The 54,415-nt window shown below is 73.4% G+C and carries 59 protein-coding genes and 1 riboswitch (2 of these 60 running past the window's edge); of the genes, 30 read left to right on the top strand and 29 right to left on the bottom strand.

What is annotated here, in order from left to right:
- A protein-coding gene (locus tag IH80_RS0118735; RefSeq protein WP_030961828.1) for a helix-turn-helix transcriptional regulator crosses the window boundary here: on the bottom strand, window positions 1-235 show its beginning. It extends 758 nt beyond the left edge of the window; the window shows 235 of its 993 coding nt (coding positions 1-235); the start codon lies at window positions 233-235; the stop codon falls past the left edge of the window.
- Window positions 236-411: 176 nt separating this feature from the next.
- Here IH80_RS0118735 and IH80_RS0118740 point away from each other — a divergent pair, with 176 nt between their 5' ends.
- Window positions 412-678 carry a hypothetical protein gene (locus tag IH80_RS0118740; RefSeq protein ID WP_234432284.1) on the top strand — a complete coding sequence of 89 codons (267 nt, stop codon included), beginning with the start codon at window positions 412-414 and terminating at the stop codon, window positions 676-678.
- A gap of 275 nt (window positions 679-953) precedes the next feature.
- On the top strand, window positions 954-1,097 hold the full coding sequence (locus IH80_RS44785; protein WP_157879769.1) for a hypothetical protein: 144 nt from the start codon (window positions 954-956) through the stop codon (window positions 1,095-1,097).
- Window positions 1,098-1,296: 199 nt separating this feature from the next.
- Here the strand turns inward: IH80_RS44785 and IH80_RS0118755 are convergent, their stop codons facing one another.
- Together IH80_RS0118755 and IH80_RS0118760 are read right to left on the bottom strand one after the other, a co-directional pair.
- Window positions 1,297-2,286, bottom strand: a complete 990-nt coding sequence (locus IH80_RS0118755; RefSeq protein ID WP_030961831.1) for an aldo/keto reductase — start codon at window positions 2,284-2,286, stop codon at window positions 1,297-1,299.
- A 59-nt stretch (window positions 2,287-2,345) separates the two neighbouring features.
- On the bottom strand, window positions 2,346-3,038 hold the full coding sequence (locus IH80_RS0118760) for a GDSL-type esterase/lipase family protein (protein ID WP_030961832.1): 693 nt from the start codon (window positions 3,036-3,038) through the stop codon (window positions 2,346-2,348).
- A gap of 76 nt (window positions 3,039-3,114) precedes the next feature.
- Between IH80_RS0118760 and IH80_RS0118765 the strand changes: the two genes are divergently transcribed.
- Window positions 3,115-4,137 carry a hypothetical protein gene (locus IH80_RS0118765; protein ID WP_030961833.1) on the top strand — a complete coding sequence of 341 codons (1,023 nt, stop codon included), beginning with the start codon at window positions 3,115-3,117 and terminating at the stop codon, window positions 4,135-4,137.
- A gap of 73 nt (window positions 4,138-4,210) precedes the next feature.
- On the opposite strand, the gene IH80_RS0118770 is transcribed toward IH80_RS0118765, so the two are convergent.
- The gene (locus IH80_RS0118770) at window positions 4,211-5,134 is read right to left on the bottom strand and encodes a DUF3027 domain-containing protein (RefSeq protein ID WP_030961835.1); all 924 of its coding nucleotides are present in this window, start codon (window positions 5,132-5,134) and stop codon (window positions 4,211-4,213) included.
- Between the two features lie 328 nt (window positions 5,135-5,462).
- On the opposite strand from IH80_RS0118770, the gene IH80_RS0118775 reads away from it, so the two are divergent.
- The 4 genes from IH80_RS0118775 to IH80_RS0118790 all read left to right on the top strand — a co-directional run bounded on the left by IH80_RS0118775 (window position 5,463) and on the right by IH80_RS0118790 (window position 9,174).
- Window positions 5,463-6,839: an MFS transporter gene (locus tag IH80_RS0118775; RefSeq protein WP_030961837.1), complete on the top strand. Its 1,377-nt coding sequence runs from the start codon at window positions 5,463-5,465 to the stop codon at window positions 6,837-6,839.
- A 251-nt stretch (window positions 6,840-7,090) separates the two neighbouring features.
- Complete coding sequence (locus tag IH80_RS0118780) at window positions 7,091-7,579, top strand: hypothetical protein (protein WP_030961838.1); 489 nt, start codon at window positions 7,091-7,093, stop codon at window positions 7,577-7,579.
- A gap of 13 nt (window positions 7,580-7,592) precedes the next feature.
- Window positions 7,593-8,336 carry a futalosine hydrolase gene (locus IH80_RS0118785; protein WP_051809519.1) on the top strand — a complete coding sequence of 248 codons (744 nt, stop codon included), beginning with the start codon at window positions 7,593-7,595 and terminating at the stop codon, window positions 8,334-8,336.
- On the top strand, window positions 8,311-9,174 hold the full coding sequence (locus IH80_RS0118790) for a 1,4-dihydroxy-6-naphthoate synthase (protein WP_030961840.1): 864 nt from the start codon (window positions 8,311-8,313) through the stop codon (window positions 9,172-9,174). The genes IH80_RS0118785 and IH80_RS0118790 overlap by 26 nt, the downstream gene beginning before the upstream one ends.
- A 71-nt stretch (window positions 9,175-9,245) precedes the next feature.
- Here IH80_RS0118790 and IH80_RS47150 read toward each other — a convergent pair whose 3' ends face one another.
- A complete protein-coding gene (locus IH80_RS47150) occupies window positions 9,246-9,629 on the bottom strand; it encodes a cold-shock protein (protein WP_030961842.1) in 384 nt (127 codons plus the stop codon).
- A gap of 177 nt (window positions 9,630-9,806) precedes the next feature.
- Here IH80_RS47150 and IH80_RS0118800 point away from each other — a divergent pair, with 177 nt between their 5' ends.
- Entirely contained in the window at window positions 9,807-10,061 is a 255-nt protein-coding gene (locus tag IH80_RS0118800) for a hypothetical protein (protein ID WP_030961844.1), read from the top strand.
- Here the strand turns inward: IH80_RS0118800 and IH80_RS0118805 are convergent.
- Entirely contained in the window at window positions 10,058-10,702 is a 645-nt protein-coding gene (locus IH80_RS0118805; RefSeq protein ID WP_234432285.1) for an HAD family hydrolase, read from the bottom strand. The two genes, IH80_RS0118800 and IH80_RS0118805, sit on opposite strands and share 4 nt — an antisense overlap.
- Window positions 10,703-10,845: 143 nt before the next feature.
- Here IH80_RS0118805 and IH80_RS0118810 point away from each other — a divergent pair, with 143 nt between their 5' ends.
- Window positions 10,846-11,493 carry a SigE family RNA polymerase sigma factor gene (locus IH80_RS0118810; RefSeq protein WP_078906612.1) on the top strand — a complete coding sequence of 216 codons (648 nt, stop codon included), beginning with the start codon at window positions 10,846-10,848 and terminating at the stop codon, window positions 11,491-11,493.
- Window positions 11,494-11,502: 9 nt separating this feature from the next.
- Window positions 11,503-12,315: a hypothetical protein gene (locus IH80_RS0118815; protein ID WP_051809521.1), complete on the top strand. Its 813-nt coding sequence runs from the start codon at window positions 11,503-11,505 to the stop codon at window positions 12,313-12,315.
- A gap of 24 nt (window positions 12,316-12,339) precedes the next feature.
- Here IH80_RS0118815 and IH80_RS0118820 read toward each other — a convergent pair whose 3' ends face one another.
- On the bottom strand, window positions 12,340-13,359 hold the full coding sequence (locus IH80_RS0118820) for a hypothetical protein (protein WP_030961851.1): 1,020 nt from the start codon (window positions 13,357-13,359) through the stop codon (window positions 12,340-12,342).
- A gap of 132 nt (window positions 13,360-13,491) precedes the next feature.
- Between IH80_RS0118820 and IH80_RS39475 the strand changes: the two genes are divergently transcribed.
- Both IH80_RS39475 and IH80_RS0118830 read left to right on the top strand, forming a co-directional pair.
- Window positions 13,492-15,927 carry a helicase C-terminal domain-containing protein gene (locus IH80_RS39475; protein ID WP_051809523.1) on the top strand — a complete coding sequence of 812 codons (2,436 nt, stop codon included), beginning with the start codon at window positions 13,492-13,494 and terminating at the stop codon, window positions 15,925-15,927.
- A gap of 156 nt (window positions 15,928-16,083) precedes the next feature.
- Window positions 16,084-16,683 carry a DUF4291 domain-containing protein gene (locus IH80_RS0118830; RefSeq protein WP_030961853.1) on the top strand — a complete coding sequence of 200 codons (600 nt, stop codon included), beginning with the start codon at window positions 16,084-16,086 and terminating at the stop codon, window positions 16,681-16,683.
- A 13-nt stretch (window positions 16,684-16,696) separates the two neighbouring features.
- On the opposite strand, the gene IH80_RS0118835 is transcribed toward IH80_RS0118830, so the two are convergent.
- Both IH80_RS0118835 and IH80_RS0118840 read right to left on the bottom strand, forming a co-directional pair.
- A complete protein-coding gene (locus IH80_RS0118835) occupies window positions 16,697-17,239 on the bottom strand; it encodes a DoxX family protein (protein WP_030961854.1) in 543 nt (180 codons plus the stop codon).
- A 167-nt stretch (window positions 17,240-17,406) separates the two neighbouring features.
- Entirely contained in the window at window positions 17,407-17,931 is a 525-nt protein-coding gene (locus tag IH80_RS0118840; RefSeq protein WP_030961856.1) for a hypothetical protein, read from the bottom strand.
- A gap of 142 nt (window positions 17,932-18,073) precedes the next feature.
- Between IH80_RS0118840 and IH80_RS0118845 the strand changes: the two genes are divergently transcribed.
- The gene (locus IH80_RS0118845) at window positions 18,074-19,717 is read left to right on the top strand and encodes a DNA repair helicase XPB (protein WP_030961857.1); all 1,644 of its coding nucleotides are present in this window, start codon (window positions 18,074-18,076) and stop codon (window positions 19,715-19,717) included.
- On the opposite strand, the gene IH80_RS39480 is transcribed toward IH80_RS0118845, so the two are convergent.
- Window positions 19,683-20,459: a glycosyltransferase 87 family protein gene (locus IH80_RS39480; RefSeq protein ID WP_078906613.1), complete on the bottom strand. Its 777-nt coding sequence runs from the start codon at window positions 20,457-20,459 to the stop codon at window positions 19,683-19,685. The two genes, IH80_RS0118845 and IH80_RS39480, sit on opposite strands and share 35 nt — an antisense overlap.
- Window positions 20,460-20,691: 232 nt before the next feature.
- Between IH80_RS39480 and IH80_RS0118855 the strand changes: the two genes are divergently transcribed.
- Window positions 20,692-21,921 (top strand): serine hydrolase domain-containing protein, encoded by a 1,230-nt coding sequence (locus tag IH80_RS0118855; protein ID WP_030961861.1) that lies wholly within the window; start codon window positions 20,692-20,694, stop codon window positions 21,919-21,921.
- Window positions 21,922-21,967: 46 nt separating this feature from the next.
- Here the strand turns inward: IH80_RS0118855 and IH80_RS0118860 are convergent, their stop codons facing one another.
- Entirely contained in the window at window positions 21,968-22,153 is a 186-nt protein-coding gene (locus IH80_RS0118860; protein WP_030961862.1) for a hypothetical protein, read from the bottom strand.
- A 414-nt stretch (window positions 22,154-22,567) separates the two neighbouring features.
- Between IH80_RS0118860 and IH80_RS0118865 the strand changes: the two genes are divergently transcribed.
- A complete protein-coding gene (locus tag IH80_RS0118865; RefSeq protein WP_420708809.1) occupies window positions 22,568-24,541 on the top strand; it encodes a HelD family protein in 1,974 nt (657 codons plus the stop codon).
- A gap of 75 nt (window positions 24,542-24,616) precedes the next feature.
- Here the strand turns inward: IH80_RS0118865 and IH80_RS0118870 are convergent, their stop codons facing one another.
- Window positions 24,617-25,303, bottom strand: coding sequence for a copper homeostasis protein CutC (locus IH80_RS0118870; protein ID WP_030961864.1), 687 nt, complete (start codon window positions 25,301-25,303; stop codon window positions 24,617-24,619).
- A gap of 155 nt (window positions 25,304-25,458) precedes the next feature.
- Between IH80_RS0118870 and IH80_RS0118875 the strand changes: the two genes are divergently transcribed.
- The 3 genes from IH80_RS0118875 to IH80_RS0118885 all read left to right on the top strand — a co-directional run bounded on the left by IH80_RS0118875 (window position 25,459) and on the right by IH80_RS0118885 (window position 28,852).
- A complete protein-coding gene (locus tag IH80_RS0118875) occupies window positions 25,459-26,133 on the top strand; it encodes a hypothetical protein (protein ID WP_030961866.1) in 675 nt (224 codons plus the stop codon).
- A 73-nt stretch (window positions 26,134-26,206) separates the two neighbouring features.
- On the top strand, window positions 26,207-27,433 hold the full coding sequence (locus IH80_RS0118880) for a Cmx/CmrA family chloramphenicol efflux MFS transporter (RefSeq protein WP_199819279.1): 1,227 nt from the start codon (window positions 26,207-26,209) through the stop codon (window positions 27,431-27,433).
- A gap of 120 nt (window positions 27,434-27,553) precedes the next feature.
- Window positions 27,554-28,852 (top strand): serine hydrolase domain-containing protein, encoded by a 1,299-nt coding sequence (locus tag IH80_RS0118885; protein WP_051809527.1) that lies wholly within the window; start codon window positions 27,554-27,556, stop codon window positions 28,850-28,852.
- A 58-nt stretch (window positions 28,853-28,910) separates the two neighbouring features.
- Here IH80_RS0118885 and IH80_RS0118890 read toward each other — a convergent pair whose 3' ends face one another.
- Together IH80_RS0118890 and IH80_RS0118895 are read right to left on the bottom strand one after the other, a co-directional pair.
- A complete protein-coding gene (locus IH80_RS0118890; RefSeq protein ID WP_030961872.1) occupies window positions 28,911-29,180 on the bottom strand; it encodes a DUF4031 domain-containing protein in 270 nt (89 codons plus the stop codon).
- A 7-nt stretch (window positions 29,181-29,187) separates the two neighbouring features.
- Complete coding sequence (locus IH80_RS0118895) at window positions 29,188-29,562, bottom strand: hypothetical protein (RefSeq protein WP_030961873.1); 375 nt, start codon at window positions 29,560-29,562, stop codon at window positions 29,188-29,190.
- 450 nt (window positions 29,563-30,012) lie between these two features.
- On the opposite strand from IH80_RS0118895, the gene murQ reads away from it, so the two are divergent.
- The 3 genes from murQ to IH80_RS0118910 are packed head-to-tail and all read left to right on the top strand — an operon-like array spanning window position 30,013 to window position 33,207.
- Complete coding sequence (gene murQ, locus IH80_RS0118900; RefSeq protein WP_030961875.1) at window positions 30,013-30,942, top strand: N-acetylmuramic acid 6-phosphate etherase; 930 nt, start codon at window positions 30,013-30,015, stop codon at window positions 30,940-30,942.
- A gap of 30 nt (window positions 30,943-30,972) precedes the next feature.
- Window positions 30,973-32,562, top strand: a complete 1,590-nt coding sequence (locus IH80_RS0118905; RefSeq protein ID WP_051809529.1) for a PTS transporter subunit EIIC — start codon at window positions 30,973-30,975, stop codon at window positions 32,560-32,562.
- 60 nt (window positions 32,563-32,622) lie between these two features.
- Entirely contained in the window at window positions 32,623-33,207 is a 585-nt protein-coding gene (locus IH80_RS0118910) for a GNAT family N-acetyltransferase (RefSeq protein ID WP_030961878.1), read from the top strand.
- On the opposite strand, the gene IH80_RS40910 is transcribed toward IH80_RS0118910, so the two are convergent.
- Together IH80_RS40910 and IH80_RS0118920 are read right to left on the bottom strand one after the other, a co-directional pair.
- Window positions 33,177-33,575 carry a hypothetical protein gene (locus IH80_RS40910; protein ID WP_051809531.1) on the bottom strand — a complete coding sequence of 133 codons (399 nt, stop codon included), beginning with the start codon at window positions 33,573-33,575 and terminating at the stop codon, window positions 33,177-33,179. The genes IH80_RS0118910 and IH80_RS40910 overlap by 31 nt on opposite strands.
- Window positions 33,572-33,790 carry a hypothetical protein gene (locus tag IH80_RS0118920; protein WP_030961880.1) on the bottom strand — a complete coding sequence of 73 codons (219 nt, stop codon included), beginning with the start codon at window positions 33,788-33,790 and terminating at the stop codon, window positions 33,572-33,574. Before IH80_RS0118920 ends, IH80_RS40910 begins: the two co-directional genes overlap by 4 nt.
- A gap of 115 nt (window positions 33,791-33,905) precedes the next feature.
- Between IH80_RS0118920 and IH80_RS0118925 the strand changes: the two genes are divergently transcribed.
- Both IH80_RS0118925 and IH80_RS0118930 read left to right on the top strand, forming a co-directional pair.
- Window positions 33,906-34,733: a helix-turn-helix domain-containing protein gene (locus IH80_RS0118925; protein ID WP_030961882.1), complete on the top strand. Its 828-nt coding sequence runs from the start codon at window positions 33,906-33,908 to the stop codon at window positions 34,731-34,733.
- Window positions 34,726-34,941: a DUF397 domain-containing protein gene (locus IH80_RS0118930; protein ID WP_030961884.1), complete on the top strand. Its 216-nt coding sequence runs from the start codon at window positions 34,726-34,728 to the stop codon at window positions 34,939-34,941. The genes IH80_RS0118925 and IH80_RS0118930 overlap by 8 nt, the downstream gene beginning before the upstream one ends.
- Here IH80_RS0118930 and IH80_RS0118935 read toward each other — a convergent pair.
- Window positions 34,928-36,334: a PQQ-binding-like beta-propeller repeat protein gene (locus IH80_RS0118935; protein WP_030961885.1), complete on the bottom strand. Its 1,407-nt coding sequence runs from the start codon at window positions 36,332-36,334 to the stop codon at window positions 34,928-34,930. The two genes, IH80_RS0118930 and IH80_RS0118935, sit on opposite strands and share 14 nt — an antisense overlap.
- A 551-nt stretch (window positions 36,335-36,885) precedes the next feature.
- Here IH80_RS0118935 and IH80_RS46885 point away from each other — a divergent pair.
- The gene (locus tag IH80_RS46885) at window positions 36,886-37,251 is read left to right on the top strand and encodes a protease inhibitor I9 family protein (protein WP_030961886.1); all 366 of its coding nucleotides are present in this window, start codon (window positions 36,886-36,888) and stop codon (window positions 37,249-37,251) included.
- 132 nt (window positions 37,252-37,383) lie between these two features.
- The gene (locus tag IH80_RS0118945) at window positions 37,384-39,081 is read left to right on the top strand and encodes a serine/threonine-protein kinase (protein ID WP_030961889.1); all 1,698 of its coding nucleotides are present in this window, start codon (window positions 37,384-37,386) and stop codon (window positions 39,079-39,081) included.
- A gap of 10 nt (window positions 39,082-39,091) precedes the next feature.
- On the opposite strand, the gene IH80_RS0118950 is transcribed toward IH80_RS0118945, so the two are convergent.
- The 9 genes from IH80_RS0118950 to thrC all read right to left on the bottom strand — a co-directional run bounded on the left by IH80_RS0118950 (window position 39,092) and on the right by thrC (window position 46,046).
- Window positions 39,092-39,277 (bottom strand): hypothetical protein, encoded by a 186-nt coding sequence (locus IH80_RS0118950; RefSeq protein ID WP_030961891.1) that lies wholly within the window; start codon window positions 39,275-39,277, stop codon window positions 39,092-39,094.
- Between the two features lie 144 nt (window positions 39,278-39,421).
- Window positions 39,422-40,162 (bottom strand): SDR family oxidoreductase, encoded by a 741-nt coding sequence (locus tag IH80_RS0118955; protein ID WP_030961892.1) that lies wholly within the window; start codon window positions 40,160-40,162, stop codon window positions 39,422-39,424.
- A gap of 85 nt (window positions 40,163-40,247) precedes the next feature.
- Entirely contained in the window at window positions 40,248-40,847 is a 600-nt protein-coding gene (locus IH80_RS0118960; protein ID WP_030961893.1) for a phosphoribosylanthranilate isomerase, read from the bottom strand.
- 85 nt (window positions 40,848-40,932) lie between these two features.
- Entirely contained in the window at window positions 40,933-41,493 is a 561-nt protein-coding gene (locus IH80_RS0118965; protein WP_030961895.1) for a hypothetical protein, read from the bottom strand.
- 1 nt (window position 41,494) lies between these two features.
- Complete coding sequence (locus IH80_RS44790) at window positions 41,495-41,671, bottom strand: hypothetical protein (protein ID WP_158943513.1); 177 nt, start codon at window positions 41,669-41,671, stop codon at window positions 41,495-41,497.
- 221 nt (window positions 41,672-41,892) lie between these two features.
- On the bottom strand, window positions 41,893-43,512 hold the full coding sequence (groL, locus tag IH80_RS0118975; RefSeq protein ID WP_030663172.1) for a chaperonin GroEL: 1,620 nt from the start codon (window positions 43,510-43,512) through the stop codon (window positions 41,893-41,895).
- Window positions 43,513-43,840: 328 nt separating this feature from the next.
- A complete protein-coding gene (locus IH80_RS0118980; protein ID WP_030009783.1) occupies window positions 43,841-44,047 on the bottom strand; it encodes a cold-shock protein in 207 nt (68 codons plus the stop codon).
- Between the two features lie 385 nt (window positions 44,048-44,432).
- Entirely contained in the window at window positions 44,433-44,711 is a 279-nt protein-coding gene (locus IH80_RS0118985) for a MoaD/ThiS family protein (RefSeq protein ID WP_030027575.1), read from the bottom strand.
- A 36-nt stretch (window positions 44,712-44,747) separates the two neighbouring features.
- The gene (thrC, locus tag IH80_RS0118990; RefSeq protein ID WP_078906615.1) at window positions 44,748-46,046 is read right to left on the bottom strand and encodes a threonine synthase; all 1,299 of its coding nucleotides are present in this window, start codon (window positions 46,044-46,046) and stop codon (window positions 44,748-44,750) included.
- A riboswitch (SAM riboswitch) is annotated at window positions 46,040-46,197 on the bottom strand. (Overlaps the previous gene by 7 nt.)
- 184 nt (window positions 46,198-46,381) lie before the next feature.
- On the opposite strand from thrC, the gene IH80_RS0118995 reads away from it, so the two are divergent.
- Window positions 46,382-47,332, top strand: a complete 951-nt coding sequence (locus tag IH80_RS0118995) for a glucosyl-3-phosphoglycerate synthase (RefSeq protein WP_030961898.1) — start codon at window positions 46,382-46,384, stop codon at window positions 47,330-47,332.
- A gap of 47 nt (window positions 47,333-47,379) precedes the next feature.
- Window positions 47,380-48,834, top strand: coding sequence for an alpha,alpha-trehalose-phosphate synthase (UDP-forming) (locus IH80_RS0119000; RefSeq protein ID WP_030961900.1), 1,455 nt, complete (start codon window positions 47,380-47,382; stop codon window positions 48,832-48,834).
- A gap of 127 nt (window positions 48,835-48,961) precedes the next feature.
- On the opposite strand, the gene otsB is transcribed toward IH80_RS0119000, so the two are convergent.
- The 3 genes from otsB to IH80_RS0119015 all read right to left on the bottom strand — a co-directional run bounded on the left by otsB (window position 48,962) and on the right by IH80_RS0119015 (window position 51,536).
- Window positions 48,962-49,810, bottom strand: a complete 849-nt coding sequence (otsB, locus tag IH80_RS0119005) for a trehalose-phosphatase (protein WP_030961902.1) — start codon at window positions 49,808-49,810, stop codon at window positions 48,962-48,964.
- A gap of 39 nt (window positions 49,811-49,849) precedes the next feature.
- Complete coding sequence (locus IH80_RS0119010; protein WP_030031449.1) at window positions 49,850-50,086, bottom strand: DUF3263 domain-containing protein; 237 nt, start codon at window positions 50,084-50,086, stop codon at window positions 49,850-49,852.
- A 151-nt stretch (window positions 50,087-50,237) separates the two neighbouring features.
- On the bottom strand, window positions 50,238-51,536 hold the full coding sequence (locus tag IH80_RS0119015) for an extracellular solute-binding protein (protein WP_030961903.1): 1,299 nt from the start codon (window positions 51,534-51,536) through the stop codon (window positions 50,238-50,240).
- 176 nt (window positions 51,537-51,712) lie between these two features.
- Here IH80_RS0119015 and IH80_RS0119020 point away from each other — a divergent pair, with 176 nt between their 5' ends.
- The 3 genes from IH80_RS0119020 to IH80_RS0119030 form a co-directional block, all read left to right on the top strand.
- A complete protein-coding gene (locus tag IH80_RS0119020) occupies window positions 51,713-52,645 on the top strand; it encodes an ROK family protein (RefSeq protein WP_030961904.1) in 933 nt (310 codons plus the stop codon).
- A complete protein-coding gene (gene nagA, locus IH80_RS0119025; RefSeq protein ID WP_030961906.1) occupies window positions 52,645-53,808 on the top strand; it encodes an N-acetylglucosamine-6-phosphate deacetylase in 1,164 nt (387 codons plus the stop codon). The genes IH80_RS0119020 and nagA overlap by 1 nt, the downstream gene beginning before the upstream one ends.
- 100 nt (window positions 53,809-53,908) lie before the next feature.
- Window positions 53,909-54,415: the 5' portion of a 1-phosphofructokinase family hexose kinase gene (locus tag IH80_RS0119030; RefSeq protein ID WP_030961907.1), read on the top strand. Its footprint extends 414 nt past the window's final position; only the first 507 of its 921 coding nucleotides appear in the window; its start codon is at window positions 53,909-53,911; the stop codon falls past the right edge of the window.

Genomic DNA, 54,415 nt, shown 5'->3' on the forward strand with positions numbered 1-54,415 from the left:
CGCGGGCCATCAGGATCTCCATCCCGATGTCCGGGGAGACGGCGCGCAGCCGCCCGCTGTCGTCGGCCGACGGCTGGACCAGGGCCAGCTCGCTCAGCAGGTCCAGGGCCTCGCGTACGTCGCCCTCGCCGATCCCCACGGCACCGGCGAGCGCGGCGACGCCCGACCCGGGTTCCATGAGCATGGCGCGGTAGACGGCCTCGGCTCTCGCATCGAGGCCCAGTTCGGTCAACATGTGGTTCCCCCCACCCCGTTGGCACTTCAACCAGAAGATCATCTCAAAGAAGCGCCGGCTGGCCAGATGTGTCCAGGGCCACAAACGGCCACCCGGTTCGGTGTCCTGCACGGGTCCGGTGGGGCGACCGTGGAGGCATGTACCTCGTCCATGCCCGTCTGCGGACGGTCCCTCCGGTGGAAGTGCCCGATGACCTGCGCGAGGCCGCCCGTGCCGGGCTGCGCCCGCGGGACCGGGTGGAGCACCTGGCCGTGCACCCGCAGTCCGCGGAGCACTTCACCCTCGGTTTCTACCTGCTCTCGGAATCCCTGGAGGAGGCGGAGCGGCACGCCGAGTCCGTCTGCCGCCGCCTGCTCGGCGCGCGGGTGCTGCCCACCGCGCGCCTGCTGGACGTCGGCGTCCCGCTGATGCCACTGGCCCTGCTGGAGCAGCGGAGCGGCTGACTCCGCAGGGCTGCCCGGGGGCGGTTCGGGCCGGGCCCCGGGGCCGGCCCTTGACTCGTGCGAGCCCTCGTCCGTGCCTGCGTCCGCGCCCGCGTCCGTGTCCTCATCCGTCCACGGACGGTTTGGGCCAGCCGATATCTCTTCACCCCCCGCTGAGCTGCGGCTTAGCTATGTCTCACCGGAAAGGGACAGCGCCACCGCGGGGTGCGGGACCGACCGGGAAGCCACTGACACGCACGCCGCCTCACGGCACCTCCGAAGGGACACCGGTCATCATGAACACCACCCGCATCGTCAAGGCCGCCGCGGTCGTCGCCCTCGCCCTCGTCCTCGGCGCCCCGGCCGTCGCCTCCGCGGCCCCGGTTTCCGCCGCGAAGCCCCCGGTCGCCGCCCAGAACGGTGACATGAGCTGGCAGTGACCGCCCGGCCACGGCCGGCAGCGCACCCACCACGGCACAGCCCCTGCGTCCACGATGCGGGGGCTGCCGCGTTACGCTCGACGGGTGGATCCCAAGACCAGAAACCGTGTGATGGCCGGCGTGCTCGTGCTGATGTTCCTCGTCGTCGCCGTGGCGGCCGCCACCGGGCAGTAGGCCCTGCGGCGGCCGTCGGCGGCGCCTACCAGGCGAAGGCCTCCGGCGAGGGCCCCGGACCGGGGAAGATCTCGTCCAGCCCGGTCAGCACGTCCTCGCCCAGCTCCAGCTCCACGGCGCGCAGCGCCGAGGCGAGCTGCTCCGGCGTACGCGGCCCGACGATCGGCCCGGTGACCCCGGGACGCGTCAGCAGCCAGGCCAGCCCGACCTCGCCCGGCTCCAGGCCGTGCTTGTCGAGCAGGTCCTCGTACGCCTGCACCTGCGCGCGCACGGCGCTGTTCGCGAGGGCGTCCGCCGACCGCCCGGAGGCCCGGCGGCCGTCGACGGCCTCCTTCTTGATGACCCCGCCCAGCAGCCCGCCGTGCAGCGGGGACCACGGGATGACGCCGAGCCCGTACTCCTGGGCCGCCGGGATGACCTCCATCTCGGCGCGCCGCTCCGCGAGGTTGTAGAGGCACTGCTCGCTGACCAGGCCGAGCCGCCCGGTGCGCGCCGCGACCTCGTTGGCCTGGGCGATCTTGTAGCCGGGGAAGTTGGAGGAACCGGCGTAGAGGATCTTGCCCTGCTGTACGAGGACCTCGACGGCCTGCCAGATCTCCTCGAAGGGGGTCCGCCGGTCCACGTGGTGGAACTGGTAGAGATCGATGTAGTCGGTCTGCAGCCGCTTGAGGCTGGCGTCGACGGCCCGCCGGATGTTCAGCGCCGACAGACGGTCGTAGTTGGGCCAGGTCTCGCCCTCGCGGGACATGGAGCCGTAGACCTTGGTGGCGAGGACCGTCTTCTCGCGCCGCCCGCCGCCCTGGGCGAACCAGGTGCCGATGATCTCCTCGGTGCGGCCCTTGTTCTCACCCCACCCGTACACATTGGCCGTGTCGAAGAAGTTGATGCCCGCGTCGAGGGCCGAATCCATGATCGCGTGGCTTTCGGGCTCCGTGGTCTGGGGTCCGAAGTTCATGGTGCCGAGTACAAGTCGGCTGACCTTGAGGCCGGTACGTCCGAGCTGTGTGTACTTCATGGGTCACTAGCCAACTGCTTGGAGTGCACTCGAGGCAAGACCCTCCCGTGAAGGGCGTGTTACGGGTCCCGGGCCGGGCGGTAGGGGGCTCCGATGCCCCAGGCCTGGTGGAGGACCGCCGCGAACTCCCCCGCCAGCCGGTGTTCGCCGGAGGCGTTGGGGTGGGTGCCGTCGTAGGTGTCGTGGTGGATGTCGTACGAGGCCGGGCGGGCGGCCAGCAGGATCGGCGAGGCGTCCGTGGTGAGGTCGGCGACGGCCTTCGCGAGGAGCTCGTTGAAGCGGGTCACCTCGGCGGCGAAGGGGGCGTCCTCCTCGGCCCGGCTGTTCGGGATGACCGGCAGCAGCACCATGCGGACGCCGGGACGGGCGGCGCGGGCCCCCGCTATGAAGCGGCGGACGTTGTCGGCGGTCTGCTCGGCGTCGGTGTAGAAGCCGAGGTCGATCAGCCCCAGGGAGACCAGGAGTACGTCGGGGCGGTGCGCGGCCACGGTCTCGCCCATGACGGGGGCCATGTGCTGCCAGCCCTCGCCCCAGCCGGCCAGGTGGCGGCGGGCGTGCTCCGGGAAGCCCGGGTCGGCGTAGTCGTGGCTGACGGCCGCGTCGGCGGTGGTGTCGTAGACCTCGCAGCGCGGGCCGACGATCCGGTAGGGGCCGCCGAAGGTCGAGTCGAGGTGCTGCCACATCCGGTAGCGCCAGGTGTAGTCGCCGGCGCGTCCGATGGTCATGGAGTCGCCGACGAACATGAAACGCATCCGGTCATCATCGCGGATCACGCGACAGAAACCCCTGTGACGCCGGACACGCGGCACCTCCTGGCAGGCTGGGAGGATGCGCCTGTCCCCGCCGTCCGCCGCCGCCCGCGCGAGCGCCGCCGCCACCGCCCTGACCGCCGCCGTCGTCGTCGCCGTGCTGCCGGGGGCGGCGTCCGCCGCGCAGTCCCCCGGGGCGTCCTCGTTCACCATCTCCGATCCGAGGATCAAGGAGTCGAGCGGGCTGGCGGCCAGCCGCCTCCATCCGGGGGTCTACTGGACGCACAACGACAGCGAGGACGGCCCGTACGTCTACGCGGTGGACTCGGCCACCGGCAGCACGGTGGCCCGGGTGACGCTGACGGGCATCGGCAGGCCGCGCGACGTCGAGGCGATCTCGCTGGGCCCGGACGGGCAGCTCTACGTGGGGGACATCGGCGACAACCGGGGCGGCACCTGGGACCACGTGTGGATCTACCGCTTCCAGGAGCCACGGCAACTGGGTGATGTCACCGTCAAGGCAACGCAGTTCACGGTGCGGTACGAGGACGGGCCGCGCGACGCCGAGTCCCTGATGGTGCATCCGGTGACGGGCCGGGTCTACATCGCGAGCAAGCACGAGAGCAGGGGCGGCCTGTACGAGGGTCCCGCGGAGCTGTCGGCGGGCGGGGCCAACGTGTTCCGGCGGGTCGCCGACGTCCCGTGGGTGACGGACGGGGCGTTCTCCCCGGACGGGAACCGGCTGGCCCTGCGCGGCTACTTCACCGCCCGGACGTACCCGTGGAAGGACGGCCGGCCGCAGGGCGAGGGCGAGCGGGTCGACGCGCCGTGGCAGGGGCAGGCGGAGTCGGTGACGTACGCGGCGGACGGCTCGACGCTCATGTTCGGCTCGGAGGGCGCGAGCAGCCGGGTCGTCGCGGTCCCGGTGGCCGCGGCGGCCACGCCCGGTGGTTCGGCCTCGCCGCAGCCGGGGTCCCCTCCGGACGCGGCGGCCGCGCCGGAGCCGACGGGCGGCTTCGGCAAGGGCGCCCTGGTCCTGGCGGGCGGCCTGGCCCTGGTCTTCGGTGCGAAGCGCCTCTTCCGGCGCCGCGCGCGGGACTGACGGCGCGCGGCGCGGAGGAGCCCGTACGGGTGCCGGGCGCCGGGGGCGGGCGCCGGACGTGTCGGGTACCGGGTTACGAGTGGCCGAGGTCCAGGTCGGCGGCCTGGACGTCCGGGGCCGGCACGGAGCCCGTGTCGGCGGCCGGCCTCAGGACGAACTCGTCCGAGGCCATCGAGTCGAGGACCGGCGGGGCCGGCCGCAGCGGCGCCGGCATGACCGCGGCCTCGGAGTGGCCGCCGCAGCCGTAGGACAGCGACACCAGGCGGCCGTCGGCCGGGCTGAACTCGTTCGCGCAGACGCCGAAGGCCTGGCCGAGCGAGCCGCCGATGGCGACGAGGAAGCCGCAGGAGACGCAGGATGCGGGGGCTGCCTGCGCCATCGGGGTCTTCGCGCCGAAGGACTCGTCCCAGCGGTCGGCCGCGGTGTGCAGCCCGTAGCGGGAGAGCACGCGCGCCCGGCGCATGCCGAGCTCCTCGGCGACCGACGAGATGGAGCCGCGGGCGGGAACGGTCACGCGGTCGGTGACGTCGGCGTCCTCGGCCTCGACCAGTTCGGCCATCTCGGGGGAGACGACGGAGTTCGGCGGCGGGGTGTCCTCGCCCGACCAGCCCGGCTCCAGCCGCAGGTCGTCGGCCTCGGTGGGCAGCAGGTCGCCCGGGCCCATGTCTCCGGGGCGCAGCCGCTCGCTCCACGGCACCCACTCGGGGGCGAGCAGGGCGTCGTCGCCGGGGAGCAGCACCGTTTCGTCGAGGGTGACGTTCTTGGCGCGGGAGGCACGGGCGACGGTGACGGCCCAGCGCCAGCCGCGGTATCCCGGTTCCTTGGACTCGAAGAAGTGGGTGACGACGCGGTCGCCCTCCGCCACGGCGGAGACGTGGGCGCCCACCACGCCGGGGAAGGCTGCCTCCTCGGCGGCCGCGCGGGCGAGTTCCACCGCCTCCACGCACAGGCGGTCGGGGGTACGCGGGGTACGGCTTCGCGTCGTCGCAGCACTCACTGGTCTCGTTCTCTCCTACGCCGTCTCACGTGTGCGCCGTCCGTACTGTCGTCCACAACGACCCGGTGGTGCTGTCCGCACGAGGAGCGGGCGGAGCGGACCAGAGGGCCGCGTCGACGTCCGCACCCGATCGGACTCCGGGCGCACCTCACTGCGATCCATTCTGCGGGATCACGAAGAGGCGCGCGGCCAGGAGCAACCGCCGGTGGCGCGCTACGCACGCTACCTCCTCTTAAGCCCTGGGCACACATGCAAGGTCCGATTCGCGGACAAGCCGCCGGTTCCGCGACGCGCCGGGAGGCGCCCTGCGGGGGCCGGGTGGGGCACTATGTCGAGTGTGGCACCCGTACGGTCGTCCGACGACGGCTCGGGACCGGCCAGGCGGGCCGGCCGGGCCGTCGGGCGTGCGCTGCACCGTCCGATCACCGGTCCGGCCAAGGGGATCCGGCGGGCCACGCACGCGCACGGGGCCGGTGAGTCGGGTCTCGGCAAGCTGATCGAGCTGCACGCGATCAACGGCGCGGGCGACATGATGATCACGGTGGCGCTGGCGTCGACGGTGTTCTTCTCCGTGCCGACGGACGAGGCGCGGGGCCGGGTGGCCCTGTACCTGGCGATCACGATGGCGCCGTTCACGGTGCTGGCCCCGGTGATCGGTCCGCTGCTGGACCGGCTGCCGCACGGGCGGCGGGCCTCGATGGCGGCGGCGATGCTGGCACGGGCGGTCCTCGCGCTGCTGATGTCGGCCGTGGTGGCCACGGGGGGTCTGCAGCTGTACCCGGAGGCGCTGGGCGTGCTGGTGGCATCCAAGTCGTACGGGGTGGTGCGCAGTGCGGTGGTGCCCCGGCTCCTGCCGCCGAAATTCTCACTCGTCAAGGCGAACTCCCGGGTCACCCTGGCCGGCCTGCTGGCGACGGGCGCGGCGGCGCCGGTGGCCGCCGGGCTGAACTCGATCGGGCCGCAGTGGCCGCTGTACGGGGCGTGCGTCATCTTCGTGGGCGGGACCTTCGCCGCATTCACGCTGCCGCACAAGGTGGACGAGGCGAAGGGTGAGCGGCGCGCCCGGCTGTCCACGCACGAGGCGCACTCGAAGCGGCCGGGGCTGCGGACGGTGAGCCGCAGCGTGCTGTGCGGGCTGCTGGCGAACGCGTCGATGCGCGCCCTGTCCGGGTTCCTGATCTTCTTCCTGGCGTTCCTGCTGCGGGAGCATCCGCTGGCGGGCCAGAGCGCGGCGGTGTCGCTGGGCATCGTGGGCGTGTCGGCGGGGGTGGGCAACGCCTGCGGTACGGCGGTGGGGGCGTGGCTGCGGGCGCGGGCGCCGGAGGCGATCGTGGCGGCGGTGCTGTGCGTGACGCTCGGGGTGGCGGTGCTGGCGGCCGTCTTCTACAGCGGGGTGTTCATGGCCGTGCTGGCGGCGACGGCGGGCTTCTGCCAGGCGCTGGCGAAGCTGTCGCTGGACGCGATGATCCAGCGGGACGTGCCGGAGGCGGTACGGACGTCCGCGTTCGCCCGTTCGGAGACGCTGCTGCAGGTGGCCTGGGTGCTGGGCGGGGCGATCGGGATCGTGCTGCCGCTGAACGGCGTCCTGGGCATGGCGGTGGCGGCGGCGATCGTCGCGCTGGGCGCGGTGATGGCCGTACGCGGCGCCCTGTCGGCCCCCCGCCACCACCCCCAGCAGCGCCCGTCCCGCCCCCGAGTGGCCTGAGCCCGGCCCGCCACGGCCCTGCCGGGCCGCCGGTGTCCGGGGCGCCCGCGCCCGCCCGGCCCCGCCGGCGTTCGAGGCGCGGGGGCCCGGTGCAGCACCCCGCGACGGCGCCGCGCCCGTGCGAGAACGGCCGCCCGGCGGGAGCCGAACCGCGGCGCGCCCACGCAAACCGGACCCCGGCGGGAGCCACGCCGCAGGTCGGCGGTACCCCATGCAGCGGCGCAGCCCAGGGGCCCGATAGCCTTCGGCTCATGACCGCACCGCTTTTCTCGGGTAGGGCCCGCCGCAGCGTCGCGGCCCTCGGAGCCGTGTCCGCCGGCCTCCTCCTCCTCTCCGCCTGCGACAAGCCGACCCCGCTCGCGACCGTGACGGTCGGCAGCTCGTCGGTGTCCGCCGAGGCCTCTTGCCACAACGACGGCAAGGAGCTCTCCATGGACGAGGTCCAGGACTGCCTCACGAACCTGAAGAACCCCAAGACCATCGAGTACGGCCGCGGCGACACGCTGCGCCTCGGCGTCGAGCCGGAGATCGTCGAGGACGGCAAGCGCTGGTCGGCGGTGCTCGACGGCCAGCCGATCACCGAGCCCTCGTCGAGCACGTACCGCAGCTTCCCGCACGCCGACGTCTTCGCGACGGGCGGCCAGGGCGAGGCCCCGACCTCGAAGAAGCTGGCCATCCTGCAGATCGGCGAGGACGGCAAGCCGCTCGCCGTCTGGTCCTTCAACCTCAAGCTCAAGTAACCGGACGACACCGGTGCGCGCGCTCGTCGTGACGGCGGTGGGGGCGGAGTCGGACTCCGTCCTCGCCGGTCTGACCCCTCATCCGGACAGTCCCGGTCCTGAGCCGCGCACGCTCCCCGGCGGATACCTCATCACCCGCCGGGACCTTCCGGGCATCGCCTTCGACGTGCTCGTCGGCGGCGTCGGTCCCGCGGCGGCCGCCGCGGGCACCGCCACGGCGCTGGCCCTCGCCGAAACCGCATACGGGCTGGTCGTCAGCGCAGGCATCGGCGGCGGGTTCGTGCCCGCCGCCCCGGTCGGCTCCCTCGTGGTCGCGGACGCGATCGTCGCGGCCGACCTGGGGGCGCAGACCCCCGACGGGTTCGTCGACGTCGCCTCGCTGGGCTTCGGGCGCAGCGTGCACCTGCCGCCCGACGAGCTGGCCGCCCGGGCCGCGGAGGCGACCGGGGCGCTCCTGGCGCCCGTGCTGACCGTCTCCACCGTGACCGGTACCGCCGACGGGGCCGCCGCGCTCGCGGCCCGGCACCCGATGGCCGGGGCCGAGGCCATGGAGGGCTTCGGGGTCGCGGAGGCCGCCGCCGCGCACGGGCTGCCCGTACTGGAGATCCGTGCCGTGTCCAACGCCGTGGGCCCGCGCGACCGTGCCGCCTGGCGGATCGGGGACGCGCTGACGGCGCTCGCCGAGGGCTTCCGGGTGCTGGGGCCCGTACTCGCGAACTGGGGAGAACGCCATGAGCAACACCGTGGGCAACGGTGACCCGCTGAGGATCGCCTACTCGCCCTGCCCGAACGACACGTTCGTCTTCGACGCGTGGGCGCACGGCCGGGTGCCCGGCGCGCCCGCCCTGGACGTCACCTTCGCGGACATCGACATCACCAACGACATGGCCGAGCGCGGCGAGCTGGACGTGCTGAAGGTGTCGTACGCGGTGCTGCCGTGGGTGCTGGAGGAGTACGCGCTGCTGCCGTGCGGCGGGGCCCTGGGGCGCGGCTGCGGCCCGCTGGTGCTGACGGCGGAGCCGGGCCTGGACCTGGCGGGGAAGACGGTGGCGGTGCCGAGCGAACGGTCCACCGCCTACCTGCTGTTCCGGTTGTGGGCGGCGGACGTGCTACCGGAGGGCGTCGGCAAGGTGGTCGTGCTGCCGTTCCACGAGATCATGCCGGCGGTCCGCGACGGCCGGGTGGACGCCGGACTGGTCATCCACGAGGCCCGGTTCACCTATCAGGACTACGGGCTGCACTGCCTGGCCGACATGGGCGAGCACTGGGAGTCCACGACCGGCCTGCCGATCCCGCTCGGCGCGATCATCGCGAAGCGCTCGCTGGGTACGGAGCGGCTGCGGGAGCTGGCCGAGTCGGCGCGCACCTCGGTCCGGATGGCCTGGGACGACCCGCAGGCCTCCCGCCCGTACGTCCGCGCGCACGCGCAGGAGCTGGACCCGGCCGTCGCCGACCAGCACATCGGGCTGTACGTCAACGAGTTCACGGCGGACCTGGGCGATTCCGGCTACGCGGCAGTGCGCGGGCTGTTGACGCGGGCTGCGGCCGAGGGGCTGGTACCGGCCATCGCGCCGGGCGCGCTCGCCTTCCCGTAACGACCGCGGGCCGTGCACGGCCGCGCCCCGCCCCTCGCAGGAGGGGCGGGGCGCGGGTGTGCATACGCGGGTCAGACGTCGAGCTGGTCGGCCACCGCGCGCAGCAGTCCGGCGATCTTCGTGCCGTGCGTCTTGTCGGGGTAGCGGCCGCGCTCCAGCATCGGGGTGATGTTCTCCAGCAGGGTGGTGAGGTCCTGCACGATCGAGGCGAGCTCGTCGGGCTTGCGGCGCTGGGCGGCCGCGACGGACGGCGCCGGGTCCAGGACGGTCACCGAAAGCGCCTGGTCACCGCGCTGTCCGGCGACGACGCCGAACTCGACTCGCTGACCGGGCTTGAGGGCATCGACCCCGGCAGGGAGCACCGACGAGTGGACGAAGACGTCGCCGCCGTCGTCGCGGGAGAGAAAGCCGAAGCCCTTCTCACTGTTGAACCACTTGACCTTGCCGGTAGGCACGTCCGTCCTCTGTCCTTGTGCTCGTCGGGGTCCGAAGGGCCGCGAACGGCTCCGGACAACAGCGCAGCGGGCCATGTGTGACCCGCCACCTCAAGGCTAATGGTCGGGGACCGGGTGACAAGACGTTCCCCGGTCCTTCACGGTCGGCTGCTTCGGCCAGGGAACTACCCTGGTGAGGTGACTGTTACTCCTCACTCCGACGAAGCGCGGCCCGGCGACGGACTGGTCAGGGCCGGCGGCATCGTGTTCATCGCCGGGGCCGTGGCCACGCTGGCCACGATGGCCCCGCTGTTCCTCGACATCGACCCGTTCCCGTCGTACGCGTGGGCCGTGTGCATGCTGATGGGCGTCGGCTTCGCGATCTCCGCCGCGGGCGTGCTGCGCTCGGCGGCGGCCCAGCGCAGGGCGGCCCGCGCCTCCCAGGGGGCCTAGGCCTCCGCGACGACGGGCTCTGCGGCGGCGCCTCGTGCGGCGACGTACTGCGCGAGCCACTCGGGCAGCGCGGTGAGGTCCGGCAGGACCACGTCCGCGCCCGCCTCGCGCAGTTCCGGCTCGGGGCAGGGCCCGGTGGGGACCGCGACGGACAGCGCGCCGGCGGTGCGGGCGCCGCGTACGTCGCCGATGTGGTCGCCGACGTAGACCTGCGCCCCGTTCTCGCGCAGCGCGCCCGCCTTGGCCTCCGCCCACAGCCAGCCGATGACGGCGTCCGGCTCGATGCCGAGGTGCGCCAAGTGCAGGCGGGCGTTGGGCTCGTGCTTGGCGGTGACGACGATCGCACGGCCGCCCATCGCCTGCACGGCGGCCACGGCCTCGCGGGCGCCGGGCATCGCGGGCGTCGGCTCGATGGCGTGTTCGGGGTAGATCGCCCGGTAGCGGTCCGCCACGGCCGGGATCTCGGCCTCCGGGAACCAGCGCGCGAGCTCCTCCTCCAGCGGGGGCCCCAGGCGCGTGACCGCGGCGTCGGCGTCGATGTACGTGCCCGTCTCGGCCGACAGTGCCCGGTAGGCGGCCCGGATGCCCGGCCGGGAGTCGATGAGGGTCATGTCGAGGTCGAAGCCGACGGTGAGGTTCATGGGGCCCATTGTGCCGAGGCGGGCGGACGGCGGCGGACGGTGGGGCGAACCTCGCCGGAACCTCCCCGGAACTCGTGTTCAACCTTTTCGGCGCGGCGGCGCTCAGGACTGGGGTGACGGACACGACGTGAGAGGGAGGGCGGATGCCACCAGGCGCCGAACACAACGCAGCGCGGGACTTCGGGCCCGCGTACGGGCAGGAACACGGCCCCGGGCAGGGGTACGGCCACGGGCAGGGGTACGGCCCAGGGCCGGCGGCCGAGCGTGACGCGGCGACCGGCGGCCTCGACTTCGAGACCTTCGCCCGGAGCGCCCAGCGGGGGCTGTACCGGACGGCGTACCTGCTGTGCGGGGACGCCGACGGCGCCCGCGACCTCACCCAGACCACGCTCGCCAAGCTGTTCCAGCACTGGCGGCGCGTGGCCGCCGCCGACCACCCGCAGGCGTACGCCAGGACCGTGCTGACCCGCACCTTCCTCGCCGAGCGGCGCCGGAGGCTGCGGGACCTGCTGGCCCACCGGCGGGCGGACCCGCCACGGGCGCCGCACCACGCCGACCTGCGCGTCACGCTGCTCGCCGCGCTGGCCGAGCTGCCGCCGCGGGCCCGCGCGATGGTCGTCCTGCGCTACTGGGAGGACCTGAGCGTCGAGACGGTCGCGGAACTGCTGCGCTGCAGCGAGGGGACGGTCAAGAGCCAGTGCTCGCGTGCGCTGGCGAAGCTGCGCGTGCGGCTGGGCGACGCCCACGTCTACGCCACCGATTACGCCACCGACCACGCCACCGGGAGCTGAGGAGACGTCATGGGTACCAATGAGGACACTGCCGACGCCCGTACCGCTCTGCTGGTGCGCGAGGCGATGGACCGGGCGACCGCCGAGCTGCCCGCACTGATGGACCTGTCGGGTCCGGCCCGTACCGAGGGCCGCCGCCGCAGGGCGCGCGTCCGGGTGGCGATCGGCGCGGGGGTGCTGGCCGTCGCCACGCTCGGCGCGGTCACGGCCTCGCTGCTGCCGGGTGACGGCGCGCAGCGCCCGGTCGAGGCCGTGGTGGCCGCGCCGCCGTCGCCGACGGCTCCGCCGCAGCCGGTCCACATCGAACCGACGCCGGGCGAATCGTCGATGGCCGGTCTGCCGCCCGCCGAGCGGGCACGGCAGGAGGACTTCCAGGACCGGGCCGTCGGTGTGCTCCAGAGCCTGCTGCCCCCGGCCGTGGGCACCGTGCAGCGCACCGACCTGAAGGTGAACTTCTTCCAGGCCACCAAGGACGGCAAGGCGTTCCCGCTGATCTTCTCGGTGCGGCCGTCGGGCCAGAAGCCCTCGCCCTGCCAGGAGATCCGGGGCCGCGTCTGCGCGAAGGCCACGCTGCCCGGCGGCATCGAGGCCCACGCCTCGACGATCCCGACCGGCACGGTCACCGAGACGGAGGTCTCCTTCCGCTACGGGACGTGCAACGTCAGGCTGTCGGTGTTCCCGCACGAGGCGTCGAACACCTCGGCGCCCGTCACCCCCGCCCAGCTGCTGGAAGTGGCCAAGGCGCCCGCCTTCCTCGACCTGGTCAGGGCCGCCGAGGCGCAGCCGATGGAGGAGGAGCAGCGGAGCATCCCCGGCGGCTGAGCGGTGGCGGTCCCCCGCGGTGCTTCAGCGCCGGCGGGCCCGCCACACCAGGTACAGCACGGAGGCCAGGGCGGCGCCGCGCAGCAGCCAGGGCCACATCCCCTGGACCGCGCCGCCGACCTGGTCGTCGGCCAGGGTCTCGCCCCACTTGCCGTTGGTGCGGCCCCACAGCCACACCGCGGCGCCCGCGAGGACCACGCCGGGCGGTCCGAAGACGGCCCACTTGCGTTCGGCCGGGCGCAGCACCCGCGAGGCGTACGGCAGGAGCCAGCCGATGACGAGCAGCAGCCAGTGCCCGCTGACGACACCGACGACGAGGACGGCCGCCGCCAGCAGCAGGAAGGCGTTGGGCCGCGGACGGGCCGGGGCGGCGGCGGCCTCCGGCTCCGCCCCGGCCGCCGCCTTCGCGGCCTCGGCCTTCGCGCGCCGCCGCTCGCGCAGGAACCGTACGAGGCTCCGGGGCGAGTCCGGCGGCCCGGCCGGCGGGGTCGCCCCCTCCTCCCCGGCGTCCTCCTCCGGACCTTCTTTGAACAGGTCCGGGATCTCGATGCCGCCCGCGAAGCCCTCGACCTGCGGGCCGCCCCCGTAGGCGCCGGGGGTCATCCGCCACCAGTCGGGCTCGGCGCCGCCGGACGGGCCGAGCTCGTCCAGCCCGGCCAGGTGCGGCGGTACGTTCTCCGGCTCGGGCTCCCGCTCGGGCGCCGGCCGCGGCGTGGGCACTCCGGGCAGCCGCAGGCGGCCCGCGGGCCGGGGGATCCGCTGGGCGGGCACCGACGGGGCCGGCGCGGCGGGGTCGGCGGCGGGGGCCGTGCCCTGCCGGGAGCCGAGGGTGTCCAGGACCTCCTCGGGCGTGCCGATGCGCTCCAGGATGCGGCGTACGGCCGCCGGGGTCTCCGGGTCGTACTTGGCGCGCCGACGGTCGATCTCGTCCCGCAGGCCGGCCACGAGCCGCATCCGGTCGCCGGAGGAGAGGTGCCGGCGTTGCGCCAAATCCCCGACGGCGCTCAGATATTCGTAGACCAGGTGGTCGCTTTCGATCCCCACGCCCAGGCTCCTCCCGTACCGCCTCTCCCGAAGGTAGCGCGTGCGCCCGTGGAGCCGCCCCGGTCGCAGCGGATACCGTTGGCCGGATGGGGACCGGCCGATACGACCGGCCGACGCGACCGGGAGGCGACTGTGCCCGAGCCAAGCACTGCTGCGGGAGCTCCGGAGAGCGGGACCGGGGCGAACTCCCCGCGCTCCCTCGCCGAGGCGCTGCGCGCCCGTGACGACGCCGCGCTCTCCGCCCTGCTGCACTCCCGGCCGGACCTGCTGAACCCGGTGCCCGGTGACGTCACCCAGCTCGCCACGCGCGCCGGGACCCGGGCCTCGGTGGTGCGGGCGCTGGAGCGCCTGGACCGGTTCACGCTGCAGACGGCCGAGGCCCTGGCCGTGGCCCCGGACCCGTGCCCGTACCCGGTGCTGGAGGGGCTGCTGACCGGCGGCGAGGACGAGCGGGCCCGCACCGCGCTGCCCCGGGCCGTGGGTGTGCTGCGCGACCAGGCCCTGGTGTGGGGCGACGAGGACCGGCTGCGGCTGGTGCGCACCGCCCGCGAGCTGCTCGCGCCGTCCGCGCAGCGGCCCTCCCCGACGGGGCTCGGGCCGACCGTCGCCGAGGCCACGGCAGGGATGTCCCCGACCCGGGTGCAGGAGATCGTGGCGGCGGCCGGGCTGCCCGCCACGCACGACCCGGTCTCCGCGGTCACGGCGCTGACCGCGCTGTTCACCGATCCGGAGCGGATGTCGGCGCTGCTGGACGAGGCCCCGGCCGAGGCGCACCAGGTGCTGGGGCGGCTGGTGTGGGGGCCTCCGTACGGGGAGGTGACCCCGAATCCGGCGCCGCCGGTGCGCTGGCTGCGCGACCGGGGGCTGCTGCTGCCGGCGACGGCGCGGACCGTGGTCCTGCCGCGGGAGGTGGCGCTGCACCTGCGCGGCGGGCTCGCGCACAAGGACACGGCGCCGGTGGCCCCGCCGGTGACGGCGCACCGCGAGCACCGTCCACAGCTTGTGGACGCGAACGCCGCCGGACAGGCGCTGGCCGCGCTGGCCACCGTCGAGGAGCTGGTGAAGTCCTGGGAGCACACCGGTCCGCCGGTGCTGCGGGCGGGCGGGCTGTCCGTACGGGACCTGAAGCGGGTCGCGTCCGGCCTGGACACCACCGAGGCGGCGGCGGCGTTCTGGATCGAACTGGCCTACGCGGCCGGGCTGCTGGCCAGCGACGGGGAGGCGGACGAGCGGTACGCGCCCACGCCCGCCTTCGACGACTGGCGCGAACTGCAGCCTGCCGAGCAGTGGTCGGTGCTGGCTGCCGCGTGGCTGCCGGCGACCCGTACCGCCGGTCTGGTCGGTGAGCAGGACGCGAAGGGGCGCACGCTGTCGGCGCTCGGCCCCGAACTGGACCGGTCCGCCGCGCCCGAGGTGCGCCGACGCGTCCTGGAACTCCTGGCGGACCTGCCGGAGGGCGGCTCGGCCGACGTGGACGCGGTGCTGGAGCGGCTCGCGTGGGAGCGTCCCGTGCGCACGGCGAGCGACCTGCGGGCCCGGCTGGCGAACTGGGCGCTCACCGAGGCGGAGGTCCTCGGCGTGACCGGCCGCGGTGCCCTGTCGGGGCCGGGCCGTGCCCTGCTGGAGCACCGGGACCCGGCTCCGCTGCTGGCGCCGCTGCTGCCGGAGCCGGTGGACCACGTGCTGCTCCAGGCCGACCTGACGGCGGTGGCGCCGGGGCCGCTGCGCCGCCCGCTCGGGGACACCCTGGCGGTGCTCGCGGACGTGGAGTCCAAGGGCGGGGCGACGGTGTACCGGTTCACACCGGGCTCGGTGCGGCGGGCGCTCGACGCCGGCCGTGCCGCCGCCGATCTGCACGCCTTCCTCAAGGAGCACAGCCGTACGCCGGTGCCGCAGCCGCTGGCGTACCTGATCGACGACGTGGCCCGTCGGCACGGGCACCTGCGGGTCGGCGCGGCCTCCTCGTACGTGCGCTGTGACGACGACGCGATGCTCGGCGAGATCCTCGCGGACAAGCGCTCGGCGGGGCTGGGGCTGCGCAGGCTGGCGCCGACGGTGCTGGCGGCGCGGGCCGAACCGACCGCGCTGCTGGAGGGGCTGCGGGCGATGGGGTACGCGCCGGCCGCGGAGTCGGGCACCGGCGACGTGCTCGTGGCGCGGGCCGACGCCCACCGCACGCCACCCCGCTCGGCCCCGGTACCGGTGCCGGACGGCCCGCCGGTGCCGGACGCGACGCTGCTGGGGGCGGCCGTACGGGCGATCCGTGCGGGCGATATGGCGGCGACGGCGGTCCGCAAGGAGCCGGGGCCGGCAGCGGGGGTACCGGGCGAGCTCCCGCGCACGAGTGCGGCGGAGACGCTGGCGACGGTGCAGGCGGCGGCACTGACCGGGTCGGCGGTGTGGATCGGCTACGTGAACGCGGACGGCGCGGCGAGCCAGCGGGTCATCGCCCCGGTCCGGGTCGAGGGCGGCTTCGTCACCGGCTACGACCACACGGCGGACGAGGTCCGCACGTACGCCCTCCACCGCGTCACGGGAGTGGCCGAACTGGCCGACGAACACCTCTAGCCCGCCGGCACCCGACGCACCCTCCGGACCGGCCGCACCACCGGCCTCGCCGGCGTTCGAGGCGCGGGGGTCCGGGGCGGCGGCCCCCGGCAACGGCGCGGCACCCGCAGGGAAAACGGCTGGCGGTGCGGCCCCGCCGCCCTCCACGCTGGGCCCATGCACGAGGTACCGCACCGCCAGATCCGCGCCGCCCACACCGACACCACGGTCACCGTCTACCAGGCCTACGCCCCGCACCTCGGGGTCCCGGCGGCCCGCGACAACCGTTTCCCGCCCGCCTGGAAGCGGGAGCGGATGACGTGGATCAAGCCGTCGTTCCTGTGGATGATGTACCGCTGCGGCTGGGCCACCAAGGCCGACCAGGAGACGGTGCTGGCGATCGAGATCACCCGCGAGGGCTTCGACCGGGCGCTGCGCGACGCCTGCCTGTCGCACTACGAGGCGGGCGTGCACGCGGACCGGGCCGCCTGGCAGGAGTCGCTGCGCGGCGCGCCCGCCCGCGTGCAATGGGACCCGGAGCGTGACCTGCACCTGAATCCGCTGCCGTACCGCTCGCTCCAGCTGGGCCTGGCGGGGCCCGCCTCGCGCGCGTACGCCGACGAGTGGACGGTCTCCATCCGCGATGTGACCGCGCTGGCGCGGGAGGTCCACGGTCTGCTCCGGTCGGGCGCACAGGGCGCCGAGGCCGCGGCACGCGCACTGCTGCCGGTGGAGACCCCCTACCCGTCGGGGCCGCTGGAGCACCTCGGCGCGTGAGTGCGCCCCGCCGTCAGTCCCGGACGAGCAGCACGACGAAGCCGACGACGGCGCCCACGAGCAGGGCGATCACGCGGTAGCGCGGCCGTGATTCGCGCAGCACCGGGAGGTAGTGGTCGACGGCGTAGCGGCCGGGGCCGGTGAGCGTGAGGGCGATGACCGAGGCGAAGAGCACCACTTCGAGTTCGATGCCCTTGGGCGGGAAGTAGGCGTCGAAGCCCCGGACGTCGAGGATGTTGATGAAGACGCCGGTCAGTGCCGCGCCGGCGAGCGGGGTGAGCAGGCCGAGGGCGAGACCGAGGCCGCCGAGGGTCTCGGAGAGGCCGGCGATGACGGCCATGACGTCCCCGGCGGGATAGCCGGCCATGGAGAAGCCCTTGCCGGTCGCGGTGAGGCCCGGGCCGCCGAACCAGCCGAAGAGCTTCATCGTGCCGTGGCCGGCCATCGAGAGTCCGACGACGAGCCGGAGCACGAGCAGCCCGATGTCGTGGACGGTGGTGCCTGCGGGTGCGGAGGAGTCGTGGAGGAGCGAGCGGTCGTAGCGTGCTTGCGTCATGAGCGTGAGCGTCCGTTCGTCAGGAGCGTACGGTCCCCCCTGCGTCGCCTGTGAGCGACGGCCACCCTATGACGCCGGTCCGCGATCACCCGGCCGCAACGTCGTGGGCTCCCGCCCTCGACCCGTTCGGCCCCCGGCGCCGCCCCGGCCCCGGCCCCGGCCCCGGCTCACCTGGGCGCGTAGTCGATCCGCGTCCCGTCGAAGGGCCATGCGGCGTGCAGCCAGGTCAGTACGGCGTCGCGCAGCGGGGCGTCCAGGTGTGCGCGGTCGGCCCGCACCCATGAGGACACCTGGATCCGGTCGGGTGCCTGGCGCGCGGGATGCACGTAGAGGCACCCGATGACGTCGTCGAGGCCGTTACCGGCACCGTCACCGGCACTGGCACTGGCACCGTCGCCGTCGCCGTCGGCCGGTTCCAGCACGCTGTACGCGAAGGCGACCCGCTCCTCGAACTCGCGGGCGTGCCGCGCCAGGTCGGCGAGGTTCGCCTCGGCGGACATGCCCTCGACGGGCGGCCAGCCCCGGCCCACGAATCCGGGGGTGGCCCTGATGTGCGCGATGCTGCCGGTCCAGGCGGCGAGGTCGCGGTCGTTGTGCTCGGGGCCGAGCGGCTCCAGCCGGAAGCCGTCGCCGACGAGGGTGCGGGGCACGGTGAAGCCCGCCGGGACGAAGGTCTGCTGATCGTCGGTCATGTCCGGACCGTACGCGCCCCCTCCGCGAGCGTCAGCGGTTTTTCCACCGGGCCGGGCGGCCGACCCGCACGGCGTCGTGTTCCCAGCCCCGGCCCCGTACGGCACACTGGAGGTTTGACCTGAGTGAAACGGGGCGCTGCGCGTGAATGGTCCACTAATCGTCCAGAGCGACAAGACCCTCCTGCTCGAGGTCGACCACGAGCTCGCCGGAGCCGCGCGCCGCGCCATCGCTCCGTTCGCCGAGCTGGAGCGGGCGCCCGAGCACATCCACACCTACCGGATCACCCCGCTCGGGCTGTGGAACGCCCGGGCCGCCGGGCACGACGCCGAACAGGTCGTCGACGCGCTCGTGGAGTACTCCCGCTACCCCGTGCCGCACGCGCTGCTCGTCGACGTCGCCGAGACCATGGCCCGCTACGGCCGCCTCACCCTCTCCAAGCACCCCGTGCACGGACTGGTGCTGACGAGCACCGACCGGCCGGTGCTGGAGGAGATCCTGCGGTCGAAGAAGATCATCCCGCTGGTCGGGGCCCGGCTCGACCCCGACACCGTGGCCGTGCACCCCTCCGAGCGCGGGCAGATCAAGCAGACGCTGCTCAAGCTCGGCTGGCCGGCCGAGGACCTCGCCGGCTACGTCGACGGCGAGGCGCACCCGATCGACCTGGCCGAGGACGGCTGGGCGCTGCGCCCGTACCAGCAGCAGGCCGTCGAGGGCTTCTGGCACGGCGGCTCCGGAGTGGTCGTGCTGCCCTGTGGCGCCGGAAAGACGCTGGTCGGCGCGGGCGCGATGGCGAAGGCGAAGGCGACCACGCTGATCCTGGTCACGAACACCGTCTCGGCCCGCCAGTGGAAGCACGAACTGGTCAGGCGGACGTCGCTGACGGAGGACGAGATCGGCGAGTACTCCGGTACGCGCAAGGAGATCCGGCCGGTCACGATCGCCACGTACCAGGTCCTGACGACCAAGCGGAAGGGTGTCTACCCGCACCTGGAGCTCTTCGACTCCCGGGACTGGGGCCTGATCGTCTACGACGAGGTGCACCTGCTGCCCGCGCCGGTCTTCAAGTTCACCGCCGACCTGCAGGCGCGGCGCCGGCTCGGCCTGACGGCGACGCTGGTGCGCGAGGACGGGCGGGAGTCGGACGTCTTCTCGCTGATCGGGCCGAAGCGGTTCGACGCACCGTGGAAGGAGATCGAGGCGCAGGGGTACATCGCGCCGGCCGACTGCGTGGAGGTCCGGGTCAACCTGACCGAGTCCGAGCGGCTTGCGTACGCGACCGCCGAGACCGAGGAGAAGTACCGCTTCTGCGCGACGACGGCGACGAAGCGGAAGGTCACCGAGGCGCTGGTGCGCAAGCACCGGGGCGAGCAGACCCTCGTCATCGGGCAGTACATCGACCAGCTCGACGAGCTCGGCGAACACCTGGACGCCCCCGTGATCAAGGGCGAGACCTCCAACGCGCAGCGCGAGAAGCTCTTCGACGCGTTCCGCGAGGGCGAGATCAACGTGCTGGTCGTGTCGAAGGTCGCGAACTTCTCCATCGACCTGCCGGAAGCGACGGTCGCCATCCAGGTGTCGGGCACCTTCGGCTCGCGCCAGGAGGAGGCACAGCGTCTGGGCCGCGTCCTGCGCCCGAAGGCGGACGGTCACGAGGCGCGGTTCTACTCGGTCGTCGCGCGCGACACGATCGACCAGGACTTCGCGGCGCACCGCCAGCGGTTCCTCGCCGAGCAGGGGTACGCCTACCGGATCATGGACGCCGACGAGCTGCTGGCGAACGACTGACCGAGCGGCCCGTGGCCGCCGTCCGGATGCGGGCGGTGGCCACGGCGAGCAGGGGGACGCCCCAGACCCACAGGCCCGGCGCGTCCAGCACGAGCGCGCGGCCGGTGGCCGCCAGGTGCCGGGACCAGAAGGCGGCGGATTCCTCGGGCAGGACCAGGCGGCCGAGCAGGGCGGTCCCGGCCAGGGCGGCCAGTGCCGTCAGCCCGGCCGGCACGCGGCGGGTGGCCAGCAGGTAGGGGACGAGGACCGCCGGGGTCAGGGTGATCCCGGCGGCGATGCCCAGGGCGAAGCCCTTGCCGAGCGCGGCCCCGGGGCGGGCCAGGTCCCACAGGACCAGGCAGGCGAGGGCGAGGTTGATCTGGCCGGGGAGCGGGGCCTGGAACAGCGGCTCCAGCCACAGCCCGGCGATGGTGGCGGCCAGGACGGGCCCGGTCCTGGCCGGCAGTCCCGCGAGCCGGCAGGACAGGGCGATCAGCAGGGCGAGCAGTCCGGCGTCGCCGAGGACGAGCACGGCCTTCAGCAGCCCGGCCGGCAGCCAGGCGGCCGGAGTGAACAGGATCGCCGCGAACGGCGGATACCCGGTGGGCGGCTGCCACTCGGCGGCGGAGAAGCCCTCGACGAGGTCATCGGCCACCGGGACGCGCAGGGCGATGCAGAGCACGCCCAGCACGAGGAGCGAGCCCGTCACCAGGACACCGGCGAGGAAGGACGGCGAGCGGCTGGGGGTGGGGCTCAAAGTCACGCGCGTGACCCTAGTGGATCAGTCGGTGCGGCTATGCGTTCACCTCCAGGCCATTGCAACGGAAGACCGGGTCGAGCATTGCATTCAGCTCCATATCCATTGCAACGGACGATGGAACACCCGTATCGGAGCGCCAGATCACTCACTGAAAGTTCGTTGACCAGTCTGTAAACGCAATGTAGCTTCGGGGTTGTTCAGCGGTTCTCGAACACCGACCACGGGGAGATTCATCATGGGCATGGGCAACGGCGGCTTCTCCGGAGCGGGGCTGCGCAAGGTGCGCGACGTGCTGACGCGGCACGTCGACTCCGGGAAGATCCCCGGCGTGGTCGCCCTCGTCGGCCGGGGCGGGGAGACGCACGTCGAGGCGGTCGGGACGATGCGCCACGATGGCGGCGCGCCGATGAGCCGGGACACGATCTTCCGGATGGCGTCCACCTCGAAACCGGTGACCATGGCGGCATCGATGGCCCTGCTCGACGACTGCGCACTGCGGCTGGACGACCCGGTGGACCAGTGGCTGCCCGAACTCGCCGGCCGCCGGGTGCTCAAGCGGATCGACGGCCCGATCGACGACACCGAGCCCGCACGCCGTCCGATCACCGTGCGGGACCTGCTGACCTCCACCTTCGGCCTCGGCATCGACCTGACGGCGCTGGGCTCCCCGGTCATGAACGCGATCTTCGAAGGGGGTGTCTTCAGCCAGGGCGCGGTACCGCTGCCCGAGCAGGACGAGTGGATGCGCCGCCTCGGCGCGCTGCCGCTGATGCGCCAGCCCGGCGAGCACTGGCAGTACCACCTCAGCCACGACGTGCTCGGCGTGCTCGTCTCCCGGGTCACCGGCCGGCCGTTCGAGACCTTCCTGCGCGAGCGCGTCCTGGACCCGCTCGGGATGAAGGACACCGGCTTCCACGTGCCCGCCGACCGGATCGACCGGCTGCCGCCCAGCTACGCCCCGAACCCGCAGACCGGGGAGTTCACCGTCTGGGACGAGGCGAAGGGCGGGCAGTACAGCGCGCCCGTGGCGTTCCAGGCGGGCGGTGGCGGCCTGGTCTCCACGGTGGACGACTACCACGCCTACTTCCGGATGCTGCTGAACCGTGGCACGCACGGTGGCGAGCGGATCCTGTCCCGGCCCGCCGTCGAGCTGATGACCACCAACCGGCTCACCCCCGAGCAGGAGGCCGCCCGGTCGGCCCTGGCACGGGGCGCCGTCCACGTGTCCTTCGGCCAGGGACAGCAGGGCGGCTGGGGCTTCGGGATGGCGGTGCGCACCTACCGGGGCGACTACGCGCCCGTCGGCCAGTTCGGCTGGGACGGCGGAACCGGCACCTCGGCGTACGCCGACCCGGAGAACGACCTCACGGGGGTCCTGCTCACGCAGGTCGGACTGACGACCGCGGCTCCGGCGCAGCTCATCCACGACTTCTGGACCACGGTCTACCAGGCGGTCGACGGCTGACACCGGCACGGGGGCCGGGGGCACCCGGGCCGGGGCGCAAGGCGCCTCAGCGGCGTATGACGCCCGCGTCCTCCGCGTACTCGCCCAGCACGACGACGCTCACGGCGGCCGCCGCGAACACCTTCGCGGCGTGCAGCATGCTGCCGAGGCGGTGGCGGGGCGTGTGCTCGGAGATGGCGGTGGCGCCGCTCGGGCGGCCGCCCTGGATCGGGGTGAAGGTTGCGGTGCTCATGAATCCATGGTGCGCCGCCGCCACCGGATCCACATCGCCCTGCGGGCCCAATCCCCGGGCCCCGGCCTCCTCCTTCCGTCGCATGCCACACCCCGGTGGACCTCCCGAAGGTCTGACACTCCCCGGTACGACACCCGTACGGGGGTCCCGGACGGAAGGGACTTGCGGCCCGGAGAATCCGTTCGCGCGGGCGCGCCCCGCTGGCTAGAATCTCCGCTCTTGCCGCCTCCCACCGCCTCACCGGGGAGAGCCGCCTGCCGGCCGGAAACCGGGGGCATCTGTTCCGTTCCAGCAGCTGGAGGCAGTCCCGTGCCCGCGCACGCCCCCGAGACCACTCCCGACGACGCGACGCCCGCCGACCCGCTGGGCCGCGAACGGGCCCACCTCACCGCCTCGCGCTCCGCCCTGCGCGCCATGCGCGAGGACGTCGAGGCCCTCGACATCCGCGACGTCACCGCGAACTGGGTCAACGCGATCGTCCTGCAGGCCCAGATCGACGACCGCATCAAGGCCCTCGCCGACCTCGCCCACACGCCCCTGTTCTTCGGGCGCCTCGACTACCTGCACTCCCCCGGCGCCGAGCTCGCCGAGGGCGCGGAGGGCGAGCAGTTCTACATCGGCCGCCGCCACGTCCACGACGCCGACGGCGACCCCATGGTCATCGACTGGCGCGCGCCCGTCTCCCAGCCCTTCTACCGGGCCTCGAAGAAGGACCCGCAGGACATCGCCCTGCGCCGCCGCTTCGGCTACACCGGCGGCGAACTGACCGCCTACGAGGACGAGCACCTGTCCGACCCGGCCGAGACGGCCGCCGTCAGCAAACTGCTCCAGCAGGAGATCGAGCGCCCGCGCGTCGGCCCCATGCGGGACATCGTGGCCACCATCCAGCCGGAGCAGGACGAAATCGTCCGTTCCGGCCTGTCCGGCTCCGTCTGCGTACAGGGAGGCCCCGGCACCGGGAAGACGGCCGTCGGCCTGCACCGGGTGGCGTACCTGCTGTACGCGCACCGCGAGCGCCTCGCCCGCACCGGCACCCTCGTCATCGGGCCGAACCGCTCCTTCCTGCACTACATCGAGCAGGTCCTCCCCGCACTGGGCGAGCTGGAGGTCAAGCAGGCCACCGTCGACGACCTGGTGGCCCGCGAGGGCCTGGAGGTACGCGGCACCGACCCCGCCGAGACCGCCGTCGTCAAGGGCGACGCCCGCATGGCGCAGGTGCTCCGCCGCGCGGTCCGCTCGCACGTCGGCCGCCCCACGGAACCGCTGATGGTGGTCCGCGGCTCGCGCCGCTGGCGCGTGCCGGCGTACGAGCTGGAGGAGATGGTCGAGGAGCTGCAGAACCGCGACATCCGCTACGGCGCCGCCCGCGAGGCCCTGCCCCGGCGCATCGCGCACGCCGTCCTGGTCCGCATGGAACAGGCGGGCGAGGCCCCGGACGACCGCGTCCAGGACGCGGTGGCCCGCAACGCGGCCGTGAAGGCCGCGGTCAAGGAGATCTGGCCGCCCGTCGAACCGGCGAAGCTGGTCCTGCGCCTCCTCTCCGACCCCGACTTCCTCGCCGAACACGCGCAGGACGTCCTGACAGCGGACGAGCAGAAGCTCCTGCTGTGGCCCAAGCCGTTCCGGAGCGTGAAGTCGGCGAAGTGGTCGGCGGCGGACCTCGTCCTCATCGACGAGGCCTCCGACCTGGTGGAACGCACCCACTCGCTCGGCCACGTCGTCCTCGACGAGGCGCAGGACCTCTCCCCCATGCAGTACCGCGCGGTGGGACGGCGCTGCACGACCGGTTCGGCCACGGTCCTGGGCGACCTCGCGCAGGGCACCACGCCGTGGGCCACGCGCAGCTGGGACGAGGCCCTGGCCCACCTCGGCAAGCCGCAGGCGGTGCTGGAGGAGCTGACGGCCGGCTTCCGCGTGCCGCGCGAGGTCATCGCCTACGCGTCCCGCCTGCTGCCGGCGATCTCCCCGGGCCTGGCCCCCGTCTCTTCCGTCCGCGAAACCCCGGGGTCGCTGCAGGTGACCGAGACGGACGACCTGACGGCAGCGGTGATCCGGTCCTGCCGCGAGTCCCTGGCCCACGAGGGCTCGATCGGCCTGATCGCCGCGGACGCCCGCATCCCCGCCCTGGCCGAGGCACTGCTGGCGGCGGGCCTGCCGTACCTGTCCCCCGGCGAGGAGACGACCGCGGAGTCCCGCCTGACCCTCGTCCCGGCCTCGCTGGCGAAGGGCCTGGAGTACGACTACGTGGTCCTCGACGAGCCCGCGGCGATCGTCGACGGCGAACCGGACGAGCGGACCGGCCTGCGCCGCCTGTACGTCTGCCTCACCCGAGCCGTCTCGGGCCTGACGGCCCTCCACGCGGCCCCCCTCCCGCAGGCCCTGACCTGACCCTGCGCCCCCTGGCGGGGCTGGATTCTCCAGCCCCCCCGGCGCTCGAGGACCGGGTCCGGGCAGAGGCCCGGGTCAGTCGAGCACGGCCCGCCACTCGGCGACGGCAGCGGCCGAGACGGGCCGAGCCCACCCGTCAGGACGCGCCGCCCCGCCGATGTGGAACGCGTCGACCCCGCCCGCCCGCAGCACCGGCACGTGCGCGAGGGTCAGCCCGCCGCCCACGAGGATCCGCGCGCCGTACCCCGGCTCACCACCCCGTGCCGCCTCCGCGAGCAGCACCGGCAACCCCTCCTCGACCCCGGCCGCCGCCCCGGCCGTCAGGTAGGTGTCCAGGCCGGGCAGGTCGGCCAGCGCCTTGCGCAGCTGGTCCCGGTCCGCCGCGCGGTCGATCGCCCGGTGGAAGGTCCATGCGCAGCCCGCCAGCTCCGCGAGGACCGCCTCGACGGCGGCCAGGTCGGGGCTGCCGTCCGCGTTCAGGAAGCCCAGGACGAACTCCCGCGCCCCCTCGGCCCGCAGCTCCCGGGCCGTCGCGGCCAGGACGGCGACGTCCCCCGCGGCGAAGCCGTCCGCCTTGCGGATCATCACGCGCAGCGGGATGTCGACGGCCGCGCGGATCGCCGCGAACGTCTCGCGCGCCGGGGTGAGGCCGTCGGCGGCCATGTCGGTGACCAGCTCGAGGCGGTCCGCCCCACCTGCCTGGGCCGCGACCGCGTCCTCCACGTCGAGGGCGATCACCTCCAGGAGCGCACGGTTGCTCATTCGATCCCATCCTTCGGAAGAACGCTCGGGAGAGCGAGGGGCCGGGGGAGCTCGCGCAAGGCCAAAGCCCCCGAAATAGGTCTAGTCCAATATCCAGGGTACGGGCCTCCGGCCGGGCTCCACCAGCACAATCACGCCACCCCCACAATGTGCCCATGGACATAGGCACCCCGCGCACCGACACCACCGATCTCCGCGCCCGCTGGCACGCGGCCGTCACCGCCGCCGGCGCCCCCGCCGACCGCGATCCCGCCCCCTACGCCGACCGCCTCCTCACCGCCTGGGCGGAGCCCCGGCGCCGCTACCACACCACCGCGCACCTGGCCGACGTACTCGCCCGGATCGACGTGCTCGCGCCGCACGCCGCCGACCCCGCCGTCGTCCGGCTGGCCGCCTGGTTCCACGACGCCGTCTACCGCCCCGACCGCTCCGAGAACGAGGAGCGCAGCGCCGCCCTCGCCGAGCGCGCCCTCCCCGAGCTCGGCATCGACGACCGGCGCACCGCCGAGGTGGCCCGCCTGGTCCGGCTCACCGTCACCCACGACCCCGCCCCCGGCGACACCGACGGCGAGGTGCTCTGCGACGCCGACCTGGCGGTCCTGGCCGGGACCCCGCAGGAGTACGCCGCCTACGCCGCCGCCGTCCGCGACGAGTACGGCTTCGTCCCCGACGACGCCTTCCGCACCGGCCGCGCCGCCGTCCTGCGCCAGCTCCTGGACCTGCCGCGCCTCTTCCGCACCCCCTACGGCACCGCGCACTGGGAGGCCCCGGCCCGCGCGAACCTCGCCGCCGAACTGGCCGCCCTGACCTCCGGGGTTTCACACGACTGACACACCGGAGGGAATTCGACCGCGTGCACACGGGTTGGTGACAGTCATGCCCGCAGATGCCCCCCGCGCCCGCATGCCCGTCGCCGTCCACGTCCTCGGCCTGTCCGTCTTCGCGCTCGGCACCAGCGAATTCATGCTCTCCGGGCTGCTGCCGCCGATCGCCGACGACATGGGCGTCAGCATTCCGCAGGCGGGCCTGCTCATATCCGCCTTCGCGATCGGCATGGTCGTCGGCGCACCCCTGTTGGCCGTGGCCACCCTGCGCCTGCCCCGCCGCACCACCCTCATCGCCCTGATCAGCGTCTTCGGCCTCGGGCAGGTCGCGGGCGCGCTGGCCCCCTCCTACGAGCTCCTCTTCGCCTCCCGCGTGGTCGTGGCCCTCGCCTGCGCGGGCTTCTGGGCCGTCGGCGCGGCCGTCGCCATCGCCATGGTCGACAAGGACCAGCGGGCCCGCGCCATGGCCGTGATGATCGGCGGCCTGTCCATCGCCAACGTGCTCGGCGTGCCCGCCGGCGCGTTCCTCGGCGAGCACCTGGGCTGGCGCTCCGCCTTCTGGTCGGTCGGCGCGGCCTCCGCGGTCGCCCTCGTCGGCATCCTGGCGCTCATCCCCAGGATCCCGCTGCCCGCCGATAAGCCGACGCTCCGCCGCGAGCTGCGCATCTACGGCGACCGCCAGGTGTGGCTCGCGATCGGCATCACCGCTCTCGGCGCCGGCGGTGTCTTCTGCGCCTTCAGCTACCTGTCACCCCTGCTCACGGACGTGGCGGGGCTCGACTCCACGTGGGTCCCGTGGATCCTCGGCCTCTTCGGGATCGGCGCGCTGGTCGGCACCACCATCGGCGGCCGGGTCGCCGACGCGCACCTGTTCGGCGTGATGATCTGGGGCATCACCGCGTCCACCGTCTTCCTGGCCGTGCTCGCCCTGCTGGCCCCGGTGGCCGTCGCGGCGGTCGCCCTGTCCTTCCTGCTGGGCGTCTCGGCCTTCTTCACCGCCCCGGCGCTCAACGCCCGCATGTTCAACGTGGCCGGCGCCGCCCCGACCCTGGCCGGGGCGACCGCCACGGCCGCCTTCAACCTCGGCAACACCGGGGGCCCCTGGCTCGGCGGCACCGTCATCGACGCCGGCCTGGGCTTCTCCGCCACCGCCTGGGCGGGCGCCGCCATGACCGTCACCGCGATCGGCCTCGCCGTGGCCGCCCTGCGCCTGGACCGCCGTACGCCGCCGCGCGCGACCCGCGTGGTCGTCGCAGGCGGCACCGCCTCCGCCGCCGCTCCCGCAGAGGCGGCCGCCCGCGCCTGACCACGCCCGACGCCGACCCCGGCGGTCCCGGTCGCCGCCCCGGACCCGCCTTCCTACGATGGGAAGGTCGGCTCGGGGATCCGGATACCGCTCGGGGACGTCTGGCAGAGGTGATCCTGCATGGGCCGGTACCGCACGCCCACCGTCCTGGCCGCCGCCTCCCTGCTGCTGACCGCGCTGTGCGCGGGCCAGGTCCCCGCCGCCGCCCCGCCGGGCCGGGTCGGCATCGACGACGTGATCGCCGAGAAACTCGACGACGCGATCACCGCGGCCATGCGCGAGGCGGGCATCCCCGGGGTGGGCATCGGCCTCTGGATCGACGGCGACGAGCCCTACGTGCGCGCCTTCGGCACCTCCGACAAGGCCACCGGCACCCCCATCAAGACCGACATGCACACCCGCATCGGCAGCGTCACCAAGACCTTCACCATCACCGGCGTCCTCCAGCTCGTCGACGACGGGAAGGTGCGGCTCGACGCACCGATCTCGACGTACCTCGACGGGGTGCCCGGCGGCGACCGCATCACCGTCCGGCAGCTCGCCGACATGCGCAGCGGGCTGTACGACTACACCCAGGACCCGCGCGTGCTGGCGGCCTACCAGGCCGACCCGTACCGCTCCTGGAAGCCGCAGGAACTGCTGGACATCGCCTTCGGGCACCCGGCGAACTTCCCGCCGGGCGCACGCTGGGAGTACTCCAACACCAATACCGTCCTGCTCGGCCTGCTCGTCGAGAAGATCGGCGGCCAGCCCCTGCACACCTACCTGGAACAGCACGTCATCGAGCCGGCCGGCCTCGACGCGACCTCGCTGCCGACCGGCGCGGAGATCACCAACCCGTTCGTGCACGGCTACACGAACTTCACGCCGGACGGTGCGACCGTCGACGCCTCCCGGTGGAACCCGTCCTGGGCCTGGTCCGCGGGCGCGATGATCTCCACCGTCGACGACCTGCACTCCTGGGTCCCGACCCTGGTCAGCGGGCGGCTGCCCGACGGCGGCCGGCTGCTGGAACCGGGCACCCAGGCCCAGCGGCTGCGCATGCTGCCCACCGGGCACCCCGACGTGGGCTACGGGCTCGGCATCGCCGCCATCGACGGCTGGATCGGCCACAACGGCGAGCTGCCCGGCTACGAGACCATCGCCGTCCGCCTCCCGCAGGACCGGGCCACCCTGGTGATCGTCGTGAACTCCGACGTCGACGGGAAGTTCGGCAACCTGAGTTCCCTCGTCGCCAACAAGGTCACCGAGATCGTGACCCCGCAGCACGTCTGGTCGCTCCCGAAGGCCGCCCAGCCCAACGCGGTCCCGGAACCGTCCGCGTCGCCCGCACCCTCCGCCTCGCCGGCACCGCCCGCGTCGCCGGCGTCGCCCGCCCCTCCCGCGTCGCCCGCGGCGCCCGCACCGCCGAAGCCGTAGGGCGGTTCGCCCCGGCCGTTCGGCCGGCCCTGCCCATCCCGGTCGTCGCGTCCCGGCGTCAGGCCGCCGGGCGGCCCTTGGGGCGGCGCAGGCCCGCCGCCGTGAGCCGGCGCACCAGCTCCTTGCTGCCGATCTCCACCGCACCCGCGCCGACGGCGTCGGCGTACCGGTGCGAGGGCACGTCGTAGTGGTCCCGCTCGAAGGCCCGCGGCGGACAGCCGATGGACGCCGCGAAGGCGTGCAGCTCCTCGTACGAGACGTCGCTGACCAGGTGGGACCACATCCGGCCGTGGCCCGGCCAGGTCGGCGGGTCGATGTAGACGGTCACGGGCGGCTCACCCGAGGCCGAGGACGGGCCCGAGGCCGCCGACCGCGGCCACTCTCACGCCCGCCTCCGAGCACACCCAGTGCGGGTCGGGCCCCAGCTCCGGCTCCACGTCCAGCGCGTGTGGTTCGCCGTGGGTGCAGACCGGGCACAGCGGCCAGCGCCCGTGCTTCTCCAGCAGCGAGTCCTGCACGTCCTGGGCGACGAGCCCCGGGAGGTAGTCGACCCCCTCCGGCCACTGCTCCACCCACCACCTGCGGTGCGTGACCGAGTCCTCGACGAGGGAGACGACGTCAGCATCGGCGACCTTGCCTGCGGCGAGATCGGCGAGCACGAGTGCGCGGGCGACGTGCAGCGCCTGCTCCAGGGGGGTCGTACGGTCCATGGGGCCATTGTGGACCTCCCGGGCGCCCGTGAAGAAGGCCGGCCCGTCGTGGGCCCAATGGCGGATTGACCACCACCCCGCCCGAAAATAGCTTTCACAGGTGCGCAAGAAGCCGAGAGCGACCCCCGCGGGCCCGCCGCGGGGCGGGCGGCACCGCCCGTCCGCCGCCCGCCCGCGGGAACCCCGCCGACCAACCCGCGCCACCGGTTCCCGCACCGAGCACCCGCTGCCCCGCCGCCCCGGACCGGCCGTGCCCCGCCCGGCCCGGGCCGACGGCGGACCGCCCGCAGGGCCGCCCCCGGCACCGCGGGCCCCGTCCGGTGGGCGTACGGCCGCGGGCCGAGGAGCGGCCGGGCGGGCCGGGCCGGGAGGCCCGCCCCGCTCCCTCCGCGCCGGGCGCCGGCAGCGGCACGCCCTCATCCACCGCCGAACCGCCGGAGGCTCCCGCCCATGACCGCGTACGCCGAACTCCGCGCCCAGTTGGAGACGCTGACCACCGAGGCCTTCCGCCCCGAACTCGCCGAGATCGACCGGCTGTCCACCCTCGACATCGCCCGCACCATGAACGCCGAGGACGCCACCGTCCCCGCCGCCGTCGCCGCGCAGCTCCCGCGGATCGCCGCCGCCATCGACGCGATCGCCGAGCGCATGGCCCGCGGCGGCCGCCTCGTCTACGCCGGCGCCGGCACGGCCGGCCGGATGGGCGTCCTGGACGCCAGCGAGTGCCCGCCCACCTTCAACACCGACCCGGCCGACGTCGTCGGCCTGATCGCCGGCGGCCCCTCCGCCATGGTCAAGGCCGTCGAGGGCGCCGAGGACTCCCCGCACCTGGCCGCCGACGACCTGGCCGCTCTGCGGGTCGGGCCGGACGACACCGTCATCGGCATCTCCGCGTCCGGCCGCACCCCGTACGCGATCGGCGCCGTCACCGCCGCCCGCGACCGCGGCGCACTCACCGTCGGCCTGTCCTGCAACGCCGGCTCCGCGCTCGCCGCCGCCGCCGACCACGGCATCGAGGTCGTCGTCGGCCCGGAACTCCTCACCGGCTCCACCCGCCTCAAGGCCGGCACCGCGCAGAAGCTCGTCCTCAACCTCATCTCGACCATCACCATGATCCGCCTGGGCAAGACCTACGGAAACCTCATGGTCGACATGCGCTCCTCCAACGAGAAGCTGCGCGCCCGCGCCCGCCGCATCGTGGCGCTGGCCACCGGCGCCCCCGACGAGGAGATCGAGGCCGCGCTCACCGCCACCGGCGGCGAGGTCAAGAACGCCATCCTCGTCGTCCTCGGCGAGGTCGACGGCCCGACCGCCGCCGAACTCCTCGCCGCCTCCCGCGGCCACCTCCGCGCGGCCCTCGCCCGGGCCCGGACCCGCTGACCCCACCCCCTACGGCAAGGCGACCACCACATGCCCACTGAATCCACCGAGTCCCCCGAGCCCGCAGACAAGAACCGCGCCACGGCCGCCGCGATCCTCCCCCTCGTCGGCGGCCCGGACAACATCACCGCGGTCGCGCACTGCATGACCCGCCTGCGCATCTCGCTGCGCGACCGCTCGCTCGTCCAGGACGAGGCCCTGAGGGCCCTCCCGGCGGTCCTGGGCGTGGTGGAGGACGAGACCTACCAGATCGTGCTCGGCCCGGGCGCGGTCGCCCGCGTCACCCCGGAGTTCGAGGCACTGGTCGACGAGGGCCGCTCGGCCGCGCCCCCCGCCACCTCCCACCCCGTCACCTCCCACCCCGTCACCGGCCACCCGGTCACCGCCGACGAACTGGCCGCCCAGGGAGCGGCCCTGAAGGAGGCCCAGAAGGCGCGCAACGCCACCCCCTTCAAACTGATGCTGCGCCGGATCGCGAACATCTTCGTGCCGCTGATCCCGGCCCTCATCGGCTGCGGGATCATCGCGGGGCTGAACGGCCTGCTCATGAACCTGGGCCGGCTGCCCGGCGTCGTCCCCGCGCTCGCCGCCATCGCCTCCGGTTTCATGTCGCTGATCGCGGTGTTCGTCGGCCACAACACCGCCAAGGAGTTCGGCGGCACACCGATCCTGGGCGGCGCGGTCGCCGCGATCATCGTCTTCCCGGGCGTCGCGAAGATCACCGTCCTGGGTACGGAGCTCAGGCCCGGCCAGGGCGGTGTCCTGGGCGCGCTCGCCGCCGCCCTGCTCGCCGTGTACGTGGAGAAGCGCTGCCGACGTCTGGTCCCCGAGGCCCTGGACGTCCTGGTCACCCCCACCCTCACGATCCTGGTCTCGGGCCTGGTCACCCTCTTCGGCCTGATGTTCCTCGCCGGTGAGGCCTCCGCCGCCATCGGCACCTTCGCCGACGGGCTGCTGTCCACCGGCGGCGCGTTCGCGGGCCTGGTCCTGGGCGGGCTCTTCCTCCCGCTGGTGATGCTCGGCCTGCACCAGGCCCTGATCCCGATCCACACCACCCTCATCGAGCAGTCCGGCCACACCGTCCTGCTGCCGATCCTCGCCATGGCAGGTGCGGGCCAGGTCGGCGCGGCCCTCGCCGTCCACTGCCGCCTCCCGCGCAACGGCTCGCTGCGCGCCACCATCAGGTCGGCCCTCCCGGCGGGCTTCCTGGGCATCGGCGAACCACTGATCTACGGCGTTTCCCTGCCGCTCGGCCGCCCCTTCGTCACGGCCTGCATCGGCGGCGCGGCCGGCGGCGCGTTCGTCGGCCTCTTCAACCAGCTGGGCATCGCTTTCGGCTCGACGGCCATCGGCCCCTCCGGCTGGGCCCTCTTCCCGCTGCTGGACGGCGGTTCCGGCCTGGGCGTCACCGTCGCGATCTACGCGGGCGGCCTGCTGACCGGCTACCTCGTCGGTTTCGCCGCCACCTACTTCTTCGGCTTCACCGGCCGGATGCTGACCGACCTCAACACCGATCCGGACCCGGCCCCGGCAGCCCCCGCCCAGGCCGACCCGGCCGACCCCGCCGACCCCGCCGACCCGGCCCGAGAACCGATGACCGGCGCCGTGCTACCCCGGTGACCCCGCCCACACCCCGTGCCCTCTGCCCCGCTTCCGCGAAGCGACCGGCATGATCGGACCATGATCGACTCCATACCCGCCGTGGTCCCGGCCGGCCGGATGCGCGGACTCGCCCAGCCGGAGCTCCCCCTCCCCGGCGGGACGCTGCTGCGGCCCTGGACCCCGTACGACGCCCCCACGCTCGTCGCGGCCCACCTCGACCCGGACATCCGGCACTGGAACCGCCCCAGCCGGCTGGACCTGGCCGGGGCCGAGGCGCGGATCGCCCGCTGGCACGAACGCTGGCGGGCGGAGAAGGCCGGGACCTGGGCGATCGCCCCCGACGGCGGCCGGGCCGTCGGCCTGATCGGCATCGCCGACATCGACCTGGCGGGCGGCAGCGGCGAGATCCTCTACTGGCTGCTCCCCGCCGGACGCGGCAAGGGCGTCATGGTGAAGGCCACCGACCGCCTGGCCCGCTGGGCCTTCGACGACCTCGGCCTGCACCGCGTACGCATCACCCACTCCGTGGCCAACCCGGCCTCCTGCGCCATCGCGACGAAGGCCGGGTTCCCCTTGGAGGGCACCATGCGCGGCGCCCTCCTCCACGCGGACGGCTGGCACGACGAACACCTTCACGCCCGCCTCCGCACGGACCCTTGCTGAACCCCCGTACCGGCCAGGGGGTCAGACGCGGCGGCGCACGTCGCGGCGACGCCGTCCGGCAGCCGCCCGCCGGGCCGTTCGCAGCGCAGCGTGAAGCACCCGTCGGGCTCGTCCACCCCGCAGCCGTGGGCCGCCCGCGGCCGGATCGCGTCGGGGTGCGGATCGTCCTCACCGTCGTGGATCAGCGTGAACCGCTGCCACCCCGGCGGCGCAGGGTCCGGCGGCCCGCCCTTCCACCCGGCGTCGGCGAAGTCCTTCTCCAGCCAGCACAGCTTCCAGGCCAGCTCGAACTCCCAGCTCTGCGCCACCTCGAAGAAGCCCTCCAGGGCGGCCTCGCAGCGGGCCCGCTCGCGGTCGCACCCGCTCACGGGTGGGCCCGCTCGTGGAGCACGGCTGCCAGCCGGAGCGCGGTGTCCAGGTTGCAGCGACCCAGGTCGACCAGCGGCAGGCCGTACGTACCGGCCGCCGAGACCCGTTCCACACCCAGGGAGGGGAAGACGACGCCCACCCCGTCGAGCGCTTCCTTCAGCTCCCGTACGGCCTCCTCGGCCGCCTGGATCCGTTCCGCTGGCGTGAGCACCATGACATGTCACCTTTCTACTCTGAGTGGTCAGGTTCTGCACACAGCGTGGTGACCGGGTGGCTAGCCTTTCAAGGAAGCACCGTGAACAACCCCACCTGTTGGCCCTGGAGTTGCCGTGGCAGGCAAGAACCTCGACCCCTCCTCCTCACCCCGCGCGCTGCTCGGCGCCGAACTGCGCGTGGCGCGCGAGCGCGCGGGGCTGAGCCAGGCCGAGTTGGGCGAACCGCTCTTCGTGAGCGGCTCGTTCATCGGCCAACTCGAAGCGGGCACCCGCCGGATGCACCTCGAATTCGCCCGCCAGATGGACGACATCCTCGACACGAACGGCTTCTTCGCCCGGAACTGCGGCGCGGCGGCCAAGTCCAAGTACCCCGACCACTTCGCCGAGGCGGCCGAGGCCGAAGCCATGGCGAAGACGATCCGCGACTACGCGCCGCAGCTCATCCCCGGACTGCTCCAGACCGAGGCATACGCACGCGCGGTATGTCGCGCCTACCAGCCGACCGCAACGGAGCAGGTGATCGACGAGCTGGTCGAAAGCCGCCTGGCGCGGGCATCGCTCCTCACTGATCCAACCACCCCACTGTTGTGGTGCGTGTTCGACGAAGCGGTCATCCGCCGCGAAGTAGGCAGTCGCAAGGTGATGGCCGAAGCGCTACGGCACATCATTGCCCTGGTCCGGTCCCATCGGATCATCGTCCAGGTGATTCCGTTCAGTGCGGGCGCACACGCGGGGATGATGGGGCTTCTCAAGCTGATGTCGTTCGATGACGCCCCCCAGCTCTCCTACGCCGAAGGCAACGGAACTGGGCGGTTGTTCGACGATCCGGCCACGGTCGCCCGTCACGTGCTGAACTACGATCTGCTCACGGCCAGTGCGCTCTCGCCTCGGGAATCATTGACCGTGATCGAGTCCGCGGCGAAGGATTACGAGCATGCCTGAATACGACCTGTCGGCGGCCATATGGCACAAGTCGAGTTACAGCGGCGGTGACGGCGGCGAGTGCCTGGAGATCGCCACCTGGCCGAAGTCCACCCACAGCGGAGCCGGCGGCAGCGTCACGGTTCCGGTCCGGGACTCGAAGGTTCCGGACGGGCCCCACCTCACCTTCCGCGGGCCCGCCTGGAAGGCGTTCCTCACCAGTCTCTGACCCGCTTCAGGGCCACATACGACGGCAGTTCACCCGACGGGTCCAGGTTCACGAACGTGTAGCCCTCGACACCCGTCGGGTAGATCTCGAACCGGCGGCCCAGCGGGACGTCCCGCAGGATCGTGGGCTCGGCACCGGGCCGGCCCGTGGTGCCGTCCAGGTGCCACAGGTGCGTCCGCGCGGCGGTCGACGTCACCACGTCGACCCCGCCCCGGGCGCGGCCCGGCGCGAGCCCGAGGACCGTGGCCCCGTCGAGTCCTGCGTGCCATGCACGGCGGCCGTCTCTCAAGGAGTACGCCGAGACCCCCGGGACCTTGCCCCTCACCGGGAGGACCAGCAGGTCACCGCTGACCAGCGGGCCCGGTTCGGCGAGGAGGTCCTCCTTCGGGCCCGCCACCGGTACCGACCCGCGCTCGCGCCCCGCGTCGTCGAACAGCCGCACCGCGTCCCCCGCTCGCAGCGCGATCGGGCGTGCCGACAGCATCCGCAGCTCCGCCGACGGGCCGGCCCGCAGCGGGGTCTGCCAGGCCGGGGTGCCGGTCCGCGGGTCCAGGGACGTCAGCCGCGCGGTGCCGGTACCGGCACCGGGGCAGTCCTCGACGTACAGGACCCGGTCGGCGGCGCCGTCCAGCGCGCGGGCCCGGCAGCCGGCCGGGACGGGCATCCGCCAGCGTTCCTCGCCGCTCCGCAGGTCCAGGCCGAGGAGGGTGCCGTCCGCCACGACGACGGCCGTGGCGTCCACGACCACGACGGGCGGCGTGTCCCCGTCCGCGGGCGGGGCCGCGGGGAGGTCCCTGGCCCACAGTTCCTTGTCCTGCTTCAGGTCCACGGCCGAGACGCGCGTGCCGCAGCCACCCGGGGCGCGTTCGGCCGCGACGAGTCCGACGTCGTGCGCGATGGTCCGGCTCAGGGCGCAGAAGGCGGTGCCTGGCGGGGCGGCGCGGCCTCCTGCCCTGCGGCCCTCGCCGTTGTAGAGGAACAGGGCGTCCGTGCGGACCCGTACGAGGCCTTGCGAGGGGCGCTGCCAGGCACCGATCGGCCGGGCCGACTCCGGCTTCTCCGCCTGCGACCAGGTCCACGCGTACGCCTGCGGGCCGCGCATCCACTGGTACCCCTGCCAGGCCGGCCACAGCGCGGCCAGCGCGACGGCCACCGCCAGCCAGCGGACCGGCGCGCCCCGGCTGCCGCCCCGCCCGCGCGCCAGCAGTACGTACGCGAGGACGCCGAGGGCGGGGGTGAGCAGGAGCAGCAGGTCCCGGCCGCGGGTCCACTCGACGGTGGCCATCCAGCCGAGCAGCAGCAGGTACAGCACGGTCACGGCGGCGGCGGCCGTGCCGGAGACGAACAGGGCGCGCGCCGTCCACAGCGCGCCCCGAGAAGTGTGGTCGTCCATGATCCCCCCTGGCGGCGAGCCTAACCGTGCGCGCCGACAGGGGCCGGGGCATCGGGCCTCGGATCAGAGGCCGTTGGTGAACAGCAGCTTGTCGGGGCCGTTGTCGCTGAGGTTCTGGATGACGTGCCACACCGACGTTCGTGCCGCCGACCGTGCCCGCGACGTGCGTGCCGTGGCCGTGGCAGTCCTGGCCAGCCGTTCAGCGCCGTCTCGTAGGTGAACTTCGCCGTCACGCCGACGGACTCCGCGACCTTCGCCGGAGCGGCCCCTCCCTGCATCGGGCGGCTGCTCGGCGCGGCGTGAACCGCTGCCCCCGGTCGGCCGATCGGCCCGCGGTCCGGCCGGCCCGGCGCCTCGGAACGCTGCAGAAAGGGTTGATCGCCTCTGCCGCCGGTTTGCCGCGCCCGCCAGCCCGTCCATGGCCGCCGCGGCAAGATCACCCGTATGGGCCGCCACCACTCCAGGGGGGCGCGCGGCGGGTGCGCCGCCGTGCCCCCGCCACACCCCGGGACGTCTTTGACCCGCCGCGCGGCGCGTGATGCCCTCCCCCCATGCACATCCTCCTGAGCCGGGCGGGCCGAGCCCTGCCCCTGGTAGCGGCCGCCGCCGCGCTGGCCACCGTCACCGCCCTGCCCGCCGCCTCGTCCGCCCTCGCCGCCCCCGTGACCGCCCCCGTGCCCATGGCCCGTGCGGCCGTCGGCGACGAAGCCCCGTACATCGTGACCGTGCACCAGGACTTCGACCCGCGGGCGGTCGCCCGGATGGTCGGGGCCTCCCCGGACTACGTCTTCCGCACCGCCCTGCACGGCTTCTCCGCCCGGCTGACCCCCGGCCAGGTCATGGCCCTGCACGTCCTACCCGGTGTGGAGTCCGTCCAGGAGGACGGCGGCGTGTCCTCGTTCGACGCCGCCGACTGACCGGGGCGCCGGCCCCGGCACGGGACCCGCTCCCCGACGCCCGCTCCCCGGCACGCCCCCGCCCCCACCCGGCGCTTAGGGTTACGTGGATCAACTCATCGGTTGATCAGGGCGGGGGTCGGGGGGAGACCGATGAAGAGCGCGACCGAAGTGTTCCAGCCGCTGCGGGCTGACGATCCGCGGACCGTGGGCGGCTACCGCCTCGCCGCCCGGCTCGGGTCGGGGGGCATGGGCCGGGTCTACCTGTCGCACACCCAGGGCGGCCGTCCCGTCGCGATCAAGGTGGTGCATCCCGATCTGGCCGACGACCCGACCTTCCGGCGGCGCTTCCGCCGGGAGGTGGAGGCCGCGCGGCGGGTCCGCGGGGCGTACACGGCCGAGCTGATCGACGCCGACGCGGAGGCGACGCCGCCGTGGCTGGCCACCGTGTACGTGCCCGGTCCCTCGCTGTCGGAGGCCGTCGCCCGGCGCGGGCCGCTGCCGGAGGCCGCGGTGGTGTGGCTGATGGCGGGCGTGGCCGAGGCGCTCGTGGCCGTACACGGTGCGGGCATCGTGCACCGGGACCTGAAGCCGTCGAACGTGCTGCTCGCGGCCGACGGGCCCCGCGTCATCGACTTCGGCATCTCCCAGGCCTCCGGCCTGACGGCCACCGCCACGGGCCACACCATCGGCACGCCCCAGTACATGGCTCCCGAGCAGGGGCTGGCCGGCGAGACCACGCCGGCCACCGACGTCTTCGCGTTGGGCCAGACGGCGGCGTTCGCGGCGCTGGGCAAGCCGCTGTACGGGGACGGCCCCTCCATGACCGTGCTGTTCCGGATCGTGCACTCCAAGCCCGACCTGACCCTGCTGCCGGAGCCGCTGCGCCCGCTGTTCGCGCTGTGCCTGGCCGGCGACCCGGGGGAACGGGCCACCCCGGCGGAGATCCTGGCGTGGTGCCGCACGTACCTGGGCGAGGAGGCCGCCGCGGGCGCCGGACCGGCCGTCTGGCGGGAGGTCGCCGGCCTGCACGAGGAGGTACCGGCGCCGGTCGCCGAGCCGCAGCCACGGCGGCGGCCCGCCTCGCCGGAAACGACGTCGGGGGACGCCGCGCAGGACGCCGCCGGGGGCGCCGCGGCGGACACCACCGGGGACGCCGCCGGGGTCGCCGCCGCGCAGGGCGGGGCGCAACCGACGTCCGTCCCGGCGGGAGCAGCGGCGCCGGCCACGTCGACCGCGGCGGCCACGGCGGCGGGGAGCAGGCGGCGGCGGACCGCGCGGGTCGCCACCGTGGCGGCGGTGACGGGTGCGCTCACGCTGGGCGGCCTGGGCTGGAAGCTCATGGACGTCACGGACCGGGCGGCCGAACGCGAGGCGGCGGCCAAGGCGTCCGGCCCGGCCCCGGCGGCGCTCGGCTCCGCCCCGGCCCCCACCCCGACGCCGAGCGCGTCCCAGCCGCCCCGGCCCATGCCCTACCCCGGGCTGGAGCTGAACGAGAAGAACTCCCTCAGCTTCAAGGAGCCCGTCCAGCACGAGGACGGGGACCGGACGGGCGACATCCGTATGAAGTGCGGGATGGCCAGCGGCTGCAGGATGGAGAGCGACGCGAGCGTGTTCTCCATGCCGCAGAAGGCGGGCACCGGGAACCTCGAAACGTGCCGCGAAGAGCTGCGGTTCGCCCGTCAGAACAGTCTGACGCTGCACGTCCTGGCGGCCGGCAGCGAGGTCTGCGTGAAGCACCCGTCCGGCGACGTCGCGCTGTTCGTCATCGGGATCAAGTCGGCGCCGGGCCTGTCGAAGGACCCCAGCTGGCTCAGGGCCGACATGACGATCTGGCGCGCGGCCTCCTGATGCGCGGGCCTCACGCCGCCCTGTGCGGCGCGTCCGCTTCCAAGGGGGCCACGACGAGGAAGGCGTCGCTGTCGAGGTCCATCACGACGGTCGCCCGCTGCCCCCGCTCCCGGCACCTGGCCGCGTACTCCTCGGCGGGCCGACTGCCGTAGGGGTCACCGGCGGGAAAGGAGTCCAGCACCTTCGTACGGCGCACCGTTGCCACCTCCTGAACGACGGATCGTGCTCACCGTCCTGATGCCCCGTCCGCCGGACCCCATGCGCCGTCGGCCGCCCCGCCGAGGGAACGGCGGGGGCAACACCGGCGGTGTTGCCCGCGCCCGCGCGTGGTGCGGGCCGTTCAGAGGCCGGAGCCGCCGGTGGCGTCGACCACGCGGCCCGTCACCCACCGGCCGGCGTCGGAGGCGAGGAAGCCGACGACGTCGGCGATGTCCTCGGGGCGGCCGACCCGGCCGAGTGCGGCGAGGGAGGCGGCGTGCGCCTCGGCCTCGGCGTTGCCGCGCAGCCAGCCGGCGTTGATGTCGGTGTCGACGATCCCGGGAGCCACCGAGTTCACGGTGATCCCCCGCGCGCCCAGGGTTTTCGCCAGGTTCAGCGTCAGGGTGTCGAGCGCTCCCTTGGTCGCGCCGTGGGCGAGGATCTCGGGCATCGCGATGCGGGCGTCGCCGCTGGAGACGTTGATGATCCGGCCTCCGTCGCGCAGCCGCCCGAGGGCCTCCTGCACGACGAAGAAGGGCGCGCGCACGTTCACCGCGAAGACCCGGTCGAAGTCCTCCTCGGTGACCTGGCCCAGCGGGACGGGCAGTCCGATGCCCGCGTTGTTGACGATGATGTCGACCCCGCCGAGGCCGAGTTCGTCGTACGCCGCCCAGAGCGCGGCCGCGGCGCCGGGCAGCCCGAGTTCGGCCCGGAGGGCGAAGGCGCGTCCGCCGCCCTCGGTGATCCGCTCGACGGTCTCACGCGCGGCCGTCGCGTCGTTCGCGTAGGTCAGTACGACGGTGTCGCCGTCGGCGGCGAGCCGTTCGGCGATGGCCCGGCCGATGCCCCGGCTGCCGCCCGTGACCAGTGCTGTCTTCCCCATGACAGGTCCCCCCTCGATTTCCGTATCGGTCACTACAGAATGAACCTGACACAACATCGCCAGGGGTCACCACGAAAGAAATCCGCTAGCCGCGGGCCGCCTCGACGAAGGCCCGGATCAGCTCCGGCGACTTCACCCCGCGCTCGCGCTCCACACCGCTGGACACGTCGACGCCCCACGCCGCGGTGGCCGCGAGCGCCTCGCGCACGTTGCCCGGATTCAGCCCGCCGGCCAGCAGCCACCGCCCCTCGGGCGCGGTGAAGTCCGCCGCCCCCCAGTTCCACGGCTTGCCGGAGCCCGGGTCGGGGGCGTCCAGCAGCAGCAGGTCCTCGCCGTACTCACCGCAGCGCCGCACGCGCCCGGCGGTGGCCCGCAGCAGGGTGCGGCCCTCGGCACGCAGCGCCGCGAAGTCCTCTGGGCCCTCCTCGCCGTGCAGCTGCACGCCCCGCACACCGCTGTCCTCGGCGAACCGGCGCACCTCCTCGACGGACTGCCCGCGGAACACCCCGACGGTCAGCACCCTGTCCGGTACCCGCGCCGCCAGCTCGCGCGCGGTGGCCGCGTCGACCGTACGGGGGCTGCCGGGCGCGAACACGAACCCGACGGCATCGGCCCCGGCCGCCACCGCGGCATCGACGTCCGGCGCGGTCCTGAGCCCGCAGATCTTGACGAAGAGGTCAGCCATGCGCCCAGCCTATGCCGACCCCGGCAGCCGCGACCGTGCCCGCCCGCATGCCGAACGGCACGGACGGCGCACCCGCGCCCCGGTGTCAGCGGCCGACCTGTACGGGCCCCAGCACCGCCCCGCCGATGGCCGCGGCGAGATGCGCCGCACCGACCTCGTCGGCGGACCGGAAGTGCACGTACACCGTGTGCCGGCCGTCGGGATGCTCCCCGTTGACGTCCAGCTCCACGCGCTGGTGGGTCGGGTCGGCCGAGTGGGACGGTATCTCGGGGACCCAGGGCCAGGCCCCGTACCAGAGCAACGTGGCCGCACCCTCACCCAGCGCCCGCAGGAGCGCCCCCTCGACCGGGCCCGGGGCCGCGTAAGAGTCCACCGTCAGCGGCAGGACGGCGGCCAGCTCCCGGTCGCCGCCGGGCAGGGCGGCCCCCAGGTACCAGACGTCCGCCTCCCAGTCGTACGACGGCTCGAACAGTCCCGTCGGCATGAGCACCCCGAGCGACCGGGCCTCCGTGACGGTGGTCGCCTGCGCGCACAGCCACATCTCCGGTTCGAGCGGCCGCATCCGCGCGCAGAGCACCCGGGCCCGCCGGTACGCCTCGTCGAGGTCGTCCGTCCGGAAGACGGGGTACGCCCGTGAACTCCCCACCTCAGCCCTGCTCCGGCTCGCCCGGCACGGCCCCGCCGATCGCGGCGGCGAGCCGCTCGGCCCCCACGTACACCTGCGCGTACCGCGTGGCCGGCAGCGCGCGGAGATGTCGCGCCTTCTCGTACGCCTCGGCGGGATCGGCGGTGCGCAGCACGGGATAAGCGACGGAGTTCCCCATGGCCGTACGGTCACACGCCCCCACCCACCCCGGCCAGCGGTTTTCACCACCCGGCCGCGGGGGACCGTTCCCAGGACCGGACGGGGCCCGCACCGCGACACCAGCCTTGAGGGCACGGGCTCAGCGCCGCACGCCATCCGGATCCCCGGGAACGCCCGAGGGCGGCACCCCCGTCGGGGTGCCGCCCTCGTTCGAGAACAGCCGATCGACCAACAGGTCGATCAGAAGTCCATGTCACCGCCCGGCATGCCGCCCGGAGCGGCCGCGGCCTTCTCCGGCTTGTCGGCGATGACGGCCTCGGTGGTCAGGAACAGCGCGGCGATCGACGCGGCGTTCTGCAGCGCGGAGCGCGTGACCTTCGCCGGGTCGATGATGCCCTCGGCGATCATGTCGACGTACTCGCCGGACGCGGCGTTGAGGCCGTGACCGATCGGGAGGTTGCGCACCTTCTCGACGACGACGCCACCCTCGAGACCACCGTTGACGGCGATCTGCTTCAGCGGGGCCTCCAGCGCGAGCTTCACGGCGTTGGCGCCGGTCGCCTCGTCACCCTCGAGCTCCAGCTTCTCGAAGACCGCGGAGGCCTGCAGCAGGGCCACGCCACCACCGGCGACGATGCCCTCCTCGACGGCCGCCTTCGCGTTGCGAACGGCGTCCTCGATGCGGTGCTTGCGCTCCTTGAGCTCGACCTCGGTCGCGGCACCGGCCTTGATGACGGCCACGCCGCCGGCCAGCTTCGCGAGGCGCTCCTGGAGCTTCTCGCGGTCGTAGTCCGAGTCGGAGTTCTCGATCTCGGCGCGGATCTGGTTCACGCGACCGGCGACCTGGTCGCTGTCACCGGCACCGTCGACGATGGTCGTCTCGTCCTTGGTGATGACGACCTTGCGGGCGCGGCCGAGCAGGTCGAGACCGGCGTTCTCCAGCTTGAGGCCGACCTCCTCGGAGATGACCGTGCCACCGGTGAGGATGGCGATGTCACCGAGCATGGCCTTGCGACGGTCGCCGAAGCCCGGGGCCTTGACGGCGACGGACTTGAAGGTGCCGCGGATCTTGTTGACGACCAGGGTCGACAGGGCCTCGCCCTCGACGTCCTCGGCGATGATCAGCAGCGGCTTTCCGGACTGCATGACCTTCTCCAGGAGCGGCAGCAGGTCCTTGACCGAGCCGATCTTGGAGTTGACGATCAGGATGTACGGGTCGTCGAGGGACGACTCCATGCGCTCCATGTCGGTGGCGAAGTACGCCGAGATGTAGCCCTTGTCGAAGCGCATGCCCTCGGTGAGCTCCAGCTCCAGACCGAAGGTCTGGGACTCCTCGACGGTGATGACGCCTTCCTTGCCGACCTTGTCCATGGCCTCGGCGATGAGCTCGCCGATCTGGGTGTCGGCGGCGGAGATGGAGGCCGTGGAAGCGATCTGCTCCTTGGTCTCGACATCCTTGGCCTGGGCGAGCAGGGCGGCGGAGACGGCCTCGACGGCCTTCTCGATACCACGCTTGAGGGCCATCGGGTTGGCACCGGCAGCCACGTTGCGCAGGCCCTCGCGCACGAGCGCCTGGGCCAGGACGGTGGCGGTGGTCGTACCGTCGCCGGCGACGTCGTCCGTCTTCTTGGCGACTTCCTTGACCAGCTCGGCGCCGATCTTCTCGTACGGGTCCTCGAGCTCGATCTCCTTGGCGATGGAGACACCATCGTTGGTGATCGTGGGGGCGCCCCACTTCTTCTCAAGGACGACGTTGCGACCCTTGGGGCCAAGGGTGACCTTGACGGCGTCGGCGAGCTGGTTCATCCCACGCTCGAGGCCGCGACGGGCCTCCTCGTCGAACGCAATGATCTTGGCCATCTGAAGTGGTCCTCCCGGACAGCGGTGGATTGCTCCCAGGACCGCGCCCGCGCCCGCGACGGACGGCCTGCGTGCCCGGCGGTTCCTTCCCACCGGACCCTGCGGGCCTCACCGACCCGGTCCTCGTTTCAGTAGCACTCTCACTCGTAGAGTGCTAACGCCAATGATTAGCACTCGACCCCCTCGAGTGCAAGCGGCTCCAGAGAGAACGCAGGCAGACGGGGCGCAGACGCGAGGGGCCCACATCCCGTGTCCGGGATGTGGGCCCCTCGTAGGTCTTCCGGGGTCTTCGACGGAAGACCGAGCGTCGGTGGTCGAGGCTCCGGGACTAGCCGAGCGCGAGCTTGACCATGTCCGCCTGCGGACCCTTCTGGCCCTGCGAGATCTCGAACTCGACCCGCTGACCCTCTTCAAGGGTGCGGTACCCGTCCATCTGGATGGCGCTGTAGTGGACGAACACATCCGCACCACCGTCGACCGCGATGAAGCCGTAGCCCTTCTCCGCGTTGAACCACTTGACGGTGCCCTGAGCCATGCCTAACTCCCCTATTACTGGCCCTTGCGCGGGAACGCACTTCGCGTTACCGGGTCAGAACTTGCGTCGGAACGCTTCGACCGAGGCTGAATGTATCTGCGCGAGTGCTGTCTGCAACAGGTCAATCCGACGAGAAATCTGGACACCGAGAAACATTGAAATAGAGTGAAAATTTGGCATGTTCCAGGGCAACTCGGGCCTGACATATCTCGCCAAAGCCCCATACCGCACCCGCACATTGACCCGATGTCGACCCTCACGCGACCCGTTCATATGCGGCGGGCAAGTCCAGCGGAGGGGACTTCCCCAACTGTACCGTGCCCAATCAAACAGAATTACCCCCTCCGCTTTTAGCGGAGGGGGTAATTACGGTTTACCGGGTGGGTCAGCAGCCGCCCGCGACGGCCGGAATGATCGAGACGCCGGCGCCGTCCGGCGTGACCGCCTCCAGTCCGCCCTCGAAGCGCACGTCGTCGTCGTTGACGTAGACGTTCACGAAGCGGCGGAGCTTGCCCTGGTCGTCCAGGACGCGCGCGGCGATGCCCGGGTGGTTCTTCTCCAGGGACTCGATGACCTCGGCGAGGGTCGCGCCCTCGGCCGGGACCTCGGCCTGACCGCCGGTGTAGGTGCGCAGGATGGTGGGGATGCGGACGTTGACGCTCATGGCGCTACTGCCTTTCCGGTAGTACGTGGAGGGTGGTCAGGCCAGGCCGGCGGCGCGGAACGCGTCCAGGCTGGGGCGGATGGTGGCGGTCTGCCCGCTGTCCGCGGCCACCGCCTCCAGGGTCTTGAGGCCGTCACCGGTGTTGAGGACGACAGTGGTCAGCGCCGGGTCGAGCTGTCCGTTCTCGATGAGCTTCTTCGTCACGCCGACGGTCACGCCGCCCGCGGTCTCGGCGAAGATGCCCTCGGTCTGCGCAAGGATCTTGATGGCCTCGACGACCTGCTCGTCGGTCACGTCCTCGACGAAACCGCCGGTGCGGCGCGCGATGTCCAGGACGTACGGGCCGTCCGCCGGGTTGCCGATCGCGAGGGACTTGGCGATGGTGTTCGGCTTCTGCGGGCGGACCACGTCGTGGCCGGCCTTGAAGGCGGTCGACACCGGGGAGCAGCCCTCGGCCTGGGCGCCGAAGATCTTGTACGGCTTGTCCTCGACGAGGCCGAGCCTGATGAGCTCCTGCAGACCCTTGTCGATCTTCGTGAGCTGCGAGCCGGACGCGATCGGGATGACGATCTGGTCGGGCAGCTGCCAGCCGAGCTGCTCGCAGATCTCGTACGCCAGCGTCTTGGAGCCCTCGCCGTAGTACGGGCGGAGGTTGACGTTGACGAAGCCCCAGCCCTCGCCCAGCGGGTCGCCGATGAGCTCGGAGCAGAAGCGGTTGACGTCGTCGTAGTTGCCCTCGATGCCGACCAGGTCGCCGCCGTACACACCGGCCATGACGACCTTGCCCTGCTCCAGGTCGTGCGGGATGAACACGCAGGAGCGGAAGCCGGCCCGGGCGGCCGCGGCGCCGACGGCGCCGGCCAGGTTGCCGGTGGAGGAGCAGGACAGGGTGGTGAAGCCGAAGGCGCGGGCGGCCTCGACGGCGATGGCCACGACGCGGTCCTTGAAGGAGTGCGTCGGGTTGCCGGAGTCGTCCTTGACGTACAGCTTGCCGGTGATGCCCAGCTCCTTGGCCAGGTTGGCCGCGTCGACGAGCTTGGTGAAGCCGGGGTTCAGGCTGGGCTTGGCGGCCACGTCGGCGGGGACGGGCAGCAGCGGGGCGTAGCGCCAGATGTTGTTCGGGCCGGCCTCGATCGCGGCGCGCAGGGCCTCCGGGTCACCGGTCGGCAGCTCGTAGGCGACTTCCAGAGGTCCGAAGCACTCGGCGCACGCGAAGATGGGACCGAGCTCGAAGCGGGTACCGCACTCGCGACAGGAAAGGCCCGTGGCAGGTCCGAGATCGACAGAGGTGGCGACAGTCTGTGCAGCCATGATGGCGAGGCCCTTTCTCCTCATCTTCCCCATGGCGCATTTCGCCATGAGACGGAATTGGCACCTTCCCTAGCCGGGGACCTCGTCGACGAGCGCTGCTGCGCGATCGCGAGAACCGACTGGAGGGTTGCCGGGGCTTCAACGGGCCGTGTCCCTCTGCCCCTCTGGATGAGCGGTATGGCACCGGCACACGCGCTCTGTGGCGCGCCGGTGCGTTTGTACGCGGGGACCCCGGCATGCGGTGGTCCTTCGCGTTGTTCAAGACTGTAACCGAAGGGACGGGCGGTTGAGACAGCCGTCCGAACCGCGAGATGGATCACATAAACGGCCATAACGCCGACGAGCAGGGAGTGCTGAGGGTGCTGGAAGAGGTGGAGCGCTGGCTGGCCGACCGCTCCTGGTCCGCCGCCGACCGACCGCTCGACCAGCTGCTCGACCTCAAACGGGCGGCCGGGACCACGGTCAGCGTGGTGCTGCCCGCGCTGGACGAGGAGGCGACGGTCGGCGCGATCGTCGAGGTCATCCGGCGTCAGCTGATCGAGGGACTGCCGGTCCCGCTCGTGGACGAGCTGGTCGTGGTCGACTCGGGCTCGGCCGACCGGACCGCCGAGATCGCGGCGAAGGCCGGCGCCCGGGTGGTGCACCGCGACGAGATCCTGCCGAGGATCCCGGCACTGCCCGGCAAGGGCGAGGTGCTGTGGCGCTCGCTGCTGGCCACCACCGGCGACATCGTCTGCTTCGTCGACGCCGACCTGCGGGACTTCTCGGCCTCCTTCGTCTCCGGGATCGTGGGCCCGCTGCTCACCGACCCCGGCGTGCAGTTCGTCAAGGCGATGTACGACCGGCCGCTGGGTGACGCCCCCGGCCAGGGCGGACGGGTCACGGAGCTGGTCGCCCGCCCGCTGCTGAACCTGCACTGGCCGCAACTGGCCGGCTTCGTCCAGCCGCTGGGCGGCGAGTACGCCGTACGGCGGTCCCTGCTGGAGCGGCTGCCGTTCCCGGTGGGCTACGGGGTGGAGCTGGGCCTGCTGGTCGACGCGCTGCACACGGTCGGACTGGACGCGCTGGCCCAGGTGGACGTGGGCGTGCGGCTCCACCGCCACCAGGGCGGACAGGCACTGGGCCGGATGGCCGCGGCGATCTACCGCACGGCCCAGGTACGGCTCTCGCGCGGACACCTCGTACGGCCGGAGCTGACGCAGTTCGAGCGGGGCCCGGAGGGCTTCGTGCCGCGCACGTACCCGGTGGACACCGAGGAGCGGCCGCCGATGCTGGGCGTGCAGGAGTACGGCCGGCGCCACGTGGCGTGACCGTGTCCGTACGTTTGAGCAGGCGCGGACCGGGCTAGGTTCGGCGCATGGCTTCTCAGGTACTCGTCGCGGCGAACCGCGGCCCGCTCTCCTACGCCCTCTCCGACGACGGGACGCTCAGCGCCCGGCGCGGCGGCGGTGGTCTCGTCTCCGGACTCTCGGCGGCCCTCGCGGAGCAGCCGGGGGCGCTGTGGGTCTGCGCGGCGCTGTCGGACGCGGACCGGGAGGCGGTCCGCCGGGACGTCTCCGAGCCGGGCGTCCGGATGCTGGACATCGATCCCACGATGTACGACGACGCGTACAACGGCATCGCGAATTCGGTGCTGTGGTTCACCCACCACCACCTGTACGACGTGCCGCGGGAGCCGGTCTTCGACGCGGAGTTCCGGCGCCAGTGGGGCAGTTACGTCGGGTACAACGAGGCCTTCGCCCGCGCCCTGGCCGAGGAGGCCGAGGAGGGCGCCCGCGTGCTGGTGCAGGACTACCACCTGGCGCTGGTCCCGGGGCAGTTGCGGGAACTGCGGCCGGACCTGCGGATCGCGCACTTCACGCACACGCCGTGGGCGTCGCGGGAGTTCCTGGACATGCTCCCGGCCGACATCAGGAGCCAGCTGGTGTGGGGGATGCTCGGGGCCGACCGGCTGGGGTTTCACACGTCGGCCTGGGCGGCCAACTTCGTCTCCGGCGCCACCCTCGACGACGCGGGCGGCATCGCGGGCAGCTTCTTCCCCCGGGAGGGAGCGGCCGGGGTGCACCACCGGCGGATGACCGCGGACGGCGGTTACGGACAGAAGCGCTTCACCGAGGTGGCGCAGTACCCGCTGGGCGTGGACGCGGACGAGCTGCGGGCGCTCGCGCACCGGCCGGAGGTGGACGGGAAACTGGCGGAGCTGCGGGCGGAGGTCGGTGACCGCAAGACGATCGCCCGGGTGGACCGGACGGAGCTGTCGAAGAACATCCTGCGGGGTCTGCTGGCCTACCGGGAGCTGCTGACGGTCCACCCCGAGTGGCGCGGCCGCGTGGTGCACATGGCCTCGGCGTACCCGTCGCGGCAGGACCTGAAGGTGTACCGGGACTACACGGCGGCCGTCTCGGAGCTGGCCGCCCAGATCAACGCGGAGTTCGGCACGGAGGACTGGCAGCCGGTGCTGGTGTCGGTGAAGGACGACTTCGCGCGGTCACTGGCGGTCTACCGGATGGCGGACGTGGCGCTGGTGAACCCGGTGCGGGACGGGATGAACCTGGTGGCCAAGGAGATCCCGGTCGTGTCGGAGGCGGGCTGCGCGATGGTGCTGTCCACGGGGGCGGGGGCGTACGAGGAGTTCCGCCGGGACGCGCTCACGGTGAACCCGTACGACGTGTCGGCGACGGCGGAGGCGTTGCACGCGGCGCTGTCCATGCCGGACGCCGAGCGGGCGGACCGCACCAAGCGCCTGGCGGCGGCCGCGACGGCCCTCCCGCCGGCGGCCTGGTTCGAGGCCCAGCTGGCATCCCTGGCCTGACCCGCTGCCGCGCTCTGCCCGGACCCGGTCCTCAAACGCCGCACGGCTGAAAATCCGGCCTCGTCGGCGTGTGAGGCGCGGGTCCCGGGGCGGCGCGCCCGCAGCGGCGGCGCGCCCGCAAGCGTCTTCAGCCCCGCAGGGCTGCGGCCAGGGCCGCGAGGAAGGCGGCGACCGTGCCCGGGCCGGGGAGGACCAGGTCGGCCCGGGCGGCGAGCTCGGGAACCTCCGCCGAGCCGCTGCACACCAGCAGTCCCGGCAGCCCGTCGGCCCTGCGCTTCTCGACGGCCGAGTACGCGGCGAGGTCGCCCAGGTCGTCCCCGGCGTACAGCACCGTCTCCGCGTCCCGCTCCGCCAGGAACTCCGTCAGTGCCACGCCCTTGTCCATGCCCGGGGGCCGCAGCTCCAGCACGGCCCGCCCCGGCTCGACCATCAGCCCGTGCCGGGCGGCCAGGTCCGTCAGGGGCTCCCGCAGCGCCGCGAAGGCCGCCGCCGGGTCCTCGGCCCGCCGGGTGTGGACGGCGAGCGCCCGGCCCTTCTCCTCGATCCAGGTGCCGCGCCAGGCCCCGATCGCGTCCAGGAACCCGGGCAGCTCGGCCCGTACGGCCGCCACCCCGGGGTGCTCGGCGGGGGCGTGGACCATGCCGGTCACGGCGTCCCAGCGTTCGGCTCCGTAGTGGCCGAGGACGACGAGGTGTTCCAGTCCCGGGACCCCGGCGAAGCCGCCGTAGCGGACGGCGACGCCGGCGGGCCGGCCGGTGACGACGGCCACCGAGTCCACCTGCGGGGCGAGGGCCGAGAGCGCGGGAACGGCTTCGGGATGGGCCCGTGCCTGGTCCGGGTCCGGGACGATGTCGGCGAGGGTGCCGTCGAAGTCCAGGGCGACCACGGACCGGCGGGGTGCGCGGAGCAGGGCTTCGAGTCCCTCGCGTCCGGCTGCGGTAACGGGCATCGGCAGGTCGTGCGCATGGCTCCCCATACGCACGACCCTAACGGCCCGGCGGGGCGACGGCTACGTCTACCGCCGGGCTCGCTGGGCTTCGCGGATCCTTCGCAGCCGGTTGACCGTGCCCGGGGCGTGGGCCAGCGCGCGCGGGTCGTCCATGAGGGCGTTGAGCAGCTGGTAGTAGCGGACGGGGGTCATCCCCAGCCCTTCGCGTATGGCCCGCTCCTTGGCTCCGGGCCCGGGCCAGGTGCGTCCCTCGTACGCGAGCACCGCGGCCTCCGTGGCCGTCAGCTGCCCCTCGTCCGTCATACCGCCAGATTAACGCCGCCGTCCGACAGACGGCGGCGCCCCCCGCGGCGGCGCGGGTCCTCGCAGGGGGTTCCCCCGCGTCGGCGCGGGTCCCCGTAGGCGGGTCCGCCGTGTCAGCGCGGGTCCGCCGTGTCAGAGCGGGTCCGCCGTGTCAGCGCGGGTCCGCCGCGCGCGCCGCCGTGGCGATCTCCTCCAGTACCTTGGCGGGCTGCCCGCCGGGCTGGACGGCCTTGCCGATGTTCTGCTTGATGTCCTCGCTGACGCCGGCCCAGGACTTCTTGCCCACGGGGTAGAGCCGCGAGCTGGGCAGCGCCGCCAGGAAGGGCCTCAGCTGGACGGCCGAACCGCTGGTGGCGCCCTGCTTGGCCTGGTAGCCGCTGGTGGTGGCGGGCAGCAGGTCGTACTTCTCGGTGAAGGCCGTCACGTTCTTCGGCTGGTACAGGTAGTCCAGGAACTTGCCGGACTCGGCGCGGTGGCCGTTCTTGAAGGCCATGACCCAGTCCGCGACGCCCATCGCCGGCTGCGGGGAGCCGTCGGACGTCGGCAGCGGCACCATGCCGTACTTCACGCCCTTGGCCTCTGCCTGCTTCATGAGCGTCGGGTGCCCGTTGAGCATGCCGACCTCGCCCTTGGTGAAGGCCTCGAAGGCGGCCTGGCGGTCCAGCTTGCCCGGCTCGACCGGCCCGGTGAGCCCCTGGCCGACCATCTTGTCCCGCAGGAACTCCAGCGACTTGACGTTGTCGGCGGAGTCGATGGCGTAGCCCTCCTCGTTGTCGGTGTAGCCGCCACCGCCCGCGAGCATCCACATCATCGTCTCGGCCTGCGCCTCCTCGCGGCCCAGCGGCAGCGCGAAGGGGGTGGGCACGCCCGCGGCCTTGAGCTTCTTGGCCGCGGCCTCCAGGTCGGCCCAGCTCCTGGGCTGCCAGCCCTTGGCGTCCTTGGCGATCACGCCCGCGTCGGCCAGCAGCTTCTCGTTGTAGAAGAGCAGCCGGGTGCTGGAGACGAAGGGCATGCCGTACTGGGTCTGCTTGACCTTTCCGGCGTCCGCGAGGGGGGCGAGGAAGTCGGCCTCGGTCTTCACCGAGAGCAGTTCGGCCGTGGAGTACAGCTTGCCGGCGGCCGCGTAGTCGGCGTAGGCGCCGATCTGGGCGATGTCGGGGGCCTTGCCGGCCTTGACCATCTCGGCGACCTTGGCGTCGACCTCGGACCACGAGTAGACGTTCACCTCGACCTTGGTGCCGGGGTGGTCCTTCTCGAAGCCGTCGGCGAGGCCCTTCCAATAGGCCGCCGAGGAGTTCTGCGGATTGTCCCCGTAGTCGGCCGCCACGACCCGCAGGGTCACCTCGTTGTCTCCGGTGAGTCCACCGACGGCTCCGCAGCCCGTCAGCGTCACCGCGGTCAGGCACAGCGCGGCGCCGGACGCGGCCAGGCTCTGGTAACGGCCCTTCACAGGTATCGATCCACCCCTTGTTGTACGTACGATCCACGTAAGGTCTACACCACTTTGGCGGCTCGTCCACATCGGGCTCCCCACCAGGGCGCCCGATTTGTATGGCCACTCAACAATCCCCCTCATTGGACTAGACCTTTCGCCCCCGAGCACGCGAGACTGTCTCTGTGAAACCCGTGAAACACGTCATCGCCCTCGATGTGGGCGGCACCGGGATGAAGGCCGCCCTCGTCGCCGAGGACGGCACCCTGCTGCACGAAGCGCGCCGCGCCACCGGCCGCGAGCGGGGCCCGGACGCCGTCGTCGAGACGATCCAGGACTTCGCCGCAGAGCTCCTCGACACCGGCCGGGAACGCTTCGGGCGGGCCGCCTCGGCCGCCGGGGTCGCCGTCCCCGGCATCGTCGACGCCGAGAACGGCATCGCCGTCTACGCGGCGAACCTCGGCTGGCGCGACGTACCGCTGCGCGCGCTCCTCACCGGGCGCCTCGGCGGCATCCCCGTGGCCCTCGGCCACGACGTGCGCACGGGCGGACTCGCCGAAGGACGCATCGGCGCCGGCCGGGGCGCCGACCGCTTCCTCTTCGTCCCGCTCGGCACCGGCATCGCCGGCGCCATCGGCATCGCCGGCCGCATCGAGGCCGGCGCGCACGGGTACGCGGGCGAGATCGGACACATCGTGGTGCGCCCCGGCGGCCCCGGCTGCGGCTGCGGCCAGCGCGGCTGCCTGGAGACCCTCGCCTCCGCCGCCGCCGTCAGCCGCGCCTGGGCGACCGCCTCCGGCGACCCGGAGGCCGACGCCGCCGACTGCGCCGAGGCGGTCCGGTCCGGTGACGCGCGGGCCCGCGAGGTCTGGCTGTCCGCCGTCGGAGCCCTCGCCGACGGCCTGGTCACCGCGATCACCCTGCTGGACCCGCGCACGCTGATCATCGGTGGCGGGCTCGCCGAGGCCGGGGAAACCTTGTTCACACCACTACGGAAGGCCGTGGAGGAGCGCGTGACGTTCCAGCGGCTCCCCCACATCGTGCCGGCGGCCCTCGGGGACACCGCCGGCTGCCTGGGCGCAGGGCTGCTCGCCTGGGACCTACTCGCCACGGAGGTACCGGCCTGATGTCCGGAAGCGCACACGGCACTGTTCTCTCCGGCGCCAGGGTGGTGCTGCCCACCGGGACCGTGGCGGGCGGCCGGGTCATCGTCGAGGGCGACCGCATCGCCGGGAGCGCCCGCGAGGGTGCGGAGGTCGTCGACCTGACGGGGCACTGGATCGTCCCCGGCTTCGTCGACATGCACAACCACGGCGGCGGCGGCGCCTCGTTCACCTCCGGCACCGCGGAGGACGTGCTCCAGGGCGTGCGCACCCACCGCGCGCACGGCACCACCACCCTGGTCGCCTCCACCGTCACCGGGGACCTGGACGAACTGGCCCGGCGGGCCGGGCTGCTGGCCGAGCTGACGCAGGCGGGCGAGATCGCAGGCATCCACTTCGAGGGGCCGTTCATCAACCCCTGCCGCAAGGGCGCCCACAAGGAGGACCTGCTCCGCCACCCCGACCCGGCCGAGGTCCGCAAGCTCGTCGACGCGGCCCACGGCGCCGCCCGCATGGTCACCCTGGCCACCGAACTCCCGGGCGGCCTGGACTCCGTACGGCTGCTGGCCGAGCACGGGGTGATCGCCGCGATCGGGCACACCGACGCCAGTTACGAGCAGACGCGCGCCGCGATCGACGCGGGCGCGACCGTGGCCACCCACCTCTTCAACGCGATGCCCGCGCTCGCGCACCGCGAACCCGGCCCGATCGCCGCCCTCCTGGAGGACGAGCGGATCACGGTCGAGCTCATCAACGACGGCACGCACCTGCACCCCGCGGCCCTCGAACTGGCCTTCCACCACGCGGGCGCACACCGTGTGGCACTGATCACCGACGCCATGGACGCGGCCGGTTTCGGTGACGGCACCTACCACCTCGGCCCGCTGGAGGTCGAGGTCAAGGACGGTGTGGCGCGGCTCGTCGAGGGCGGCTCCATCGCCGGCTCGACGCTCACCCTGGACACCGCCTTCAAGCGCTCGGTCACCCTCGACAAGCTGCCGGTGGAATCCGTGGTCCAGGCGATCTCCGCCAACCCGGCCAAGCTGCTCGGCCTCTACGACGAGGTCGGCTCGCTGGAGCCCGGCAAGTACGCGGACCTCGTCGTCCTGGACGCCGCCTTCGACGTCAAGGGCGTCATGCGGCGCGGCGAATGGATCGTCAGCCCCGCCGTCCGAGGGCAGCTCTGACGGCCATGCGGCTGGCGCAGCCGAGGCGGTCGGCCCGTAGGACTGGGCCGACCGCCTCGCGTTTGGCATGATCCCGGCAGCAACAGACCCGGGGGTGCCCATGATCCTGACCGTGACGCTCAACACCGCACTCGACGTCACCTACCGCGTGCCGCGGCTGCTTCCGCACGCCTCGCACCGGGTCACCGCCGTCACCGAACGGCCCGGCGGCAAGGGGCTCAACGTCGCCCGCGTCCTGAGCGCGCTCGGTCACAAGGTGACGGCGACGGGCTTCGCCGGCGGCCCGGTCGGCTCGGTCGTGCGCCGGCAGCTGGCGAGCCGCCCCGGAGTGGTGGACGCCCTGCTCCCCTGCGAGGGCCCCTCACGCCGCACCCTGGCCGTCGTCGACGAAGCCTCGGGCGACACCACCCAGTTCAACGAGCCGGGGCCGTTCATCACGCCCGCGGAGTGGTCGCGGTTCCTCGCGCACTACGAGGAGCTGGTCGCCGGGGTGCGGGCGGTGGCCCTGTGCGGCAGCCTCCCGCCGGGGGTGCCCGTGGGCGCGTACGCCGTGCTCGTACGGGCTGCCCGCGCGGCCGGGGTCCCCGTCCTGCTGGACACCAGCGGC

The organism is Streptomyces sp. NRRL S-378 (genome assembly GCF_000720645.1).
GTDB lineage: Bacteria > Actinomycetota > Actinomycetes > Streptomycetales > Streptomycetaceae > Streptomyces.

Bases quoted from the DNA above. Each gene is read 5' to 3' on its own strand.
- IH80_RS0118830 (WP_030961853.1), top strand. From the start codon at position 16,084: ATGCACGAGGTACCGCACCGCCAGATCCGCGCCGCCCACACCGACACC.
- IH80_RS0118855 (WP_030961861.1), top strand. From the start codon at position 20,692: ATGGGCATGGGCAACGGCGGCTTCTCCGGAGCGGGGCTGCGCAAGGTG.
- IH80_RS0119000 (WP_030961900.1), top strand. From the start codon at position 47,380: ATGGCTTCTCAGGTACTCGTCGCGGCGAACCGCGGCCCGCTCTCCTAC.
- thrC (WP_078906615.1), bottom strand. From the start codon at position 46,046: ATGAGGAGAAAGGGCCTCGCCATCATGGCTGCACAGACTGTCGCCACC.
- IH80_RS0118870 (WP_030961864.1), bottom strand. From the start codon at position 25,303: ATGAGCAACCGTGCGCTCCTGGAGGTGATCGCCCTCGACGTGGAGGAC.
- IH80_RS0118815 (WP_051809521.1), top strand. From the start codon at position 11,503: ATGGGTACCAATGAGGACACTGCCGACGCCCGTACCGCTCTGCTGGTG.
- IH80_RS0118860 (WP_030961862.1), bottom strand. From the start codon at position 22,153: ATGAGCACCGCAACCTTCACCCCGATCCAGGGCGGCCGCCCGAGCGGC.
- IH80_RS0118960 (WP_030961893.1), bottom strand. From the start codon at position 40,847: ATGGCTGACCTCTTCGTCAAGATCTGCGGGCTCAGGACCGCGCCGGAC.
- IH80_RS0118935 (WP_030961885.1), bottom strand. From the start codon at position 36,334: ATGGACGACCACACTTCTCGGGGCGCGCTGTGGACGGCGCGCGCCCTG.
- IH80_RS0118920 (WP_030961880.1), bottom strand. From the start codon at position 33,790: ATGGTGCTCACGCCAGCGGAACGGATCCAGGCGGCCGAGGAGGCCGTA.
- IH80_RS0118905 (WP_051809529.1), top strand. From the start codon at position 30,973: ATGCCCACTGAATCCACCGAGTCCCCCGAGCCCGCAGACAAGAACCGC.
- IH80_RS46885 (WP_030961886.1), top strand. From the start codon at position 36,886: ATGCACATCCTCCTGAGCCGGGCGGGCCGAGCCCTGCCCCTGGTAGCG.
- IH80_RS0118760 (WP_030961832.1), bottom strand. From the start codon at position 3,038: ATGCGTTTCATGTTCGTCGGCGACTCCATGACCATCGGACGCGCCGGC.
- IH80_RS0118805 (WP_234432285.1), bottom strand. From the start codon at position 10,702: ATGAACCTCACCGTCGGCTTCGACCTCGACATGACCCTCATCGACTCC.
- IH80_RS44785 (WP_157879769.1), top strand. From the start codon at position 954: ATGAACACCACCCGCATCGTCAAGGCCGCCGCGGTCGTCGCCCTCGCC.
- IH80_RS0118955 (WP_030961892.1), bottom strand. From the start codon at position 40,162: ATGGGGAAGACAGCACTGGTCACGGGCGGCAGCCGGGGCATCGGCCGG.
- nagA (WP_030961906.1), top strand. From the start codon at position 52,645: ATGTCCGGAAGCGCACACGGCACTGTTCTCTCCGGCGCCAGGGTGGTG.
- IH80_RS0118810 (WP_078906612.1), top strand. From the start codon at position 10,846: ATGCCACCAGGCGCCGAACACAACGCAGCGCGGGACTTCGGGCCCGCG.
- murQ (WP_030961875.1), top strand. From the start codon at position 30,013: ATGACCGCGTACGCCGAACTCCGCGCCCAGTTGGAGACGCTGACCACC.
- IH80_RS0118945 (WP_030961889.1), top strand. From the start codon at position 37,384: ATGAAGAGCGCGACCGAAGTGTTCCAGCCGCTGCGGGCTGACGATCCG.
- IH80_RS0118765 (WP_030961833.1), top strand. From the start codon at position 3,115: ATGCGCCTGTCCCCGCCGTCCGCCGCCGCCCGCGCGAGCGCCGCCGCC.
- IH80_RS0118780 (WP_030961838.1), top strand. From the start codon at position 7,091: ATGACCGCACCGCTTTTCTCGGGTAGGGCCCGCCGCAGCGTCGCGGCC.
- IH80_RS0118985 (WP_030027575.1), bottom strand. From the start codon at position 44,711: ATGAGCGTCAACGTCCGCATCCCCACCATCCTGCGCACCTACACCGGC.
- otsB (WP_030961902.1), bottom strand. From the start codon at position 49,810: ATGGGGAGCCATGCGCACGACCTGCCGATGCCCGTTACCGCAGCCGGA.
- IH80_RS0118895 (WP_030961873.1), bottom strand. From the start codon at position 29,562: ATGGACCGTACGACCCCCCTGGAGCAGGCGCTGCACGTCGCCCGCGCA.
- IH80_RS0118885 (WP_051809527.1), top strand. From the start codon at position 27,554: ATGGGCCGGTACCGCACGCCCACCGTCCTGGCCGCCGCCTCCCTGCTG.
- IH80_RS0118910 (WP_030961878.1), top strand. From the start codon at position 32,623: ATGATCGACTCCATACCCGCCGTGGTCCCGGCCGGCCGGATGCGCGGA.
- IH80_RS0118865 (WP_420708809.1), top strand. From the start codon at position 22,568: ATGCGCGAGGACGTCGAGGCCCTCGACATCCGCGACGTCACCGCGAAC.
- IH80_RS0118930 (WP_030961884.1), top strand. From the start codon at position 34,726: ATGCCTGAATACGACCTGTCGGCGGCCATATGGCACAAGTCGAGTTAC.
- IH80_RS0118835 (WP_030961854.1), bottom strand. From the start codon at position 17,239: ATGACGCAAGCACGCTACGACCGCTCGCTCCTCCACGACTCCTCCGCA.
- IH80_RS0118790 (WP_030961840.1), top strand. From the start codon at position 8,311: ATGAGCAACACCGTGGGCAACGGTGACCCGCTGAGGATCGCCTACTCG.
- IH80_RS0119010 (WP_030031449.1), bottom strand. From the start codon at position 50,086: ATGACGGACGAGGGGCAGCTGACGGCCACGGAGGCCGCGGTGCTCGCG.
- IH80_RS0118980 (WP_030009783.1), bottom strand. From the start codon at position 44,047: ATGGCTCAGGGCACCGTCAAGTGGTTCAACGCGGAGAAGGGCTACGGC.
- groL (WP_030663172.1), bottom strand. From the start codon at position 43,512: ATGGCCAAGATCATTGCGTTCGACGAGGAGGCCCGTCGCGGCCTCGAG.
- IH80_RS0118840 (WP_030961856.1), bottom strand. From the start codon at position 17,931: ATGACCGACGATCAGCAGACCTTCGTCCCGGCGGGCTTCACCGTGCCC.
- IH80_RS0118775 (WP_030961837.1), top strand. From the start codon at position 5,463: ATGTCGAGTGTGGCACCCGTACGGTCGTCCGACGACGGCTCGGGACCG.
- IH80_RS44790 (WP_158943513.1), bottom strand. From the start codon at position 41,671: ATGGGGAACTCCGTCGCTTATCCCGTGCTGCGCACCGCCGATCCCGCC.
- IH80_RS0118755 (WP_030961831.1), bottom strand. From the start codon at position 2,286: ATGAAGTACACACAGCTCGGACGTACCGGCCTCAAGGTCAGCCGACTT.
- IH80_RS0118880 (WP_199819279.1), top strand. From the start codon at position 26,207: ATGCCCGTCGCCGTCCACGTCCTCGGCCTGTCCGTCTTCGCGCTCGGC.
- IH80_RS0118875 (WP_030961866.1), top strand. From the start codon at position 25,459: ATGGACATAGGCACCCCGCGCACCGACACCACCGATCTCCGCGCCCGC.